At 57.2% G+C, this 57,671-nt stretch carries 41 protein-coding genes and 1 tRNA gene (1 of these 42 cut by a window edge); 18 read left to right on the forward strand and 24 right to left on the reverse strand.

Annotated elements, in window-relative coordinates:
* Positions 1-31 precede the first annotated feature (31 nt).
* On the reverse strand, positions 32-2,182 hold the full coding sequence (locus FHT28_RS17560; RefSeq protein WP_168596897.1) for a molybdopterin cofactor-binding domain-containing protein: 2,151 nt from the start codon (positions 2,180-2,182) through the stop codon (positions 32-34).
* Positions 2,183-3,019: 837 nt separating this feature from the next.
* Between FHT28_RS17560 and FHT28_RS17565 the strand changes: the two genes are divergently transcribed.
* From FHT28_RS17565 to FHT28_RS36850, 5 genes are all read left to right on the forward strand, one after another.
* Complete coding sequence (locus tag FHT28_RS17565; RefSeq protein ID WP_168596898.1) at positions 3,020-3,883, forward strand: aldo/keto reductase; 864 nt, start codon at positions 3,020-3,022, stop codon at positions 3,881-3,883.
* 1,407 nt (positions 3,884-5,290) lie between these two features.
* Positions 5,291-7,315: a hypothetical protein gene (locus tag FHT28_RS17570; RefSeq protein ID WP_348644996.1), complete on the forward strand. Its 2,025-nt coding sequence runs from the start codon at positions 5,291-5,293 to the stop codon at positions 7,313-7,315.
* Positions 7,315-8,325 (forward strand): OmpA family protein, encoded by a 1,011-nt coding sequence (locus FHT28_RS17575; RefSeq protein ID WP_168596899.1) that lies wholly within the window; start codon positions 7,315-7,317, stop codon positions 8,323-8,325. The genes FHT28_RS17570 and FHT28_RS17575 overlap by 1 nt, the downstream gene beginning before the upstream one ends.
* Positions 8,326-8,363: 38 nt before the next feature.
* Positions 8,364-9,635 carry an EH signature domain-containing protein gene (locus FHT28_RS17580; RefSeq protein WP_168596900.1) on the forward strand — a complete coding sequence of 424 codons (1,272 nt, stop codon included), beginning with the start codon at positions 8,364-8,366 and terminating at the stop codon, positions 9,633-9,635.
* A gap of 10 nt (positions 9,636-9,645) precedes the next feature.
* On the forward strand, positions 9,646-12,753 hold the full coding sequence (locus FHT28_RS36850) for a DEAD/DEAH box helicase (protein ID WP_168596901.1): 3,108 nt from the start codon (positions 9,646-9,648) through the stop codon (positions 12,751-12,753).
* A 146-nt stretch (positions 12,754-12,899) separates the two neighbouring features.
* Here FHT28_RS36850 and FHT28_RS17590 read toward each other — a convergent pair whose 3' ends face one another.
* The 3 genes from FHT28_RS17590 to FHT28_RS17600 are packed head-to-tail and all read right to left on the reverse strand — an operon-like array spanning position 12,900 to position 19,628.
* Positions 12,900-15,143, reverse strand: a complete 2,244-nt coding sequence (locus tag FHT28_RS17590; protein WP_246704883.1) for a DEAD/DEAH box helicase — start codon at positions 15,141-15,143, stop codon at positions 12,900-12,902.
* Positions 15,124-16,446 (reverse strand): ATP-binding protein, encoded by a 1,323-nt coding sequence (locus tag FHT28_RS17595; protein WP_168596903.1) that lies wholly within the window; start codon positions 16,444-16,446, stop codon positions 15,124-15,126. Before FHT28_RS17595 ends, FHT28_RS17590 begins: the two co-directional genes overlap by 20 nt.
* Positions 16,443-19,628, reverse strand: coding sequence for a TerB N-terminal domain-containing protein (locus tag FHT28_RS17600; RefSeq protein WP_168596904.1), 3,186 nt, complete (start codon positions 19,626-19,628; stop codon positions 16,443-16,445). Before FHT28_RS17600 ends, FHT28_RS17595 begins: the two co-directional genes overlap by 4 nt.
* Before the next feature lie 253 nt (positions 19,629-19,881).
* Here FHT28_RS17600 and FHT28_RS17605 point away from each other — a divergent pair, with 253 nt between their 5' ends.
* Positions 19,882-23,439 (forward strand): TM0106 family RecB-like putative nuclease, encoded by a 3,558-nt coding sequence (locus FHT28_RS17605; protein WP_348644994.1) that lies wholly within the window; start codon positions 19,882-19,884, stop codon positions 23,437-23,439.
* Between the two features lie 135 nt (positions 23,440-23,574).
* Positions 23,575-24,666: a site-specific DNA-methyltransferase gene (locus FHT28_RS17610; protein ID WP_246704884.1), complete on the forward strand. Its 1,092-nt coding sequence runs from the start codon at positions 23,575-23,577 to the stop codon at positions 24,664-24,666.
* Between the two features lie 151 nt (positions 24,667-24,817).
* Here FHT28_RS17610 and FHT28_RS17615 read toward each other — a convergent pair whose 3' ends face one another.
* Together FHT28_RS17615 and FHT28_RS17620 are read right to left on the reverse strand one after the other, a co-directional pair.
* Positions 24,818-25,309 carry an HAD family hydrolase gene (locus FHT28_RS17615; RefSeq protein WP_168596905.1) on the reverse strand — a complete coding sequence of 164 codons (492 nt, stop codon included), beginning with the start codon at positions 25,307-25,309 and terminating at the stop codon, positions 24,818-24,820.
* A complete protein-coding gene (locus FHT28_RS17620) occupies positions 25,309-25,788 on the reverse strand; it encodes a hypothetical protein (protein ID WP_168596906.1) in 480 nt (159 codons plus the stop codon). Before FHT28_RS17620 ends, FHT28_RS17615 begins: the two co-directional genes overlap by 1 nt.
* Before the next feature lie 362 nt (positions 25,789-26,150).
* On the opposite strand from FHT28_RS17620, the gene FHT28_RS17625 reads away from it, so the two are divergent.
* The 4 genes from FHT28_RS17625 (at position 26,151) to FHT28_RS17640 (ending at position 30,260) form a co-directional block, all read left to right on the forward strand.
* Complete coding sequence (locus tag FHT28_RS17625; protein ID WP_168596907.1) at positions 26,151-27,002, forward strand: hypothetical protein; 852 nt, start codon at positions 26,151-26,153, stop codon at positions 27,000-27,002.
* A 96-nt stretch (positions 27,003-27,098) separates the two neighbouring features.
* Entirely contained in the window at positions 27,099-27,665 is a 567-nt protein-coding gene (locus tag FHT28_RS17630) for a hypothetical protein (RefSeq protein ID WP_168596908.1), read from the forward strand.
* A gap of 1,252 nt (positions 27,666-28,917) precedes the next feature.
* Positions 28,918-29,247: a thermonuclease family protein gene (locus FHT28_RS36260; protein WP_246704890.1), complete on the forward strand. Its 330-nt coding sequence runs from the start codon at positions 28,918-28,920 to the stop codon at positions 29,245-29,247.
* A gap of 137 nt (positions 29,248-29,384) precedes the next feature.
* Entirely contained in the window at positions 29,385-30,260 is an 876-nt protein-coding gene (locus FHT28_RS17640) for a hypothetical protein (protein ID WP_168596909.1), read from the forward strand.
* 793 nt (positions 30,261-31,053) lie between these two features.
* Here FHT28_RS17640 and FHT28_RS17645 read toward each other — a convergent pair.
* From FHT28_RS17645 to FHT28_RS17670, 6 genes are all read right to left on the reverse strand, one after another.
* On the reverse strand, positions 31,054-31,356 hold the full coding sequence (locus tag FHT28_RS17645) for a hypothetical protein (RefSeq protein WP_168596910.1): 303 nt from the start codon (positions 31,354-31,356) through the stop codon (positions 31,054-31,056).
* A 571-nt stretch (positions 31,357-31,927) separates the two neighbouring features.
* Complete coding sequence (locus tag FHT28_RS17650; protein WP_168596911.1) at positions 31,928-32,692, reverse strand: metallophosphoesterase; 765 nt, start codon at positions 32,690-32,692, stop codon at positions 31,928-31,930.
* A gap of 106 nt (positions 32,693-32,798) precedes the next feature.
* Positions 32,799-33,740, reverse strand: a complete 942-nt coding sequence (locus tag FHT28_RS17655; protein WP_168596912.1) for a hypothetical protein — start codon at positions 33,738-33,740, stop codon at positions 32,799-32,801.
* Between the two features lie 149 nt (positions 33,741-33,889).
* Positions 33,890-34,660: a metallophosphoesterase gene (locus tag FHT28_RS17660; RefSeq protein ID WP_168596999.1), complete on the reverse strand. Its 771-nt coding sequence runs from the start codon at positions 34,658-34,660 to the stop codon at positions 33,890-33,892.
* A 199-nt stretch (positions 34,661-34,859) separates the two neighbouring features.
* Positions 34,860-36,542 carry an AAA family ATPase gene (locus tag FHT28_RS17665; protein ID WP_348644995.1) on the reverse strand — a complete coding sequence of 561 codons (1,683 nt, stop codon included), beginning with the start codon at positions 36,540-36,542 and terminating at the stop codon, positions 34,860-34,862.
* Positions 36,543-37,011: 469 nt separating this feature from the next.
* A complete protein-coding gene (locus FHT28_RS17670; RefSeq protein ID WP_168596913.1) occupies positions 37,012-37,320 on the reverse strand; it encodes a DUF6634 family protein in 309 nt (102 codons plus the stop codon).
* 159 nt (positions 37,321-37,479) lie between these two features.
* Here FHT28_RS17670 and FHT28_RS17675 point away from each other — a divergent pair, with 159 nt between their 5' ends.
* The 3 genes from FHT28_RS17675 (at position 37,480) to FHT28_RS17685 (ending at position 39,809) form a co-directional block, all read left to right on the forward strand.
* A complete protein-coding gene (locus FHT28_RS17675) occupies positions 37,480-37,788 on the forward strand; it encodes a helix-turn-helix domain-containing protein (protein WP_246703090.1) in 309 nt (102 codons plus the stop codon).
* A gap of 492 nt (positions 37,789-38,280) precedes the next feature.
* Positions 38,281-38,487, forward strand: a complete 207-nt coding sequence (locus tag FHT28_RS17680; protein ID WP_168596914.1) for a hypothetical protein — start codon at positions 38,281-38,283, stop codon at positions 38,485-38,487.
* Positions 38,488-38,789: 302 nt separating this feature from the next.
* A complete protein-coding gene (locus FHT28_RS17685) occupies positions 38,790-39,809 on the forward strand; it encodes a GlxA family transcriptional regulator (protein ID WP_348644881.1) in 1,020 nt (339 codons plus the stop codon).
* A 39-nt stretch (positions 39,810-39,848) separates the two neighbouring features.
* Here the strand turns inward: FHT28_RS17685 and FHT28_RS17690 are convergent, their stop codons facing one another.
* From FHT28_RS17690 to FHT28_RS17710, 5 genes are all read right to left on the reverse strand, one after another.
* A complete protein-coding gene (locus tag FHT28_RS17690; RefSeq protein ID WP_037202608.1) occupies positions 39,849-41,180 on the reverse strand; it encodes a diguanylate cyclase in 1,332 nt (443 codons plus the stop codon).
* A gap of 188 nt (positions 41,181-41,368) precedes the next feature.
* Complete coding sequence (locus tag FHT28_RS17695) at positions 41,369-42,199, reverse strand: response regulator (RefSeq protein ID WP_037202609.1); 831 nt, start codon at positions 42,197-42,199, stop codon at positions 41,369-41,371.
* A gap of 292 nt (positions 42,200-42,491) precedes the next feature.
* The gene (locus tag FHT28_RS17700) at positions 42,492-45,107 is read right to left on the reverse strand and encodes a mechanosensitive ion channel family protein (protein WP_168596915.1); all 2,616 of its coding nucleotides are present in this window, start codon (positions 45,105-45,107) and stop codon (positions 42,492-42,494) included.
* Positions 45,108-45,524: 417 nt separating this feature from the next.
* The gene (locus FHT28_RS17705) at positions 45,525-46,940 is read right to left on the reverse strand and encodes an FAD/NAD(P)-binding protein (RefSeq protein WP_037202612.1); all 1,416 of its coding nucleotides are present in this window, start codon (positions 46,938-46,940) and stop codon (positions 45,525-45,527) included.
* 381 nt (positions 46,941-47,321) lie between these two features.
* Positions 47,322-47,921, reverse strand: coding sequence for an alpha/beta hydrolase (locus tag FHT28_RS17710; RefSeq protein WP_168596916.1), 600 nt, complete (start codon positions 47,919-47,921; stop codon positions 47,322-47,324).
* Positions 47,922-48,116: 195 nt separating this feature from the next.
* Between FHT28_RS17710 and FHT28_RS17715 the strand changes: the two genes are divergently transcribed.
* Positions 48,117-49,313, forward strand: coding sequence for an SfnB family sulfur acquisition oxidoreductase (locus FHT28_RS17715; protein ID WP_037202615.1), 1,197 nt, complete (start codon positions 48,117-48,119; stop codon positions 49,311-49,313).
* 45 nt (positions 49,314-49,358) lie between these two features.
* On the opposite strand, the gene FHT28_RS17720 is transcribed toward FHT28_RS17715, so the two are convergent.
* The gene (locus FHT28_RS17720) at positions 49,359-49,826 is read right to left on the reverse strand and encodes an Rrf2 family transcriptional regulator (protein WP_037202617.1); all 468 of its coding nucleotides are present in this window, start codon (positions 49,824-49,826) and stop codon (positions 49,359-49,361) included.
* Positions 49,827-50,031: 205 nt separating this feature from the next.
* Entirely contained in the window at positions 50,032-51,492 is a 1,461-nt protein-coding gene (locus FHT28_RS17725) for an FAD/NAD(P)-binding protein (protein ID WP_168596917.1), read from the reverse strand.
* Between the two features lie 482 nt (positions 51,493-51,974).
* Between FHT28_RS17725 and FHT28_RS17730 the strand changes: the two genes are divergently transcribed.
* The 3 genes from FHT28_RS17730 (at position 51,975) to FHT28_RS17740 (ending at position 53,561) form a co-directional block, all read left to right on the forward strand.
* Positions 51,975-52,190 (forward strand): hypothetical protein, encoded by a 216-nt coding sequence (locus tag FHT28_RS17730; RefSeq protein ID WP_168596918.1) that lies wholly within the window; start codon positions 51,975-51,977, stop codon positions 52,188-52,190.
* A 439-nt stretch (positions 52,191-52,629) separates the two neighbouring features.
* Positions 52,630-52,893 (forward strand): PilZ domain-containing protein, encoded by a 264-nt coding sequence (locus FHT28_RS17735; RefSeq protein ID WP_092573934.1) that lies wholly within the window; start codon positions 52,630-52,632, stop codon positions 52,891-52,893.
* A gap of 338 nt (positions 52,894-53,231) precedes the next feature.
* On the forward strand, positions 53,232-53,561 hold the full coding sequence (locus FHT28_RS17740; protein WP_168596919.1) for a DUF982 domain-containing protein: 330 nt from the start codon (positions 53,232-53,234) through the stop codon (positions 53,559-53,561).
* An 83-nt stretch (positions 53,562-53,644) separates the two neighbouring features.
* On the opposite strand, the gene FHT28_RS17745 is transcribed toward FHT28_RS17740, so the two are convergent.
* From FHT28_RS17745 to FHT28_RS17765, 5 genes are all read right to left on the reverse strand, one after another.
* Positions 53,645-53,720, reverse strand: a tRNA-Lys gene (locus tag FHT28_RS17745).
* A 124-nt stretch (positions 53,721-53,844) separates the two neighbouring features.
* A complete protein-coding gene (locus FHT28_RS17750) occupies positions 53,845-54,762 on the reverse strand; it encodes a PhzF family phenazine biosynthesis protein (RefSeq protein WP_037202868.1) in 918 nt (305 codons plus the stop codon).
* Between the two features lie 68 nt (positions 54,763-54,830).
* Positions 54,831-55,571: an NUDIX hydrolase gene (locus tag FHT28_RS17755; protein ID WP_168596920.1), complete on the reverse strand. Its 741-nt coding sequence runs from the start codon at positions 55,569-55,571 to the stop codon at positions 54,831-54,833.
* Positions 55,568-56,683, reverse strand: coding sequence for an endonuclease/exonuclease/phosphatase family protein (locus FHT28_RS17760; RefSeq protein ID WP_037202624.1), 1,116 nt, complete (start codon positions 56,681-56,683; stop codon positions 55,568-55,570). Before FHT28_RS17760 ends, FHT28_RS17755 begins: the two co-directional genes overlap by 4 nt.
* A gap of 51 nt (positions 56,684-56,734) precedes the next feature.
* Positions 56,735-57,671, reverse strand: the 3' portion of a protein-coding gene (locus tag FHT28_RS17765) for an isopenicillin N synthase family oxygenase (RefSeq protein WP_168596921.1). 59 nt of this gene lie beyond the right edge of the window; the window shows 937 of its 996 coding nt (coding positions 60-996); its start codon lies beyond the right edge, outside the window — the gene reads right to left on this strand; the stop codon is at positions 56,735-56,737.

A 57,671-nucleotide genomic window follows, 5' to 3' on the forward strand; every position in this document is an offset into this window, starting at 1 on the left:
TTGAGCCAACGCCGTCTCTCAGTTCCCGTTGTTAGCTCAGAGCTGCCTCCGCGAGTGGCAGCGAACGGATGCGTTTTCCGGATGCCGCAAAGATGGCGTTCGCGAGCGCACCTGCGGCAGCAGCCGTTGCGGCCTCACCCACGCCGCCCGGGCTCTCCTGGCTCTTGATGTGATAGATTTCGATCTTGGGGATCTCGTTGATCCGGAGCGCACGGTACATATCGAAATTGGTCTGGTCGACCGCCCCTTCGGTGAAGGTGACCTGATTGTACATGGCGCTGCTCAGCCCGAAAATCACACCTCCCTGCATCTGGGCTTCTACGGTATCGGGGTTGATCGTCATACCACAATCGACCGCGATGACCGATCGAAGAAGCTTCACTTCTTCTTTCGTAATCTCGATATCGAGGACGTGTGCGAGATAGCTTCCGAACGCCACCTGAAGGGAGACCCCCCGGCCTCTTCCGGCTGGAAGCTTTTCGCCCCAGCCCGCCTTCTCCGCCGCCTCGTTCAGGACCGCCAGCGCGCGCGGGTTTTTGGTCAGCATCCTGCGTCTGAATTCAACGGGATCCTGATTTATCGCCGCGGCCATTTCATCCACGAAGCTTTCAACTACGAAGAGATTGTGCGACGGACCAACTCCACGCCACCAGCTCGTATTGACGCCGTCGGGCTCGTTGCGGACATAATCCACGAAAACCGCGTCCTCGTCGTAGGGCGTCTCCGAGGCGCACTCGATGGCATCAGGATCGACGCCCTTGATGAAGGCAGCGGGCGCGTAGCGTGCAAAGATCGAGGATCCTGTCACACGGTGCGTTCGCCCAATGAGCCGACCATCCTCGTCCAGTCCTGCCGCGACCCTGTCATAATAATAGGGGCGGTAGTAATCGTGCGTCATGTCCTGTTCTCGGGTCCAGACGAGCTTCACCGGATACCGGATATCCTTGAGAAGCCGGGCGGCGAGTTCGATCGAATCCACATCAAGGCGACGCCCGAACGCCCCGCCGATCAGCTGATTGTTCACAACTACGCTTTCCTGCGGCAACCCTGTTGCTTCGGCGACTGCCTTCTGTGCCCGGACTGGAACTTGTGTGCCGACCCACATCTCTGCCTTGTGGTCCTGAATGTGAAGCGTGCAATTGAGCGGTTCCAGCGGCGAATGGGACAGAAAGGGCGATTCATAGACAGCGGAAAGCTTCACCGCTGCATTCGAGATCACCGCGGCGGCATCCTTGTCGTTCCGGATGATCACACCCTGTTGCTGCGACGCCTGTGCCAGCTTCTTGACGATCGAATTGAGGTTCATCGATCCATTGGCTCCGGCCTCCCACTCGATCTCAAGTGCATCGACGCCTGCCTTAGCGGCCCACATATGATCGCCGATTACGGCCACAGCATCCGGCAGCTTGACGATATCGCGGACGCCTTTCACTGATCGAGCCGCATTTTCATTCATCTTCAAGATGCGCCCTCCGACTACCGGGCTGATGGCCAGGGTCGCAAATTTCATATTGGGAATGATGATATCTATCCCGTAGATAGCGCTGCCGTTCACCTTATGTGGGGTATCGAGGCGTTTGGCGCGGGTGCCGATCACCCTGAATTCAGAGGGCTCCTTCAGCACAACGTTTTCAGGAACTGGCAACGCCGCAGCTTTGGGCGCGGCCTCGAGGTAGGTCATGGATCGTCCGGTGGCATCGTGATGGACCACACCTAGATCGACACGACATTCGAAGGCCGGCACCGACCAATCGGAAGCGGCGGCCTGAATCAGCATCGTCCGCGCGGCCGCCCCAGCTTGCCTCAAGCGCATCCAGTCGGCCCTCGTCGACGTCGAACCACCAGTTGACTGGTCGAAGAGAAGCGGATCGAGATATTTCGAGAGGTCTGGAGGCGCGGCTTGGAGCTTGACCTGATCAAGTCCGACCTCGAGTTCTTCTGCCATTAGCATAGCGCTGGACGTAAAGATGCCCTGACCGACCTCATGATGAGCCATGATCAGAGTGATGCCGTCATCATCGATCTTGATGAACGCATTCGGGAAGAACGATTTCTGGTTCTCCTGACCGGCGGCGGCTGCGGCTCGCCCGAAGCGCGGCAGCTGGACCGAAAGCACCAATCCACCCGTGGCCAAAACCGTACCCCTCAAGAAATTCCGTCGCGAGTGCAAATTGTTGATCATCGCTCTCTTCTCCGGTCCGGCACCATGGATCTGACAAGGAAGCCCACATTCCGGACAGACAAAATCTGTGAACTTCGATCCGAGAACTTGCCTCCGTATCGAATGGGTTTCTTGAACGATCCGGCAGCAACGGCGAGAACTTAAAAAAGCCTTCCAATCGGAAGCAGTCTCGGCCACAGGCGCATCTTACCAAGTGATTGTTGGAACCGGCATCCGATCCAGGACTCCGCTGAAACGATCTGCCCGGTTATGCGTTGCTAAATGTCTGCAGGAGCTGGTCATGTGAGCTCTGAGCACGCGCAAGGAAGCCTAGAGGCGGGAAAGTGCGGAGTTATGTAGCAAATGTCATAAGCGCCAGATTGTTATTCGCCCTCTCGAGCTTCCCTTACGAGCTGAGTGGCTTCTTCCATTATCTCGATCTCTGTGATTTCCGCATTGGGTCCGCCGAAACGGTGCTCCGAGGCTATTTCCAATGTGGCTTTCTCAAAACGGGCGCGCGCCGCGGCGGCTTGGCGCTTCCTCTCCGGGGAATGTTGGTTTTCACGCGGAACTGAGCCGGTGCGCCTAACCGGCTCAGTTCCGCGTGAAAACCAACACGGGGAATCTAATGCGGTCTTGTCCGGCACTTGCTCGCCCCTAACAATAACGGCCCAATCGACATCCTAAGCCGTCTGGTGGCATTTGCTACATAATTTCGGAAAAGTGCGCCGTGCGCGATGATACAATAATCAACATCAGCCTCGTCGTAGTCTGCTCCCACACGATGAACTGGCAATAGCCGCTGGTAGACCAAAACGTGACAGTCGAGGCATGCCGTCGAAAACAGGGAGTTTGGAAATGGACGCCACCAACACGATCGAAAGCTTCTCAGGAACCTTCAAAGTTGGCGACTACACAATCAACAGGCTTGGGTTCGGTTCCATGCGGCTCACCGGCCGCGGTGTCTGGGGACCCCCGGCGGATATCGAGCAGGCGCTGGCCACTCTGCGCCGCGCTCCAGAGCTCGGCATTAACTTCATCGACACCGCCGATTCCTATGGCCCGGACGTCGCCGAAGAACTGATCGGAAAAGCTCTGGTAGGCCGGAAAGATATCCTAGTCGCCACCAAAGCGGGACTTCGTCGACCAGGCCCCGATCAGTGGGTACCTCACGGCAGACCGGAATACCTGATCGAACGGGCCAAGGGCAGCCTCAAGAAGCTCGGCGTAGAGCGAATCGGCCTTTGGCAACTTCATCGGATCGATCCGCGTGTCCCCATGCAGGATCAGTTCGCGGCGATTCGGCAACTCCTCGACGAAGGCGTGATCGCCAACGCGGGCCTCAGCGAGGTGTCGATCTCCGAGATCGAAATCGCTTCCCGATATTTCAAGGTTGCAACCGTGCAGAACCGCTACAATCTCGTCGACAGAGGAAGCGAGGACGTCCTCGACTACTGCGAACAGAATGGGATCGGCTTCATTCCGTGGTTTCCGCTGGCCGCGGGCGATCTCGCCCGCCCGGGAGGCGTTCTCGACTCCCTCGCAAAACAGCATGCCGCGACACCGGGACAGATCGCCCTCGCGTGGATGCTCAAGCGCAGCCCGGTTATGCTGCCCATTCCCGGGACCTCGAAGGTAACCCACCTCGAGCAGAATGTGGCTGCCGCCCGCATCCAGCTCTCCGCCGACGAATTCCACGAGCTGGACCAAAGCGTCCGTTGACTAACGAGCGTTCTATGCCCTGCCATCGCGAATAACGCGTCGGCGATCTCACTCAAACGCGCAATACAGGTTTATCATGACAATCGACTCGACAGGGTGTTCACCACGCGCGAGTATTTTCCCGATGGTCGCCGGTTCGAAGGCGTGGGTGTAACGCCGGACGTGTGGAGCCCCTTGACACGAAACGAATTGCAGGGCGGTATCGACACGCAACTCGAACTCGCCTCTAAAGCGGTATTCGCCCACTAGCCCGCTAACCGGTGGAAATCTCTCTAACTCAAAACCCGATGATCACACTGCCCCACAACTCGGCGGCTTTGCGCAGATATCTTTGAAAAACTAATCCGGCGGGCCAATTGATGCCGAATGTGCGGCGTTGACCTGACCTAACTCAACTCGTAGCATTTTGGAGAACGCGAAGTGCCACTCCCCATTCCTGCTTCGCCATGGTGGCAAAGTTCCCGGAATGTAGCTTGTCGTCGTAGTTCCAGATGCAGAGCATTGTCGTCTCGTTGTGGATGAAAGCTAGTCCAATGACACTATTGGTCCAGAACCTCGTTCAGCGTGGCGATCTCAGAGCTTAAAATCGCTTCTTCGGTGTGATCTGAAAATTGGTGGACCGAACGGGAGAAAGTTCGAACCAACTGTGGTTAGCAATCACTGAAATGTCGACGTGGGTGGCCCTCCTAAAACACACGAGTTTAGCGTTGGCAGCTCAAACACTCCCCCGGCCTGGCCGATAAGGCTCAAACAAAATAAATGCTGAAATCATCATGCAGGTGGGCGCATTTCCGGCCTTTGCATTGCGTAGGTCTGCGATTTAGTTGACGCGATCACTCGCAGCCAAGTTCGGCTAACGGCAGGTTTACGGGGGACGACCGTTTCGTTTCCTTCCGTCATCCTATGGCGGTTGACCTCGCCAAGTTATCGCAGCGAGCAAGACCTTCAAGGTGGAGTTCTTTCGAGGAGCCCGTAGAGCCCCTCTCCATGCATGGCATGGGCGTCTTGCGGCGAGTCCGGCTTCGACCTCCCTCGCAGCCTACCAATGACGTTTCCCCGACTGAGTATTGTAGGTAGTCCAGCCGCCGCACCCACCCAAACTTAGATTGCAAAAGGCTCCGTTCATAAACCAGTTGTCAAACTACTGATACTAATGTCAGAGCTGATGCATGAGTGCGATGGAATCCGCCCAACGATGATCGGGGGTTGGCGCTGACACGCGACTTAACGCTTCGAGGCGCTGGATACGCCGCGGAATTGCCGCAGTTTTTGTCTTTTGGATCGGGAATCTTAGCATTTCTGTGCAAAGGCGCGATACCGAGGCTTTTCCAATCGATCAACCTTCGATAGCCATTCGTCAAAGGTAGTCTGCAAGTCAAGGGCGCAGGGGCAATTATCTTGAGTACGGTGATTTCAATCGGAATGTTCGTTCGCGACCTGATCCTTCAGGTCGCGGGAATGCTTACGCAGGAGTGGGTGCCGGGTCTGGTGGCCTTGGTGCTTGTCCTGATCCTGATTTGGGCCGCCGGAGCGTTTTGGAGCCGGACGGGCCGACAGTTGCGCGCTATCCGTTGGTTGACCCTGTTGATCAAAGGCAAGACTACCAGCCGGGATTTTAGTGCGGACATCGAACAGCTGTCGGACACTATCAAAGCAGGCGTAGGCCGATCAGGCTCCCGGCGTCATTTGGCAACGGCATGGGCTGAGTACCGAGAGACCTTCGTCGCGCATGAAGAAGATGGCGTTGTTGTTCTACGGAACGCCGTCCGTCCGTCTGTCTTCATGAACCCGGAGGATCTCGATTTCGGTCCTGGTATGTGGCGCATCGCTCCCAGCCTCTTTGTGACGGGTGGATTATTTCTCACATTCCTCGGCCTGATCTCCGCGCTGCACACGATGTCAGCGAGCGAGATCAATAGCCACACGATGGCGACGCTTCTTCAGATCGCCTCGGCCAAATTCATCATGTCGCTAACAGGCCTGTTTTGCTCTATCGTCTTCACGCTGGTGTTCCGAAGCTTCTATGGGCGGGTCGACAAAGGGCTGCATGACCTTTGTCGAGCCATTGAAGACAAGCTGACCTACATCAGCTTGGAAGAGCTGGCTGCAGAACAATTGAGAGCCACCCGCGAGCAGCGTGAGCATTTCCGTCTGATCGGCATGGAACTGGTCGCGGAAATAGGCCGCCCTCTCCGCGAAGAGCTTCCTGCCGCTATCTCCAATTCCATCAGCAAGGCGATGGATCCCCTGATGGACCGTGTCGGCAGAATGGGAGCCGAGGGCGTCGGTGATCTCGTTTCGGGCCTTTCGACCCAGTTGACCGACAAGGTCGGGATCGCGTTATCCGAAGCGGCACAACGCATCTCAGATGCAGGATCGCAGATCGGCCGCCTGGCAGAACGCATGGACATAAGTTCGGGCCGGATGGGCAGCGAAATGGAAACCGTTGCCGCGCGTGTCGCCCAGGCGGTCGACGATCTTCGCGCATCGATGTCCGCAACAGCCGAGAGTACGGGCGGCGCGTTCACCGAGGGCGCGGAGAGGCTCTTGGCTGTCATGAACCAGACGCTCGAAGGCATCCGCGACAACACAGGCGAAAGCGCACGGGCAATGTCCGCGGCCGCGGAAGATATGCGGAGGTCGGCAGCGGCGTTCCGCCAGGAAATTGAAGCCGCCGCAAAAGACGGGACCGAGGCCGCACACGCACGTATGCAGGCGGCGACCGATCAGGCGAGTGGCATTATCGGAACCGTGGGCCAGGGTGTGGCCGACGCGTTCGCCAGAACCAGCTCGGACATTGCCCGCGTTGCCGCAGAGCTTTCCGAAAAGGCGGCCAGGGAAGTGATTTCTCCGATGGAGAGGATTGCCCAGCAGCTGGGAGACATGGTGACAAAGCTTCAACAAGGAAGCTCTGACCTTAGACGCATGTCTGATGGCGTACGCGCGGGCGCGGACGCTTCGTCCGACGCTGCCGCGAACTTCAAGAGCGCTTCGGGCGATCTGATGGCAGCCGCAATGCCAATCCGGACGATCTCCGAACGCATGGAAACGTCGCTGCGCCACTTGGCCGAAACCACGCGGGATACTGCTACGACTGTTTCGGAAGCCGCGGAGACGACCGCGCAATCGGCCGCGAACGCGCTTGAAAGTGCACGGATGATCCTCGGCAGCGAGGCACGATCGATCGAAGCCGCGCTTGCCGGGATCTCCAACGTGGTCGAAAGGATGAAAGGCCAGGGAGACAGGCTGGACGACATGGACGAGAAGCTGGGCCGAGCGTTCGAGACCTACGCCGATCAGGTCGCGAAAGCCGTGGAAGGTATGTTCGCTCATGTGCGCGACATCCAGGAACGGCTAAGTCCGGCACTCGATACCATGAGCAGCATCGTCGCCCAGATGGAAGAATTCTCGCCGCAATCCAGGAGAGCATGATGCGCGGCAGCGTTAGGAGGAGCCATCAAGAGGAAGAGGAAGAAAGCGCATTCGTGTCGATGACCGACATGACGGTCAGCTTCCTTTTCATTGTCATGCTGTTGCTCGCGTTCTTCGCCAGCCAGTACAGCGAAACCGACAAGGTTCCGCGCAGCCAGCTTGTGGCTGAACAGGATGCTCGGAAAGCCGCCGAAGCGAAGGTTGAGGATCTGCAGAAAGTGATCCTCGAAAAAGACGTTCGCATCCAGGAATTGACAGACCTCGTAAAAGCGCGGGACTCGACGATCGATGCCCAGAAGCAGCTGATTGCCGATCTTCAAGCCGAGATCGCCCAACTGGTGGCGAAAATCAAAGAACTCGAAGCGAAATTGAATGTCGCGGATCCGCTCGAAGCATATCTTGCCGATGCCCGTGAGGAGCGCCGCCGGATCCTCGAAAAGTTGAAGATACAGCTCAATATCGATTTTCCGGATCTGAAGGTTGAACTGAGCGAACAATCGGATGCCCTGCGCTTTCAGGGAGATGGGCTTTTCGCGACGAATTCTTTCGAGCTAAGGCCAGACCGCAAACAGATAGTGACGAGCGTTGCGAAGCGCTTGTCGGAGATCCTGCCCTGCTACACCGTCGGCCAGCGCTCTTCCTGGAATGATCACTGTAATCCTGGCGGCGTCGTGATTGAAGCTTTACAGATCGAGGGGCACACCGACGGCACGGGCCAGCCCATTGGCAATCTGACACTGTCGACCAACCGCGCGAACTCGACGTTCATCGCGATGACGGAGAGCGAGCCCGGGCTCATCGATTTCCAGAACCTCCGCAGACAGCCCGTTCTATCCGTCGCCGGCTACGGCCAGATGCGACCTGTCGCCGACAATGCAACGAAGGCGGGCCGCGACACCAACCGCCGCGTCGACATCCGCATCATCATGTACACTCCCGGACGCTCCGAAGACGTCGAAAGGATCAGGAAAGCCCTGGCCATCGGTAACATGGAGGGGATTGAAAACTGAGCCTCCGAGACAAACTCCTGCGGCCGCCGCGTTTCGAAATGACGGCCCTGCCCGCCCTCAACCGGTTACTTGCGTCTGCCGATCGGATCTACTCGCGCTGGCCCGACGCGGTCGGCAATCCGCCAGAGAGCGATAGGGAACGACTCGTTCAGGAGGTCCGAGAGCGCGTCCTTACCAACTCTTGGGATGGGGCGAAGATGTATCTCGTCACTTCGGCCGCTCGAGCGCTGTTCGACGAGGAGCGGCGAGCCAGGCCGGATCTGCAGCCGCTGAGGGAATTCTACTTTGACGAAATCAGGGCTTCTACCCGTTCCGGCTTCCTCAACGCGATTTTCGCCGTCTATCTGTCGACATTTTCACCCGGCGCGCAGCATACCCGGCAACTGGCCGAGGCTCTTTCGCGATCGACCGAACATCTCGGACCGAGATCGCGGCAGATCATCGATGCAGTCCCGATCATTCTCGATCCGTACAGGGCACACGAGGGCGTCGCGAGCCTGATGTCGACCATGGCGGACCCGTGGACCGAGCTGAAGCAATTGGGACTGAGAAAACCCCATGACATGGGGTTGATGGCTGAAGCGCATCTCGCCTTCGTCGATCACGTCAGACCGGGCCTCAAGCACCGCGGCGAGATGGAGAGATTGATCGGCTGGCTCAAGCCGGAACGGCACGAAGCCAAGGTTTCAGGCGCTTCAGAGGCGATCGAAGGTCTTCTGGATCATTGGCGGCTTCAAGCTCCGCCCCCCGACGATCTGAGATATCTGACAGAGAATCTGGTTTCCCTATACGGAGACCCGCGGGTGACGCGCAGCAGTGCCTGGATGGGCGTCACGGCAGAGACGATGGCTGTATTCATGCGATGGCTGACCGGAGAAAACATCCGGTTTTTCCTCGATGTAGTGTCAGCAGTCGAGAGCAGCCATATGTGGGAGCCACGACGCAAGTTTTGGCTGGGTCTGCATCGGCAGGGTCGGATTGACGCCGCTTGGGTTGCCTTCAGCGACAAAGGTTGGATCGAGGCAAGCAAAAGGACCTCAGGCTCGCGAGCTACGGGCAGACCGGGTTATGGCTCTCAGTCGGCACGCGGCAGCCGATTGGACACGTCACTGCTGATCCTGCAAATCGGTCGGAAGACCGTGGTCGAGGGCTCCCACAACTATATGGTCCACATCTTCGATCAATCGAACCAAAAGGCACCGGTACTCTACCAACCTGCGTACGATTGCGAGGCAATCAGGCTCACACCGGGAGCCAAGGCGAAATCGCACTTGGGTTACTGGGAGGGCTGGGTCATGGAAAACATCTGAGGAACGGTCAGTGAATTTCGATTTCTCGTTCGACAGTGCCGGCGTAACGCTTGCCGCAAAAGCCGAAACAAAGGGCTTGTTGTCCCGTCTGCGTGGCAACGCGACAAAGGTTGACCTTACAAACCTGTCGGCTGATGCACGGGAGGTCGCGTTCGCGATCGCCGACCTGCGGGCGCTTGCCGACCTCATGGGGATTGACCTTTCCGTGTCATCGGACCGGATACAGATACCCCATAGGCTGGCGGCCGCGATCAACGGCGGGACGGCCAGGACCTTGGGAATGCCGCCCACGGTCGACTTCGTCCTGAGAACCGACGCCGAAGGCATAGTCGGCTCATCGAGCTTCCGGCTTCGGTACGAGTGGATCCGGAACGGACAGAAGACTTTCCCGAAGCGAAGCGGCTCTATCTTATCGCTTGGAGCGAGCCGTTACCGTCTGCCCTTGTGGATGGTGGAAGCTTTGAATGTCGCCGACGGCTTCCAGTCCGGACAGGGCGACGCCAGCGACTGGGAAGCATTGGCGAAATTCCGACAGGCACTCGATCCGGGCGTCTCGGTGCACGTCCAAAGCCAGGCGGCTCGTGCGTCAATGACTGACTTTCTCAGCGGTCTGGAAGTCTGCTTGGCGGACAGCTTTTCCATATCGCCAAAGGATGACGGCAATTTCGACGTCGTCCCGTTTTCAGGCAAGCGACTTTCTGACGAGGGTGCCGATTCCGACCTGTTTACGGCCACGGAGGAAATGAGCGAGCTCTCGGGGTCCGCGTTGCAAACCTTTCAGGCAAGGGTGCGAGACCGCGGTGCGCTCGGAGCCTACCGCCTATCACCTGGGAGTTATCTGGTCGTCGACCAAGCCGTAGCGCCCGCGCTGGAAGTCATGGCGAAGATGCAGCACGCGCCCGCCCAAGAGCGGAAAGCGTTCATTGAAAATCCCCAGGCTCTGATTACCGATGCGGTCGAAGCCCGACTCCGGGAGCGCGGCAAGCTTGATGGTCTGTCCGATATTGCCCAGCAGGAGGCTATCGAGGCCGCTGCAGGCCCGCTTCTCGTCGAGACCAAGGAGTTCTCCGAACGTGTCACGGGTGTCGTTGCCTACGAGAAGCTCTCTCTCGACGTAGACATGGGTAGCGGAAGCACATGGCTGCCGGAAGGTTTCAGCAAGCGTCTCCAGGCAGCGCTCGCGAATATGCCCACTTCGCGGTTGATCTCCCTGCGCGACGAGGTTAGGGCCGACGTGTCCGCGGGACGTGTGTCGACGCCGCTCGGCGACTTGGATATCCCTGCCCGTCCCGAAATGGTGAAGCTGCTCGACGACCGCATTTCGGAACGCGAAGAATTGCCACAAGCGCCTGAACCGGAAGAGGAGGCCGCCGAGCGGGCTAAAGGGCCTTTCGTGCTCGCGACAGAGGTCAATTTCGACGACTTGAACTGGCATGCGAAGCTCGTGCCAAGAGCAGCGGCCATATCGCCGACGGTTCCGCAATCGATCCGCACCTCGTTGAAGCCCCATCAGATCGAAAGCTTCAAGTGGCAGGTCGACGCCTGGGAGGCTGGTCTGCCAGGCATCCTCAACGCCGACGAACAGGGGTTGGGAAAGACCCTCCAGACAATTGCGTTTCTCGCCTGGTTGAAGGAACACATGGCGCAGCCGGATGCCAAAACGCGCGGTCCGGTCCTGGTCGTCGCGCCGACCTCGCTGCTTGAGAACTGGGAGCAAGAGGTGAAGGGCCATATGCACGACCCTGGCCTTGGCCATGTCATCAGGCTATACGGCGGGAATATTTCCGGGCGAAAGATACACGGCGCGAAGGGCAAGGACACCGATGACGGAGACGTCAAGCTGGATTTCAGCTCGCTTCACGAGGCTATCGCGGAAGACCGTGCCCACAGATTCTGGATTTTGACGACGTATACCACGCTCACCAACTACCAGCATTCGCTGGCGCGCATCCCTTTCTCAGCGGCCGTTTTCGACGAGATCCAGTCGATAAAGAATCCGGTCAGTCTCCGCGCTGTCGGTGCTCGCGCCATCAACGCCAATTTCCGCATCGGGCTGACGGGCACCCCGATCGAAAACGCGACGGTCGATCTCTGGGCGATCATGGATCAACTCGCTGGCGGTGCGCTTGGTACTCTCAAGGAGTTCCGCGCCAAATATTCCGAGCCCGACACGGGCAATATGACCGAGCTGTATCAGCGGACGTTTGCATCGGTCGACGGCAAGCCGCCTCTCGCGATCAGACGGCTGAAAGAGGATGTGGCGAAAGACCTGCCGGAGAAGACCCGGAAAGTCCACCCGCGCTTGATGCCCCGAGACCAGGCGACGGTTTACGACGACGCGCGGGTCAAGCTCGCCGCTGGCGGTCTGGGTGCACAATTAAAAATGCTCCATCATATCCGCACTGTTTCGGTGCATCCGAATATGGCCATGGTCGGCGGGGACGAGGATTTCATAAAGGCATCGGCGCGACTGAGCGCCGTGATCGACATACTCCGCTCGATAAGGGCCAAGAATGAACGTGCGCTCGTATTCATCGAACATCGCCAGATGCAGTATCGCTTCATCGAGTTGGCGAAGGCAGAGCTCGGTCTCAAACACGTCGACCTGATCAACGGCGAAACACCGATCCATCATCGACAAGCCATCGTAAACAGGTTCCAGCAACATCTGAAGGTAGATGCCGGGTTCGATCTCTTGGTCCTCGGCCCCAAGGCGGCTGGCACCGGGCTGACGCTAACGGCCGCAACACATGTCATCCATCTGTCCCGCTGGTGGAATCCCGCTGTCGAAGAGCAGTGCAATGACCGCGTTCATCGGCTGGGGCAGACCAAGGCAGTTTCCATCCATTTGCCCTTGGCTATCCATCCCGAGTACCGGGAGGATTCATTCGACTGCCTTCTGCAGAGCCTGATGACGCGGAAACGTCGCCTTGCTAGTTCGGCGCTTTGGCCGATGGGCGATACGCAGGCGGACGTCGCCGAGCTACAGAAGCTCATCGGATCCGAGCGGAAAGCTGAAGCCGGGAACCCGCTCGAGCAAGCGGTCAAAGGCATGTTCGCTCGTGACCGCATCGAACCCACGTCCTCGGAAGCAGACGGATCGATCCGGCTGCCTTAGGGCGGAAGCTTGCGATGTATCTGTTGCCCCGCTCCACATACAACCTCGCTGCTGGCGGCCCAACACCCGCGGCGGGATCGCAACGTGAAATTGGTTGATCGCAATATCGTTTTGGGAGCAACTACGCGCCCAAAACGCCACCCCCATCAACGATCGACTTCTACTAACGCTTTGGCTATCGCCGGCAGCGCATCGATCTCAAGTCGCTCGAATATCGTGACCAGCCTCATGAGATCCGGCGATAGACAGTAGTCAAAGCGGGCAATAATCGGCTTTGCGACACGATCGACGAGCGCCGCATCGGCTGGGACTTCTCCATCGGCGATGCTGTTCAAGAACGTTTCGACACCACTCAGAGTGCATTCCTGAAGTTCGATGGCGTGAGAGAACCGGACGCACTTGAAATCTTTGTTCTGGAATGCAAGCGCAAGCGTATCCAGCTTCCGCGTGCCCAGCCATGGCAGAACCAGCACCCCCTCGCCGTATGGCATGAGACATGAGCGATCCAGGCCCATTTCGACATATGCTGTCCTCGCGTCCTCCAACATCGCGTTGGCGGCCTTGTCGAGGTAGACATATCTTTCCTGGCCCGAGAGCACCTGCCTCATGGTGGCGACCACATGGTCGTGGATCACCCCTCCGCTTCCCGAGAAATAGGGCGGCTTGCCGCCTCGGGTCGGGCGCACGGTGATCACCCGCGCGGCGTCGTCGATCTCGAGGACAAGCCATCGACGCCCGGCGAAGATCAGCGTCTCTCCTGGCATGAGAGGCGATTCCAGCGGATATGTTCCAAGCGTCTGCGTCTCATGGATGATGCGGTATTCCCGCTCCGTCATGAAGACCGGATAGAATTCATGGGACTCGGTGATCTTCTCGCCGTACTCGCCGACCATGAGCAAACCCTCGGGCGATTGCTCGATAAGCTTGTTTTCAGGCAACGCCATGCAGCGCAACAAAGAAGCGAAAAGGGCACGGTCGACCGCTTTGAAGGGCCCCCTCTCGCAAAGGGTCTTAAAGGCTGGGATCGGTCGGGTACCCCCGGTCTGGAGTATCAACGCCAGGATCTGGTGGACCAGTGTCGACAGGTGAAGGCCTGCAGGCAAGGGAGGCTCGCACCAGTTCGCCCTGAGGCATTCGACCATCGCGATGGACTGGATGAGACCTAGATTGAGCCGATCGACGGGATGCCGACCACGTATAGGCGGTTGCTCGATAACGAACATGCGAAGGACCGCGGGCTTTCCCGACCGCCTGCCGGAACGTCCTAACCGTTGCCGGAGGGAGGCGACGGAAAAACCGGGCCCGATTTGGCCGATCGTCTCGACGTCTCCGATATCAATGCCGAGCTCGAGCGTCGTCGTGGCAACGGCGGTCGTGGGTCGGGGATCGTCACGAAGCCGCACTTCGACGTCTTCGCGTTCGACTTTGGACAGATTACCGTGATGCGGAAAAAACTCGTTCGGAAGATGAGTGTCTTCGCACATGGTCCGCAGTCTGTCCGAATACATCTCGACCCTTTCACGCGAACCCGCGAACAACAGGTTGCGGCTTCCCCTCATGAAGCGGAACAAGTCGTCGGCCAGTTCGTGAGGTATACCGTGTCTTTCGGGACCGACCTGTCCCTCCAAAGTATCTTCGTCAGGTTCGGGCTCGGCCCCGTCAGTGGGCTGCTCGCGCTGATTTTCGTAGTATCCTCGGATCTGAAGCTTCAATCCGTTGCCCTGGTCCTCGCCCTGGACCAGTTCGACTTCGTAGCCTTTGCCCGGCCGAAGCGCCGCGGCGGCAAGCCTCATGTCGCCCAGCGTAGCGGACAGACCGATGCGGTCGATTCGATCCCGCCCCGCTTCGATCTCGATGCGGTTCAAGATCGACTGGAGCTGCATGCCTCTCTCCGTGCCGATAAATGCGTGCAATTCGTCGATAACCACGGCGTCCAAGGAGGAGAAGAGATAGCGGATCTCGTTGCCCCGGCGGACGAGCAGCGCTTCGAGGGATTCCGGGGTTATAAGGACGATACCTGACGGTCGCCTACGAGCGCGGGTCTTGGCGTCGGCCGAAACGTCGCCGTGCCACTTATGGAGCATGACGTCACAGGCCTCGCACAAGGGCTGAAGACGTCGATACTGATCGTTGATCAGGGCCTTCAGCGGACTGACGTAGAGGACCGCAAATCCTCCTTCGGCATCCACGCGCTGTTTGATGCGGGTCAGAAGCGGCAACACCGCCGCCTCGGTCTTACCAGCCGCTGTCTTCGCGGAGACGACTACGTCGCCACCCTTTAACACCGCCGGAATGGCTTTTTCCTGAACATCGCGCAGTGATTTCCACTTCTGCTGCCATATCCACTTGCGGACCGGCTCCGAAAGACGGTCAAAGGCTGAGGGTTGCAAGTTCGTCGTCCGGATCCTCGCCGTCGGCCGCAAGGTCATGGTCCGATGCGCCCTGTCGGTCTTCGGGTACTTCCAGGCCGCTGAGGAGCTCTTGCCATTTCGTCCCAGGGTTCTGTTCCAGAACGGCAAGCAGATCAACAAACGCCTTTACCGTATTGCGTGGCGTACGGAAGTACGCCTCGCCGATTCGGTTCGCACAATGGTCCATGAATGCAGTCAGGGCCTCATCTGGCACGAGCCATTTACCTTGGTCGCCCGCGGCGAACACGTCTCGCAGACGCTCGAGCAGATGGTACAATTCCTCGGGTGTGAGGCTAGGAAGATTGATAACAGGCCCGGCGTAGTCCGTTAGCCCGTTCACGGCGAAACTGTTTTCTGCGAGGCGGCTCTGCAGGGCTTCGTAGGAATAGAGTCCACGGCGTGTATCCAGCAGGAACTCCGGTGTTCCTCCCAGAACGAAGCCGATGCCTTCGGTGGTTCCCTGAAGCACGTCGTTCAATATCCTCAGGATTTGCTCGTAGTTCTGCTTCCTCGCCTGCGCGCTTTGGAGCTTGTATAGGTTGACAAGCTCGTCAAGGCAGACAAGCAGACCCCCGAACCCAGCAATTCTGACGAAGCGGGCAAGCAGTCTGAGACCGTCATAGAAGGATGCGTCGTCGATGATGGTCCGGACGCCGAGATCAGCTTTCGCCTCGGTTCGGGTGGTATATTCGCCGCGAAGCCAGCGCATTGCGGCATCCTGAAGTGTCGTATTTCCGTCCTCGTAGCCACGTGCATACGCGGCGATCACGGCCGCGAAATCGTATCCCGCTACCATTTCACGGATATCGCCGAGGCCTTCCTTTACGGCTGTATCAACCGAGATCCTGTTGGCGGTCGCTCGTTCGGTCGCCTTCTGGATATAGCTTTCGAGGATGTTTCTGAGAGCCCCGCCGTCGGGCGCGGTGCGGGTGGCAAGGCTTCGTACCAGTTCGGCATAAAGCGAGCGCGCCTGACCGCTGGTCGCGTGGATTCTCCTGTCGGGAGACAGGTCCGCCTGGCATACTGCCAGCTTCGACTGAAGCGCGATCTGGCGGACGAGAAACAGGAAGAAGGTCTTACCCGCGCCATACGCGCCGATCACGAATCTAATGCTTGCGCCACCGTCCGACACGCGCTGGATGTCGCGGATCATAGCCTCGATCTCGCGCTGGCGTCCTACCTGAATATGCTGCAACCCAAGGCGGGGAACCACCCCTGCCCTGAGTGCGCTGATTACCGTATCTCGATCGCGCGGCTTGATGGCCGGGGGCTTGCCTGTCATGTGGATATGCCTTCTGCGTTCTGTGAGTTGGATGGTGGTGCCTCTAATTGAGGCAGAAGATAGACGTTGATGTCGACCGGATCGTCACCCTCGAGCAACAACTCGTCGAAGCGGTCGAGGCTCCAGTCATTGATGGCTTCCCGCGCGGCTCCCGGCATCAGGCCGGCCTCCTTGACAACCCGCTCGAAATCGGGGAGCGACCAGGAGTTCCTGTCCACCAGAATCCTGAGCAGAGAGCCATAACGCTGCTCCAGCCCTTCGAACAACTCGTCCTGGCGAATTTCCGGCTCAGGAGCGGAATCGACAGTGATTGCCTCCTCCGTGGCATCATCATCTGTAAAGATGTCTGCCAGCACGCTCGCGGTGATCCGCGTCTCGCTTCGGATGCTGTTGAGGAGCGTGGCGTCGATCTTCGTCGTCGGCCGATCGGACGGTGCAGGGGGAATAGGCGATCCTGCGGCTCGATCGCCGGGCGGTATGATCATGCTAAGGCCGTCATTATCCGCGAGCCGCCGCTGGGCACCGTCGTGGAGCCGATCGTAGAGGACCTTATTATCGAGGCCCATACGCTTAAAGAGGAACTCGAGTTTTTTGACTTCGTCCGCGTGAACCTGGCCATCCGCAGCAGCTGTAGCAATGAGCTCCGACGCGATCGCCTCACGGGCGTTGAGCGGGATGTCCTTGAGCTTCTTCATCCAGTCATCGAGTTTGGATGGCGCGACCTCGTAAAGACGAAGTTCTGCCTCGAGGCGAGCCCGTTCGTCTGCATTGATGTTTGGGGTCTTCGCTAACTTCTCTTGAAGAGCCTTGCGCTCCAGCTCGTGGAAATGCCCGTCCGCATGCGCTACCATCACCCCAAGCATGAGACCGAGCTGTGCCTGCCGAAACGCCTCGCCGGGTTCCCGGAGGCTCTCGTCGGCGAGCTTAAACAGGATCACGTGGTCGTCGGCAGCCGCATTCTTCGAAGCGAAAGCCGGGTCGCAGGTCACACCGTAACCGAAAGCGGCCACGAGCTGGCTCAACTCGCGCAGCTTTGGCTTGCTCGGTAGCGCGCCGACGTTATGTTCCGCGAGCGTCGCCAGATCGCTGACAGTAATCGGTTGCATGGCCCGTGCGAACAAATCGAACTTGGCGAGCGGATTTTCTTTTAGGGAAGCGGCTGCGTTTGGTCTCAACGATGCGGGCAACTTGGAAATCGCAGGGAGGTTCGGCGTAAGCCCTGGAAGGCGGCCAAGTGCCCGGCTGTAATCATCGAGCTGGTCCGAACAGTAGTCGAAAATTCTGCGCGCCGTCGTGATCGGCTCCGCTCTTCCCGTAATGTCCGGTATGGCACCGCCGTGGACCGGTATATCGATCTCGAAGCTTGCACTGCACGCCCGGTAGCGCTTGCGAATGGACTTGAAGTTAGATCCCTTAATGCGAAGTCCGTTCGGGTATGTTTTCTTATATTCGACTTCGAACAGAGCCTTCAGAAGTTCGGGCGCACGCCGCGCCGGAGTTCTGACGCGCGTCTCCGGATGCGTCATTGCGAAACTCAAAAGCAGCTCGGGTTCAATGTCCCGTCCATCCCGAACGCGGTGCCCAAGCGCCACCTGGATAACCGAAGGGACTTCGTACCCGTTTGCTTCCACATTGATGAACGAGACCGACGGCTCGCTGTTCTGCAGTTCCGCCGCGTTTAGAAGATCCGATGCATAGCGATGGAATGAACCGTTCCCACCATAGATCGAAAACAGACGCCGAACCTCGGCGAGGACCTCCGCACGGTCTGGTGCGTTGGGCTCCAGCATCAGACGACGCTCGAGCCCGTAGAAGTATAGGAACACGTACCCGATATAGGTGCTCGGATCCGACCGCGGGCTGGCGAGCCAGTCAATATAGGAGCGACGTGCCTCTGGCCTAATCGCGGAATAGGACGGCCAGTAGCCCATCGTATGGCCAGCGGTATCGCCAGTCCTGCCGACGGAAAGCTTGGGATTGATGAGACAGTTCTCGTCCTCAGCGCTGCCACGTTTGCGGAGCGAGGAACCGACATAGATCAGTCCACGAGTTATAACGGTCGACCCGATCGTCACGTGGGTGCTGGACGAAACCCAGCCGCTCTTTGGATCGATCTCCGCTTTCTTCGCATGCGCGGGCTCGTAGCTTTCTTTTGGCGTCGTTGTACGCTTGGCAAACCAGCCCTTTATCGAGGCGTCATGTGCTTCTAGCGACGCTTTCATCGATTGGATTTGCGGGGACTGGGACCTCTTAATCTCTTCGGATTCGGGAGGCGCGACAGGTTGCGAAGCCGTGACCGGCCTGCTGACTTCCGCCGCTGTCGGCTTCGACGCGCGTTCGGAAATCCATTCTCTCACCGCTGCATCATGGACCTCCAACGAGGTCTTCAGCCCAGTCACTGTTTCGGCGGCAGTCGTGGGACCATGCGTTGCCATGACCGGAACCGCCGAGCTTATATCGGCGTCAGGTTGCGCGGCCGTCGGTTTTTCGTAAGCCAAACCTGCGTGGGGGCGGGTCTGCCGTGACTCCTCCTCCGACCCGGTCGGCAGCAACTTCCGTTTCGACTTTCGGCGAAGCACGAAGATAGTTCCAGCCATCGCAAGTGCCGCCACGAGGCTCTCGAAAATCACCAGATCCGCGCCCTTATCCTGAACCTCCGTCGGGGAAGACGGAGTATTAGCCGCAGGCGTTGGGTTCCCCTGAGGTAGGCTTGGCGATTGCGACGAGGAACCGCTAGCGGGGGTTTGAACGGGACTCTGTGGAGCTGATTGGCTGACAGGAGCGGGATCGATCGAGAAGTTTTGCGCGGCAGGTGCGACAGATATCGCCTCTGTCGGAGCTGCAGCCGACGGGACGGACTGATTGTCAGCGGGAGGAGCATCTCTTCCGCCAAAGGCCGCATCCGAAACAGCGGGCACGATAGGTTTGTGAAAGAGCTGCTCGATCGATTTTGTATCAATCACCCCTGTCGGATCGAGGCCATGCGCCTTTTGGAACGCCTTCAGCGCGACAATGGACTTCTTGCCCCACACGCCGTCCGCTGCACCCGGACTAAAACCTTGGTCGGTGAGAGCCTTCTGAATTTCGCGCGGGCTCCGATCGGCGGCATCGACCGGGTCAGTCTGAAACTGAAGCAGCATGCAGGCGGCGGCTGCCGCGTTTAATAACGCCCGAATCTTCAAGGGTGGCCCCACGCCATAGCAGAAGGGCAATATACACGGACAGATTTTGCGGCCAAGCAGAAGTTACCGCTTGAGCGTGAAATGTGTCCCAACCGTCGATGCGCTTCCAAAGGTTGCCCCTGGATTTGAACTCGGCCAGATCGTATTGCCAGAGCGTGCAGATGGTAATTCAATTTTCACACCATCAATGTGTTTGGTCAGATTACGGCGAGCCACTCGATCTCGCCGACTGACGTGAGGCCGTGGCGTCGCGATGCACCCGTTTGTGGCGTTGGCGGCTCCCAACTCGCAACCCGCCTTCTCTCGAAAGTTTGCGAAGAAACATTTGCGCGTTAGTTGTTCGCGTTGGCACGGAATGCTATCTGAAGGTTGCGTCAATCTTCTTGATTTTCGGTATCCCTCGATGAAAAAAGTCCCCTCGGGTTTCCAGCTCACTGCTTCCGATTTGGTCGGGCATTTGAACTGCGCGAGACTTACCGCGCTCGATATAAAGGTCGCTTCCGGCGAATTGGCGAAACCGCACGTCTGGGACCCGATGCTCGAAATTCTTCGGGAACGAGGCTTCCGCCATGAGCAGGAATTCGTGGACCACCTAAAGAGTACCGGTCTGTCCTGCCAGTCGATCGAGGGTGTCGACATAAGTGATGCCAATGTCGCCGCCACGGTCGAGGCAATGAAGGCTGGCATCGATGTAATCATCCAAGGAGCGCTCCGCCACGGTTATTGGGCGGGTCGAGCCGACATTTTGCGGCGCGTTGCGAAGCCAGGCGGGTTCAGCGAGTGGTCATACGAGGTTATCGACACGAAGCTCGCGAGGGAAACCAAGGGCGGAACAGTACTTCAGCTATGCCTTTATTCAGATCTGCTCGCGGAGACCCAGGGCTGCCAGCCTGACTATGCCTACGTTGTCGCTCCCTGGTCTGACTTCGAACCCGAGCGCTTCAGAATGGCGGACTATCTGGCCTATTTTCGGAGGTCGAAAGCGGCGATGGAACTGGCGATCCGGTCCGATCCGGCGTCAGAGCCGTATCCCGATCCCAATATCCATTGCGACATCTGTCGGTGGTCCGAGGGATGCGACAAGCGCCGCCGCGACGATGATCATCTCTCCTTCGTTGCCGGGATAACCGGAAACCAAATCGTCGAACTCGGCGAACACGGCATCAGCACATTGCAGGCGCTCGCTGAAACGCCTTTGCCAATGCCTTGGAAACCTCAGAGGGGATCGGTCCAGTCTTTCGAAAAGGTACGGGAGCAAGCCAGACTTCAGGCCGAGGCTCGAACGGAAGGAGGTATCCCGAAGTATGAGCTTTTACCAGTGCAATCGGAGTTCGGCCTGTGCGCCCTCCCGGTCCCCGATCCAGGCGATATTTTCTTCGATCTCGAGGGCGATCCCTTCGTAGGCGAACATGGTCTGGAATTCCTGTTCGGGTATCACTATCGGAACAGAGACGGTAGCTCGTCATACGTTGGCGACTGGGCCTTCGACCGCACTTCGGAAAGGGCAGCGTTCGAGCGCTTCGTTGACTTCGTGATGGAGCGGAGAGCGGAATACCCTCGCCTCCACATCTATCATTTCGCTCCCTACGAGCCTGCCGCTCTCAAACGGCTCATGGGACGCTATGCGTCGCGCGAAGACCAGATCGACGTATTGCTCAGAGGCCTCGTTTTTATCGACCTCTACTCAGTAGTCAGGAATGCGCTCCGCGCAAGCGTGGAAAGCTATTCGATCAAGCGCCTAGAGCAGTTTTACGACTATACCAGGCAAGTCGAGCTCAGAGCCGCAAATTTGGCGCTCTCCGCTTTTCACGCGGGCCTCGAGCTTAACGATGTGGCGTCAATTACCGAAGCCGATAAGGTAGTCGTCAAAGGTTACAACCAGGATGACTGCGTTTCGACGGAGGCCTTGCGAGATTGGCTTGAGGAGCGGCGGACCGAACTCGTCCAAAGAGGTCAGGATGTTCCCCGCCCAGCGCCGGGGCAGGACGCGCCCAGCGACGAAATTTCCGAGCAGCAAAAGCGAGTCAGCGAGCTAGTCGAACGGCTGACAGCTGGAATCCCGGTCGACCCCGAGAAACGGGACAACACTCAGCAAGGCCGGTGGCTTCTTGCGAATATCCTCGACTGGCATCGACGCGAGGAAAAAGCAGGTTGGTGGGAGAAATTCCGTCTCCAAGACCTAAGTGTCGAGGAGCTGATCGACGAGAAGTCGGCACTCTCCGGCTTGACTTTCATCGAGGCGGTACTGGGCAGCGGCAGAATACCAACGCATAGATATACCTTTCACGAGCAGGAAACCGATATCCTTCCCGGAAAATCACTTCATTTGCCCGGCGGGGGCAAATGGGGTTCCGTTGCAGCGATTTCTACCGCTGATCGGACGATCGACGTGAAGAAGATAGGAGCCACAGCCGAGACACACGCTGACGCTACCTTCGCCCACGACATGATTCAGGCCAAGGAGCAAGCTGCTTGCCTTTTGAGGATTGGCAGCCACGTCGCAGAAGTCGGTTTTGCCAAAGATGAGCGCTATAAGGCGGCACTCGACCTCCTCTCACTGACGCCAGCGGATCTTTGCGGCCAAATGATCCAGAACCATGGGGAAACGACGCTCGATGCGGCGACCCGCATAGCCCGGAACATGCAGAGCGGCGTCCTTCCTATCCAAGGTCCTCCGGGCACCGGAAAGTCCTTCACCGGGGCGCGGATGATCTGCCAGTTTGTCAAGGACGGGAAGAAGGTCGGCATAACCGCGAATAGCCACAAGGTGATCCGGAACCTAATCGACAAGGTCATCGAGGCGTCGAAGGAACTGAACATCCAGGTCAGATGCGTGCAGAAGCCCGAGAGCGGCAACAAGGAAGACGATACGGACGATCTGGTATTCGCCCGCGACAACAAGGACGTCTTCTCTGCCCTGGGATCGGGCGACTGTCACGTGGCTGGGGGCACCAGCTTTCTCTGGGCGCGCGAAGACGCGGAGGATGTTCTCGATGTGCTGTTCGTCGATGAGGCTGCGCAGATGTCGCTCGCCAACGTCCTTGCGGTTTCGCACGTCGCTAAGCGACTGATCTTACTCGGCGATCCGCAGCAACTCGATCAGCCTACTCAGGGAACCCATCCCGATGGAACGGGCGTTTCCGCGCTCCAGCATATTCTCGCGGGTAAACAGACGATCGGTTCCGACAAGGGTCTCTTCCTTGAAGAGACCTGGCGAATGCATCCCGATATCTGCGCATTCGATTCCGAGATGTTCTATGACTCAAAACTGCATTCCGTCCCAGGCTGCCGAATGCAGGTCATCGTATCGGACGACCGCATTTCGGGATCAGGTCTCCGCTACCTTTCCGTGCCACACGTCGGAAATAACAACGTTTCGGTAGAAGAGGCTTGCGCAATCAAGGAGCTGGTTGACCACATTCTCGATACCGAAACAAAGTGGATCGATCGCCACGGTGTCACTCGATCTGTCACATTGGAAGATATCCTCGTCATCACGCCATACAACGCACAGGTCCTGGAGATTCAGAAGGGGCTTCCGAATGCTCGTGTCGGAACGGTCGACAAATTCCAGGGGCAAGAGGCACCAATCGCTATCTACTCGATGGCGACTTCTTCGTCGGCCGAAGCTCCGCGAGGGATGGAATTCCTCTACAGCTCAAATCGACTGAATGTTGCTATATCTCGCGCAAAATGTATTGCGATACTTGTCGCGTCACCGCTTGTATTCGACACCGAATGTCGGACGCCCCGGCAGATGCAGCTGGCTAATGCCTTTTGTCGCTATGCGGAGTTGGCAAGCGAGGTTTGATGCAATTTAGGAAGCGCAAATCAACAGTCAGCGCCTGCTCGACGCCTTCAACACCGACCTGGTAGGATTGCTGCGCAACGAGCGCCTGAACCCTCCCCTCCTTGAGAGCCTTGATCTGACCAGGGCCGGCGTCGGATGTCGACTGAATTGAGAGCTCGGCAGTCCTGCTGCTACCCGCGTTATTTTGGTTTTCTGATTGCCGGAAACGAGTTTCAAAAAAAGTTTAATTCGAGACTTGTTAGCTGCAAATTCTCACGCCAGCATAGTCGTATCAAACAACTTCGGCCCGCCCGAAAGCAGGAAAACCAAATCGATATGAATGAATCAAGTGTTCGCGGATACGCGGAGGCATTGGACCTTTGCGCGCTCTACAATGGCGATTGCGCCGACATACTGCCGAGCCTTCCGAATTCCTCAGTTGATCTCGTTGTGACGAGTCCGCCCTACAATATCGGGAAAGCTTACGAGAAAAAGTCCGCTCTTGAGGACTACATCGACTTTCAAAGAACCGTTATCGAGGAGTGCGACCGACTGTTGTCTCCGAACGGCTCCATTTGCTGGCAGGTCGGAAACTGGGTTCACGCCGGCGAAATCGTGCCAATCGACAGTATTATCATTCCGCTCCTGCGTCGGCTCGGCATGAAGGTCAGGGGCCGCATCGTGTGGACGTTCGGTCACGGTATGCATTGTAGCCGTCGCTTTTCAGGACGCCATGAAACCATCGTGTGGGCGACGAAGTCGGACGATTACCACTTTGATCTGGATAGCGTCCGGGTACCACAGAAATACCCGAACAAGCGTCACTACAAAGGACCTAACAAGGGTGAACTCAGCGGTAATCCGCTCGGTAAAAACCCGGGTGATGTCTGGGACATCTCAAATGTCAAGAACCGCCATCCGGAGAAAACCGCGCACCCCTGTCAGTTCCCTGAGGAGCTCGTCGAACGTCTGGTGCTGTCTCTAACAAGGGAGGGGCAGACAGTTATGGACCCATTTGCTGGCTCGGGGACAGTCGGTGCAGTGTGCAATCGACTGAGACGTTCGTCCGTGCTCGTTGAGAGGGATCAGACCTATCTGGATATCATTCGGTCGCGCCTTCGCGGTCAAGACGCGGTGCAACGCGATCTCTTCAGTTCGCCGTCAGTGTTCGAGACGATGTTTCCAATAAGTTCCGTCAGCCTTGCGAAGATTTCGCGCCAATCGACGAGCGATCTGGTGCCGGCTTAAAAGGGCCACGGACGACATTGTTCAAGAGATTGTTCGCAAGCACGCCTCGGAAGTGTATAGAGGCATCCCGAACATCTCCGGATTGAGTGTCTGTACCGCGTCTGTTGACCGTACCGACCGATATACACCCGCTCAGCCCCCAACGCTGACTTCAAAACAGTCTGAATTTTAGCGAGAAGTGGACGACCCCCTCGCCATTGCTGATAGTCGCGCAAAACAGGTCCACCTTCCGGAGGAATTGAAGAGCTTCACGTGCCCCGTTCATCGGGCAAGCCATTTCGGGACAACGCAAACGGAAATGATCGAGGAGCGGACCTGACAACTCACCAGGTAGCCCGAATGATGCGACAAGCGTAGGATAAAGGTCGGACTTTTTTACGAGGCCTTGTTCTTCGAGTTTGAAGTAGCGTGCTGCATACTGATCTTGCGACAGAGCGTCACCGAACTGTCCGGCGACCAGTTCACAATACTGCAATGCCAAGAATTCAACTGCTGCTGCCCGCCGATCCAACAGTGTCTCGTCGAGGTCGAAGAGGACGGCCTTTATCATTTTGGTTCCCTGGAATTTGCATGCACTGGCTTCGCATACCCAAAACGGCAGACGACCGCCATCTTGGTTCGGCGTCGGCGAACCGGACATCATCAGTATGGTTCTAACACCTTTGGGTCGCGCAAGCGGTGCGGCAGCGTGGCCTTATGGAGATTGCGGTATCGCTTGAGATTGTTGGCAGATTCGATGGAAATCAACTCCCCGCCAACATCCATTAAGGCTCCATGCAGAAGGGGCGTATCCCAAAAGAACGGAACGTCGCCCCAAAAAAGCGTCAAAGGCCGCTCTTGCTCTTGCACTAAAGTTACCTCGCACAGCGTGCCAAAATGCCGAAATGCTCGCTTATGCCGGAAACGCTTTAGAGGTATCTCTTCGAAGTCCAGAATATTTTGCAGCTTGATGTCAAATTCTCCGAAGGATTCGCAACGATAAACCAAATCGATGTCGCTGTGCGTCGAGGGCTCGCGGAGACCTAGAATTTCCTCTGCCCAACCACCGAAGAGATCGCAGATAATGCCCGAGCGTCGGAGGTTCGCCGTAACGGCGGCGACTTTCTCTCGGGTATTCTCCATTGATCTCTCCGAAACTGAACGAATCACCCAAACCGATACCATATCATGAGGTGAGGCAATGGTTGCTGTTGGCGCTTTGCCGCTCAGGCTGAGGACAGCGTACTGCGGACATGTGGCCGTCCGTCAACAATCAGAGAAACAGTCGGTCGCCCGCTAGTAAAACCCGTTCGGAAGCATGTCACCGAGGTAATCTTCCTTGGATTTTCCGGACATTACTGTCGAAATCCATGCTCGCCGATACTGATCAAACGGCATTGCTTTTATCAGCGAGCCCTAGCCGATTCTTTTACGCTACGTTTAGGAAATCGCCTTAGACGTTTATCTGTCAAGAAAAACACAACCACGCTATGTCTCGAGGCGTAATGGACAGCAAAAGCAAGAACCTTCGGAAATTTTTCGCTGAGCCTAAAAATCAAACCACTCGAGAGAGAATTTTCTTCAATCGACTATCTTTCGATCTGAAAATCGCCGCGGCTCGCAACAAATACCACTTGCACCTCTACGAACCAGACGTCGATCGCGACGGGTTTGATATCGTCGTCGAAGACGGAGACAACACTCTGTGGTTCCAAACGAAAGCCGTTTTGTCGAGCGCCGGTACGTCTACATGGGAGGCATCAACAGGTCTGCTGCGGCCAAATCTCATGGCAGCTGAATCCTACGGTTTCGATCCTGTCGAGGCAGGTCGTGGCGGCGGCATCATTCTTATCGAGATCGATGACAGCAATACAGGTGGTCAGGTCACTTACAGTTACACAGACTTCGACATCATCGTGGCTATCTCTGAAGGCTTTCTGATTGAAAGACCCAGGAGAATACAAACTGGACGACCGCCGGCCGCCGCGCGACAGGTGGCGAATGAAGCAATTCAGGCGCTTCGTGTCGCAAAACGTGACGAGAAGGTCTCCATTCCCGAAAAGCTCTTTGTCAGATTGAAGTCGCCAGATGACTTGCTAGGCGTGATGGGTTTGCATACGCAAACCGGCTATGGATCATTCGCCCTACGAAAGGCCTACCGACGCGTCATAGTGGAAGACGGCGGAAATTGTTTCGCTGACACGCCGGTAGACGAGACCAGCCTCCTGCATTATCACATCGGACTACTGTTGGCCGCACAAGCGGATTCCTTGCCCGCGAACATAAACGGGTTCGATTGCTTCAACTGGACACGACCAACGTCGCACGGCAATATTCCGCCCGCGAATGGTCCGTAATTGGTACCATGGCATCGCGGCCCCTTCCCCGTTTACGCTTGAGAATGAACAGACCTTGCACCCCACCACGTGTCGAAATCAGGCAGTCCTGGCGTTATGCTTCCACTTGATGAATATTTGAAACTTTCCCCCCGCCGGGCCGCGAGCCGGCTGAGACGGCTCCAGAAACCACCCTATGATTTCGATGACGGGAACGATCGTTATTCTGATGCAGCAAGGTATTGGGGAGAACGGCTTAGCTTGCCGGACCTGTATGAAACCTACGATGACATCTTCCAGGGAAGGCATGCCGTTGTCCAAAAACAGCTATTCGATCTAGCAGGTTCAGGCAGTTCGGTCGATGACGCGTGCGTGCCTAAACTCCGAACATATCTTTCGGCTCTGAAGGAGAAATACCCAGTCATCGCGGAGATCAAGGTCAGCAATAAAGGGCAGGCTTGGGCGGTCGTGCTCGGTTGCGTGAGTAAATACTCGCCTTCCGATGTAAGATATTTTTTAGGCGGAACATACAGCCGCGAGGCTTTTAAAGAACGACTGCGCTTACTTCGTGTCCAAGAATGTATTGGCCATTGTTTGGAATGGAGGGTTGGCCCCGAAAGCTTGGCGATGTTGGAGACCCATCTTTCACTCGAGCCGTTCCCCAACGAGATTGCAGGTTCCTAAACCGATCAAGAACCTTCAATTCCTACTCAATCGGCAACATCGAACCAACTTTGCCCGGACATCGCGAACTTTCCACGATCACCTCATTGTTGGTGTCGAAGGAAAGTGTTTGAGTTTCAGACGCGCGCAAGCGTTAGTGCACCCAGAAGAACCTTAACCACCGAATTAATACTGATTTTGTATTCAGCCCGAACTTGGTATTCGATAATCGCGAAGGTTAGTGTATGAAATGCTAGTTATAAGCGCATTTCAATAGCATTTGATCTCAACCTTTGGAAAAAAGGCGGCCGACCATGAGATCTGGGCGATTGACCTTTATTTTGTCCGCATTGCTGTCGTCTTGTTCTGTTCATCCGTTGCCAGAGGACTACACGGGTGTAGACACCGTTGATATTTCCGACCACGTTCGGTGCTAAACTATTGCCGGAGTGGAAGACACCCTGAGGGTGTATCTCTCAAGCCGGACCGTCCCCGAAACGAAGCGCATATGGGCACAGTATGCGGCCAGCCCGACGGGCGTGGAACAAATTAACCCGGCCCAATTTCCCGGTGAAGTCGGCACGCTCCTCTCTATTTTTTGGCGTACTGGCGTCGCTTACAATTTTACGCTCGACATGACCGAAATCAATAATATCGACACGACAACCGCGTTTCTGAGCCCTCTTCGTCGTGTCGGGTGGGACTTGGGTATCAAGGCCAACCTCGATCGCACTCGGGCAAACGAACGTACATTTACCATCACCACCAATTTCGCTGACTTGATCAAAGAAGGCCAAGCAAGCTGCCCCAGGCGCACTTGCTGGACGAGATCGAGATCACGCATTTCAGAAATCGGATCGATGACATCCTTCGGAATGGGCAACCGACCAGGTGGCAGCGTCAGTTCCTCTACGACGTCCAGCAGAAACTCGTCCGCTATGGGGCCTGGACACGCCTCACCGAGAAACAACTGTCGATCCTGAGACGGCTGACCCAGCCCTCGGGCGCTTCCGTCGTCCAGCTTGCGGACAGGCGTTCGGCCTCACCCGTTTCGACCCCACGGAATTTGCCGCGGAGAACCTACGGCAATCGACGCCTGCAGGTAAAGATAGCCGTTTTTCTCGTCGCCTTGATGGCGGTCCTGGCCAGCCGCTTCCTTCACGGAGACCCGAGTTCTCTTTGGACTTCATCGACTTCGGAGACCGTTGCGACGCCGACGGCCTCCGGATTCACCACACAGAACTTTTCAATCATCGACGGGGATACCATTCGCATGGGCGACGGCACCCGTGTACGCTTGGTCGGCCTTAACGCGCCCGAGGTATTCCATCCCCGATGCGCGAGCGAGGCTGCGCTCGGAAACAAGGCCACCGAACGGGTAAGGCAGCTCGTCGCGTCCGGTTCACCTAAGGTGACCAAGGTTGCATGCTCCTGTAAACCCGGGACGGAAGGTACGGATAAGTGCAACTACCGACGAAGCTGCGGCATCCTAAAGGTTGATGGAAAGGATGTCGGCCAGACTTTGATGGCGGAAGGACTGGCAGTGTCATTCGTATGCGGCCGGAACGGTTGTCCCCCTACTCCGAGCCCATGGTGCGGCTAATACTCCCTGGGAAATTTCTCATCCCTCGGCTCTCTCATGAAGCCTCTTGACCGGATCGTGGCCGCAGAGAAAAATGCTTTGCATATTGTTCCGATCCGCAGAGGTCGGAACGGAGCGCTGTTCGATTCTAGCAACCAATGACGTCTGAAAAACAAACCGATCTGGTGACCACCCTTTGGGGAATAGGGGAAGCGTTTAACCAGTTCTGGAAAGCAGCCGATGGTTGGCTGAAGAAACCGGAGGTCCAAGCGGCGTTTAAGAGGCTGGTCGAGCTGCCCACCGCGATTGACCATAGGATCAAGACGCAACGCATGCTTCTTCGACGCGGTATTCTTCCCTCGGACCCGGTACTTGCCTTACACACGGAACAAGGAGCGCTAACCGCTGCTCTGGTCGCGCGGGACTATGCTGCCAAGCTGGACAGCAAAGGTCATTCCGATGACGCAAGGATATTTCGGGAAATCATGCCGCTGGCAGAGTTGGGCAACGCTACTCACACACTCCGGGTGATCTATCCAGAAATAGAGGCGGTCGCTCGTCGGTACATGTACGAAACCGGGGTGACAGACGGGATAACCAGCCTGGTGGAGATGAGATTCGCTATAGGAGACCTCCAGAACGACTCGTTAGGGGTTACTGCCGAACTCCTTGCGACCGAGACCTTTATCTTCGTAAATCTGTTTGCCATCGACTATGCCTATAGGGCCTCATATGACACGAGCAAACGCGGTCGAAGGGCGTTTGCGAAAGTCGCCAACCGTCACCAGGTCTGCCACGGCATCTCTTCCGACTTCGACGAGATGCACGTGATCAACGCCCTGACATTGCTGTACATCTCCGTGGTTGTCGGCCAGTTCATGGTGAAGGAAGGGAAGCGGTTTGCAAAGGAAAACCAGAAGTTCATTCAAACGCTCAGCCAACAACGGAGCGATATCAAGGAGGCCAATCGGGAGATGCTGTCGCTAATCCTGTCCCTTCGAGCAGAGGGTCTCGACCCCAAGGCAGACGTCTAGCTAGGTCGGACCAGAGCCGCGACGAAGACGACAGCTCTTCGCTATGCGTATGAAGCCAACAGACGTCGACGAGCCAAATCGTTCAACTGCCACCTCACACGGTACTGGCGACATCCATAGACGCTGGTCGTTTTAAGCAGGTTAAGACGATGGATCAAATGTCGGAAGCAGCCCGCAAATTGCCGGATAGAAGTAAACGGTGCGCCAAGACGACTAAGAAGCCGCTCGATACGGCTGCCCGCCTGTCGCCCGTGTCGAGAAGTCTCTGCAGATGCTATGGAGGAAGAGTTTGTTGCCATATTGCCAGACGGGCGAGACATGGAATTGGTCGAAGACTTGATCCAACGACTTGGCGACGAGGCTGCAAGTTCCGTTCTGGAACAGATTTGGAATCGCCCGATCTTAAAGCGTGATGCACTCCATCGGCGTTCATGGGACGCTATTCTATGACAATGAACATCGACGGGACCATGTCCCGCCGTCGAAGCGCGAAATCGATTGGCATGTTGGGTCGGTCAATAAAGCCCAGCGAGCCTTATTTGCGAGACATCGGTAATCTGTGCACGCTGCCTGGCCCAGGCGGGCATTCCGGCTGCAGCGGCCGGGAACACCTGACGATTTCCTACCATGGCTGCAACCTGAGACGCTTCTCTGGTAGGAAAGAGTTCGAGATTTTTGGGCTTCGGCAAAGCCAATAGAGCCGGACGCTGCCATCGCCCCATCCACTGACTACTAGGTCCTGAACCCGCAAATGAAAACGTCCGCGATTGAGCGTGCCTCGCAGAACAGCGCATTACCAGACTAGCGCGACTGGTCCATCATTCGAGACGGCTGTTCGACAGGCTTCAAACAGGTCCTCTGCGCATTCGTTGAACATCGGTCGAGGGTCGTTCGGCTTGCTTTCTATCCAAACTCGCAGGGGGTCAATAAGTTTGGCCGCATCGCTCGCTATCTCAAGCGCCTCATCGATTCCTCGAACAACACTCTCGACTTCAGGTCCGGCTCCTTCCGAAATCTCAGCCAACACCGCCTCAAACGGCGTCCCGGATTTATCGCGTCCGACGAACGGTGGACAATGAATATTGATACCACCCATAACGGCTTTCCCCTTGCTCGGCGAAATGCTTAGCAGCTAACCATGATATCCACGATTTAGGGGCGAATGCCAGCGGGCAGCTCCCACAATATGCCGAACTTTAATTCACCTTCAGCATGAGCCGATATGATCCAACCGACTTGGGCTAAGGCGCAGTTTGGGCAATAGCCAGCAATGCATCTTTCACGCCAGCAAACGTCAGAGCCTTCACGTGTTCTCGACTATATATGAGCGCACCGTCGCCGATTTCGAATGCTCTGCGCGTGCCGACGCCTTGCCGGAGCTCCAAACGGCTCAGCTTCGCGCCAGTTGCCGGGTCAGAGAAACAGACACCGACAATCCCGGCCTGTATTACTTTCCGAATTGGATCATCCATATTGATTCATCCGTTTCTTAGCTCGTGTCGCGTGATAGCCGCTTTCAAGGCAGCATGTAATTCAATGATCACAAATCGATACGCCGGCTATGGGTGACGGTACCTACTACCAGTGTGTAGATCGCCACCGGCTCTTATACAGCGACTCTCGCGTGCTATGACTGTGGTGCCTCGAACCAAGAAAACCTGGCCACATTAAATGTCCACGATAAAATCGGGGTCGAACCCTGTCGCCTCGCCCGGATAGCCCCTCGGATTTGACACTATCCTCGTTGAGCCCACGGAGTAATCGTTTCGATGATGAAGATGTCCGTGCACCCATAACGTCGGCCCCGTCTCGCAAATCAGGTCTTCTAAATCCGAAGCGTAGCATGCCGCGAGCGGATCGTAGCGAAACCCGCCGTCAACCGAACGCGGCGACGGGGCGTGATGCGTCACGACAACGGCCCTCTGACCCGGGTGTTCACGGAGTTCACCTGCGATGAAGTTTCTCGTTTCGACGTGCTTCCGGTAAGCATCAAGCGGCTTGAACTTTTGATAGGGCATCTTTGAGAGTTTGATCTTCTTGTAGTCGTTCATCCCACTTCGGGCATATGACATCGCGACCTGTGGATCGCGACCGAATAGCTTGAAATCGGTCCACAACGTCCCCCCGACAAAGAGTACGCCCTTGATCTCCACTATATCGTTTTCCAGGAAATGCAGGTTCGGATGGCTATTGGCCTCCCCCACCTGACGGATGCTTTCGTGAATGGACGAATGATAGAATTCGTGGTTTCCCGCCACGAAAACCACCGGCACTTTTAGAGCGATATGTTGGGTCAGCCACCTTATGCTTGGGATAATGCCTTTCGATAAGACGTCGCCTGCGCATACCACGACATCAACGTCTTTCGGCGGATCGTTGTCAAAAGGCACCCCGAACTCGAGATGCAGGTCGGAGATCACCCATATTTTCACGGCAACACCATGAGTTCATGGGCAGATTGGGAGTCGCTTTTGCTTACGGCGTCTGCCCTACGCCTCTCATGCCATCGTAAGAAGTTCATGTTCATCGAAACCTTACCTACACGTTCGGTCCATGGAGAAACGGAAATTCCGGCAGATAACGAGCCGCGAATTCGCCCCTCATCGCGATCGCAAGCGGATCAAGCTGAAGAAACAAGGTGCGTTTGCATTCATCGGCGGAAAGCCATCCGTCTCTCAACCGCCATCGCTTTGCGAATAGTTCACTCAGAAGGCGTCGGCTGCACTCCTGCAAAAATGAGAGGGCCTCGTCTTTCGTCGTGTGTCGAGATGCGTACCGCTCTGCAAACTCCCCTAACTCCGCGGCCTCTATCGTGGGCATCGTCGCAATGTCTTTGATTTTTGCCGCGACATCCTCAGAAAGGCTTGTCAGCGCAGCATCGAGCGCCTCGATGAAACGATGGTCCTTGGCGAAATTCATGCCTGCTTCGTAAGGAGAGTCGCGCCAAAGGATGGTTTCAGCAGCCGGCGTCCAGCGGCAATCCAAGATCAGACCGAGAGCCTGGAAGGCTGAAAACGCCTTTCCCGCCAGAAAAGCAGGTGGGCATCCGTAGCCGGGGCGAATGTTCGGCCTTCGACGCCCTGTCGGCCCCTTTGCACTGCCCGTTTCCCAGAGCTTCCTGTATCGCAAGAGCCGCGATTGACTTGCCGCCCAGACCACGGCGGTGGCGATGTCGTCCCATCGCGGGAGGACTGCTGGCAATATCGGCATAGAGACGGGTATTGCACCACCATCAACGACAATTGCGTGTCCCAGCGCCTCCAAGGCTTGGCAAGCTAGCTGGTAAGCGGCGATATGAAGATGCTCCCAGTTTCCAGTTGGGGTTCGCGGCAGAATGGACAGAAAGAACTCAATTGCAGGGCCTACCCAATCTGTCGAGACTAGAGGGTTCTTGAGTATTCTCTTTTGGCCGACCGCGATCCGGCGTCCGATTGGGTGAAAGTCGACTTCGTCGAGCGGTTCTCCCATCGAACCGGGCAAGGACACTTTTGGTCTATTGCCCCTTGAAGGTGACCGTGGGGGCTTTGACATCAGATTCCCACCTTTCCTGCATTTGCGAGATAGAGCGTCGAAGCAACCATCGATGACGGCCGGCCGGCACGTCGTGACACAGACGGATTCCTTCACTGCTAGACCTCAATGACGAAGCCCCAATCGAACTGTCGGAAACACTCCTCCCGGGGATAGCCTCTTGGATTGGCGATCACTCGTGTATCGTTGATCATGTAGTCGACGAAGTGGTGGACGTGTCCATGGACCCAAAGGGCCGGACCGCCTGGGGACATCAAGCCTTCCAGATTGGATGCAAACGCCGTAGTGAGAAGATCGGTCTTATACTTTTCCTCGACGGACAGCATGCTGGGAGCATGGTGAGTTACGACCACGACCTTTTGATCCCGATATTTGGCGAGCATACCTTCCAGAAAACGGCGGCTTTCCTGATGTATTTTCAGGGTGTGTATAGGCCTGAAGCGATCCCGCGGTTCATCGCCAAAGGTGATCAACCGAAAGTCGTTCATCGCAGCGGCAGCATTTTCCATCCCCTTTTGTGACCAGGCGGGTCCGAACAAGTTGAAATCGGTCCACAGGGTCGCGCCTGCGAAAACGAAACCATCGATCTGCACGCACTTGTTTTCCAGGTAGTGGATGTTTCCAATCGCCTCGAAGCGGCTCGCCGCGGCGTGTCCTCCTATGAAGCTATCGTGATAGAACTCGTGGTTGCCGGCCACAAAGACGACCGGCATATGAGCTGCGATGCGGTCATCGAGCCATCGCAGGCTGGGAACGACCCCATGCGTGAAGATATCTCCGGCGACAACGCACACGTCGGCCTCCGGAATATGCAGGTCTGCAAGCCCTTTAAAGTCGAAATGGAGATCGGATAGAATCCATAGCTTCATGAGATTGCCTTCTCTGTTTGCGGCCGCCGGGTCTCCATTTTTTCCCACTGTTCACTCGACAGTGCTGCATCTACCATGACGACTTGCGTTGCCGACCATGGAAACTTCACCGCTTCGGTTCCGCTAATCGTTCTTCCAATGATGACTTCGCATACGTCTGCACCGATGCGTGTTAGAGGCGACTGGCTTCGCTCTGCCATCACATGCCTGCCTTCAGGTTTGTTTTTGCAAGGCTGACCGTAGAACGACGATTTCGGTGGATGATTTCTAGGACCTCGTCACCGCTCATCGCTCGTGCTTCCATCAGTCGCGTCACCATCTCGTCCAAGACATGACGTTGTTCCCGAATTATTGACCTCGCGCGCCCGAGCTCTTTCTCGAGGACTTTATGAACCTCCCTTCTGATATCGGGGTTATAGGTCCGCATACTCGCGAATTCCCTTTCATCAAGCTGCCCAACCATCAACGTGTGGCCCATGCCGAGCGCGCCTTCCAAGGCCGTGGCAAGATCGGTGGCTCGGTTGAGGTCAGAGTTACTGTTTCCAGCCGCACCATCTGCAAATGATCCGAACACCTCGATCTCGGCAGCGATACCGCCCAAGCATACTGCAATCCAGTTCTCGTAATGCGCCCTGGTCTTTCGTTGCGGTGTTGGCGGCTCGTATTCGACGGAGCCCATTTCCCGATATTCGCCGTCGATCCGATACGACGAGATTTTGATCCCAGCAACGTGACTGTATCCGACCTCGGAACCGATGATCGCGTGACCCACCTCATGAACAGCAACGGATCGGATGTAGCCGTCGGGGAGCGGTGCCAACGGGCGTAATTGACCAACAATATGTTGAGCTCCGAGGTCTTCGTATTGCCGTCGCGCTAGTCGCCGCGCCCGCCTGACCAACTGCTCTATGTCCGCACCGGATTGTTCCTCTGTTGCCAGATCGAACTGCTCGGCTTGATCAGGCTCGAGTACGATACCGCTATGAAATTTCAAAATGGACCTACGCGATTGGGCGTCGGGCAGCGTGACCTCAATATGTCGGTCAAGCCGGCCCGGACGCCGAATGGCCGGGTCCAGCCGATCTGGAAAATTGCAGGCTCCGACTACGACGACACCCACGCGTCGCTCGAAGCCATCCAGTTGCTCCAGGAAGCCGGTCATCACGGCCCTCAGGTAGAGTCCGTTGCGATCCCTTTCGGAACGGTCACCGAACGTATCAACCTCATCAACGAAAAGGATAGAGGGCGCTTTCGCCTTGGCCTCAGCGAATGAAGCTCTCATCGCTTTCAGGTGCTCGTCGAGCGCTCCGGCCTCCTGCCATCTGGAAACCGACCCAAATATGATCGGCACCTGACAGGTATTCGCCAATGCGCTTGCGAACATGGTCTTTCCGACGCCGGGCGGCCCCGAAATCAAGACTCCGCCGTCAACGTCGCCCCATGGGATGACACCCGCCTTATAGTCGGTCAGGTCCTTTGCGAGATCGTATCCCCAGTCGATGAGGCCGCCATACCCATGCATATCCGACAGCGTCGGGCCACCTGGCTCTGTAGGCTTGGTGGTCGCGTTCGCGGACGGCCCGGGCTCTCGAAGCCTCCGCAATAATTGCAGAGACTTCAACGGATCGCGTCGCTCCTGGAAAGCCTTGTAGAGACGCGGCCAAGGTTCCGAGATCAGAATCTCTATGTCTCTCTGGGTTACAGGAAGGCCAGCACGCCGGAGTGCGGCTTCCGCATGGCGATCGGAACGAGCGCACAATGGAAAAACGGCGTCCGATAGCAGTTGCTCATCTTCTTTTAGCTCGTAGTCAAATGACGCGAAAAAGATCGCCTTTCCGTTCTGGAGCGCCTCCATCTGATCGCGGAAAGACTTTCTTTCCACTCAAAGACATCCCAACCCACTTCGTCGGGCTTCCAGATTTCCCAAACGAAGTGGCGCGCTGCGTCGGCGTAGACGGGAAAATAGAAGTCTTCGTGCGCCTTTAGCGTGATGATGGAATTCAGCTTGGGCTTATTCCAGGCCCGCAATGTCGCCGCGATAGCGCAATAGGCCATGAATACTGGCATGGTGATAGCCGCACCGCGGGGATTAGTGGTTCGACGCCAAGGCACGCGGGTTCGCTTGCCGGATCGGTTGCTCGGCATTTGGTGTCTCCTAAAAGATGGAACTCGATACGGCTATCTATCCGGCGGTAATTCCCGCGCGCGATTTGCGCGCTGCTCCTGCATGATGGGTGGCACAGCGAGACTACATTGCGACGACCACAAAGGCTGAGGACGTGGCGTCTTCGTCACCGGCTGGAATTTCGAGGACGCAAACCTCCTTCAACTCGGTAGAGCGCGCCGCCCTTTTAAATCTGCGGCTGCGCTGGCGTGCCAAGGCGATACCAGCGAGAAAGGGTTCGCGCGATATGTCGTTCGTCATCGATATAAAAGAGTTCCGATGAAACCGACATTCTCCCGTCTGAAAGCTTTGGATGCCCCTGCACCATTCCAACGAGGCACGGAACATCTCTTCTGGCGGCTCTCCAGCGATCCAGGAATACGGGGATGTCGCAAGCGTTGGGATATGCTCCCGCTTCCAGATCGTCGACAAGGGACCTGAGCTTTTTAAGCAGGCGTTCGCGATCGCCACCAAGGTACACACCCTTCTCACTCATCGAATGCCTCCGTCTTCATAAAACATGATTCGGCGTCTTGAATAACCAACTCGTAACCGGAATGGAGCTTAATGTCCATCCAAAGAATCTTTTTGCGTCTTTAAAAGCGCTTTTTGACTCAATTTGACAACGCAAGAATTGAGCTGGTTTCTGCGTTCTATGAAGATGGTTGCAACTCCAGAGCAAATCGTTGCCGCGCGCGGATTGCTGCGCCTAAGTCAGAGCGAACTCGCCAAGTGCGCGGGTGTGTCGCGGACGTCGATTACGCGTATCGAAAAGGGTGACGATCCCAAAAACATTGCGTCACTCGCCAAGCTGCAAGCCGCCCTTGAAGAGAAAGGCATACTGTTTCTGCCAGAGACCGACATTGTCGGTGATGGAGTCCGCTTCTCGAAGCCTGAGGCTGAGAGACAGGTTTCTGTGGCTGGGTCCGACCGCGGAAGGGCTGCCGAAGAGACTGACAGCTAACCATCGCAGCACAAACGCCGGTCAGTCGGTCGGCTATGTTCTTTGCACGAAACCAGTGCGCAGATCCGGGTTATCGTTTCGAACTTCAGCCTGATGTAGCCAAACCGCATTCGGTCTTTCTAGCTTTGAAGGGAACATGCGCATGTCGTGGTCGCTTACTGCGACTGATCGTGGCTGACCATTTAACGGCCGTTTCGATGTCGATCTATTCCCCGCCCCTCTAATGCGAGGGATGTGGCTATGCGTAAAGCTTTGAAAACTCGCGACAAGGGAAAAAATTCTGATTCCGAAGGGCGGATTTCTTCCGAACGAAATGGGAGAAATTTTCCTGCCATAGTCCGCCCTCGAACGAAAGCCCGGCAAGACGCAATCGTTCAAGAATACTAATGACAGATATAAGATCTATTCGTTTGATTGATGAATAGGTCGGATTCATATTGTTGCTTGAGGATTGCGATCTTTTGAGCATCTAAAGCCGAAAGGAACCTAGAAATGACAACGATCACCTATAGACATACAGACAGGGCGCAGAGCCCGTTTCCATCGGGTGGCAGCCACATGCCTTTTTTCTCCAAGATCGCGGATCGCTGGCAGCAATGGCGTTCGCTACGCGAGCTTGAGTCCTTGTCCGATGATGTACGCAAGGACATGGGCTGGCCCGCCGCGAACGAAACCAACACTCCCAAGGCTATGCGATGATTGCGAATGATCGTAAAATCTGAAGGCGACACTCAACCCCAACGAGTGTCGCCTTTCGAACATTTGTGCATCTGGACGCGCATTCCAACTTAATCTTGATAATCAGCCCCATATATATTTGGTTGTTTCAGTAGATTGCTTGCACTCCTTCATCTGCTTTCTTCACAGCGGCATTTTTTGTAGCAAACGCAAATATTCCTTTGCGGCCGCGATTATCCATGCCAATGTCGCTAATAGACCATCGAGCCGACGTATTTGACGCAAGGAATACGCAATGGTCCTGGAGCATGGATTTTCACGATATGAGCAAGACTCCGATTAAGACGCGTTCCCTGGTTTTCTTCCTCGTTCCGCATTTCACCATGCTGCCGTTTTCCGCCGCGGTAGAGACATTGCGAATCGCCAACCGCATGCTGGGCTACCCCGCCTACACATGGCGTCTCGCCTCCACCGACGGCCAGAAGGTCTATTCCTCCAGCGGCATCGGCCTCGAGGTCAACTCAGCGCTCGCCGACGAACGCCGCTATCTCGGCGGCGAAAACCGCCCGAATATGGTGCTGGTCTGTTCCGGCATCTATGTCGAGGAGTTCAACAACAAGTCGGTCAACGCCTGGCTGCGCGAGACCTATAATCGCGGCGTGGCTGTCGGCAGTCTCTGTACGGGCGCACATGTGCTTGCCCAGGCGGGCCTGCTGAATGGCAAGCGCTGCGCCATCCACTGGGAAAACCTCCCCGGCTTCTCCGAGACCTTCCCACAGGCCGAAGTCTATGCCGATCTCTACGAGGTCGACAGCAACATCTATACCTGTGCCGGCGGCACGGCTTCGCTCGACATGATGCTGAACCTGATCGGCCAGGACTTCGGCGAGAACCTCGTCAATCGCGTCTGCGAGCAGCAATTGACCGATCGCGTCCGCAGCCCGCATGACCGCCAGCGCCTGCCGTTGCGTGCGCGCCTGGGCGTGCAGAATGCCAAGGTACTGTCGATCATCGAGCTGATGGAAAGCAACCTCGCCGAGCCGTTGTCGCTGCTGGAAATTGCCGATGATGCCGGCCTGTCGCGCCGCCAGATCGAACGCCTGTTCCGGCAGGAGATGGGTCGCTCGCCGGCCCGCTACTATCTCGAAATCCGGCTGGATCGCGCCCGGCACCTGCTCGTGCAATCCTCCATGCCAGTTGTCGAAGTGGCCGTCGCCTGCGGCTTCGTGTCCGCCTCGCATTTTTCCAAGTGTTATCGCGAACTCTACAACCGCTCGCCGCAGCAGGAGCGCGCCGAGCGCAAGCTGACCATGTCGACGAACCGCACCGGCATCGTCGTCTGAAAACAGCATCAACCAGCAGCGATTATCGATGCAAGCGGCCTATTCGGCCGCTTCTTCGGTCATCCTGAAGTCGGAATAGACCTGATTGCGGCCGTTATGCTTGGCCATGTAGAGAAACTGGTCGGCCGCGTTGAGATAGTTGTCGAAGGATTCGTAGCCGGCGATCTCGGCGACGCCGATCGATACGGTAACGGATAATTCCTCGTCATCCGCGCTGACCTTCAAACCGGCGAGATCGATACGCACCTCGTCGCAAAGCATGGTTGCCGCGCGCGAATCCATTTCATTGAACAGAATGGCGAATTCTTCGCCGCCAAGGCGGGACAAAAGGCTCGTGGTGCCTTCGAACAGCGCATGGAGCCGACGAGCGACAGCCTTAAGCACGAGATCGCCGATTTCGTGACCGTAAGTGTCGTTTAGCTTCTTGAAATGGTCGATATCGAGAATGGCAACGGAACTGGGGCACTGTCGGCGCAGGCATTCATTCACCAGCCGCGGGGCGTGATCGTAAAAATACCGCCTGTTGTAAAGACCCGTCAGATAGTCGCTCGCCGCCGCCGCCCGCAATTGCTTGAGCTGCGTCAGCGTCTCGACATTCAAAGCAATGCGACATTGCAGCTCTTCCGGAACGAAAGGGCGGTAGATGAAGTCGCTGGCGCCGGCCTTGAGGAAGCTTGCCGACAACAACCGGTCGTTTGAAGAAGAGATGCCGATGATCCGCATCCTATCCGATCCATAGCGATGGCGGATGCGGCGCGTCAGTTCATGGCCGTTCATGTCGGGCATGTTGTAATCGGTGATGACAATTTCGATATCGTCAAACTCTTCGAACGCCGCCAGAGCCTCGACGCCTGTGCTGGCCTCGGTAACCCTGAATTGTTGTGCCTGCAGGAGGTCTATGAGCATCTGCCTGGCCGATGGCAAATCATCGACAACCAGTACGCGTGTCGTCCGATTGGTGATGGCGCGCCGAACGGCCGCGACGAGATTGTCGAGAGCGAACTCGCTGTCCTTCAAGACATAGTCAACGACACTGCGCTCCATGATGCGATTTCGCGTCGCCGTATCGAAAGACGCCGTAAAGACGATGCTTGGTATCTGATGCTTGACGGCGACGTCCAGCGCCTCGCCATAGGCAGCGTCGGGCAGGTTTAGATCGATCACCGCCATGGTAAAGCCGCGGCCACCGTCCGCCAGCGCTTCGTTCAACATTTTCAACGAGGCACAATGCGTGACGGCAAGACCGAGTTCGGTTTCAAATCGATGCGACAATACGGCGGAAAACATGCGCGAATCCTCGACCAGAAGTATCTTCTGGCTGCCAGTGCGATAGCTGCTGCCATCGCTGAGGGCTCCCACATGCAGTACCATTTCCCTTCAATTCCTCCCGTGCCATCCGGCACACGAAATACTCAGTCAGTCTCGCATCTGCTAAAACCGCCGATACACCTATCCTGAACAGGATTCGTGAAAAATTGGAACCGCAGATTGCAGACATTTGCATAAAAATGAATTTTCCTCACATTAGGTCGACGCCGCTACGCCGGCCTTGTGGTATTTCACGCTATTTCGCTGACACGCCGCGCCGATTGAATCTGAAGTAACGTGTCGAGATTCTGGTTTACGCGGCAGTAAAACTCCTCGTCGATGAACGGCCGCAGAATGAAATCATTGCCGCCAGCCTTGAGGAAGCGTGCCGAAAGAAGCCGATTGGTTGATGATGAGACGCCGATGATGCGCAACTGGTGCGAACCGGTCGCTGCGCGAATACGCCGCGTCAGCTCGAAGCCATCCATGTCGGGCATGTTGTAATCCGTGACCATCAGGCCGATGTCGCGATTGGCCTTCAGGATCTCCAACGCCTTGACGCCGCCTTCCGCGATACTGACGCGAAAATTGTAGCGTTTCAGCCGGCTGGACAACAGGGCCCGCGCCGTTGGACTGTCATCGACGATCAGAACATGATGGCGCTGGTTGGTGAGGAAGCGGCAGATCGATTCCGCCAGCAAATCGACGGCAAAAATATTATCCTTGAGGATGTAGTCGACGACATTCTTGGCGATCAGCTCGTCGCGCGTGCCTTCCAGAAAGGTGCCCGTGAAAGCGATCGTCGGAATGGAGAGATCAAGCAGATAAGCCAGCGCTTCGCCCTTCTCGGCTCCCGGCAGGTTCATGTTTGAAATCGCCAGCTGGATCGGCTCCGACGACTTGTCATAAGCAAGCTGCAACTCCTCGAAATTGCGGCAGATTTCGACATCGATGTCCAGAAGCTCTCTCAGCCTGGCCCGGATCATCGAAGTAAAGAGATTGGAATCCTCAACAAGAAGAATACGCGATCCAGCAAGCGACGCGCCGGAATATTGCATCCCCGAAACACCCAGAAATGGCATAATAAAAACCTGCTTTTGAAATTGGCCCCTCTGTTATTGTTTCTAGAACAAAGCTTTTGAATATTTGTTAAGTCGACTGGTTTCCCAGAAATGAAGGAAACGGCCAGATATCGACGAGCATTTCGCCGGTCGGATAGGCGATACCCCAGTTTTCAAAAACTGGAATTGCAGAATAATACGCTTTGAAGCCTTCGACCGGGGCAGGTCCCTACTGCGCTGAACGAGGCGCAAGCGAGCTGGGCCGCTTCGCATGGCCTCCGGCAAGGCGAACCCGCCGGCCCGGCCCGTACCCCTACTCGGCCGCCGTCCGGCCGCGACGGCGGGCGGCGCTCTTTGCCTCCTGTACCTGCTCCTCGCGCTGAGAAACGACAGGCTCTGCAATATCCTCGCGTTCCTCTTCAGGCCCGTCCGCGGAATCCGTCAATTTACTGCCGGCGGCATCCATCTGCCGGCTTCGCTTGCCATCGCGAACGATGTGCAATTCCTGATGCGGATAGGGAATGGAGATTCCCTCCTCGCGAAAACGCTTCAGGATCTGGATGCGTAGACTGTTGCGGATATCCATGCCGTCGGAAAGATCCGAAAGATAGAACCGCATCTCGAAATCAAGCGAGGACGGGCCGAAGCGCAGGAACTCCACATGCGGCTCCGGATTTCTCAACACCTTCGGGACGCCGCGCACCAAATCCAGCAGGATTTCCATCACCTTCTGCGGATCGGACTCGAAGCTGACGGATACTGGAATTTCCGAGCGCGCCAACCGGTTGCGGTGCGTCCAGTTGCCGACCGAGGCATTGATGAGCTCCGAATTCGGCACGATGATCGACTGTTTGCGGAAGGTTTCGATCTCGGTCGCACGCACCGAGATGCGCTTGACGATGCCTTCGGATGTGCCCGACACGATCCAGTCGCCGACCTTGAAGGGCCGCTCGACCAGGAGGATCAGGCCGGAGACGAAATTCGACACGATGTTCTGCAGGCCGAAACCGATGCCGACCGAGAGCGCGCTGGCAACGAGCGCCAGGCTGGACAGGTCGATGCCCGCGGCAGAAATGGCGATGATCGCAGCCACGGCGACGCCAAGATAGCCAATACCGGTCCTCACGGAGTTGCGGACACCCAGATCTACCTGACCGCGCGCCATGACATTGCTGTCGAGCCACCGCTGGAACCAGCGCGTAATCAGATAGCCGCCGGCAAACAAGAGGATGCCGGCGCAAATGCCAAGCAGCGATATCGATATGTTGCCGATGCGGATCTCGGTGAACAGCCGATAGGCAATCAGTTCAAGATCCTGGATATGGAAACCCCAGGAGAGCAGGATCAAAGGGATGCCGGTCAAGAGTGCCACGGCATAGGTCGCAAGCCCGGCGATGAGGCCGCCTTGATCGAGCGCGACATCGCCAAGCTTGAGACGGTTTTCCAGAAGGCGCCCGATGATCGTCTCGGCAAAGACACCCTGCTTTGATACCGCCTTGCCGAGCTGGAAGCCGAGATACATGGTCGCGATGACGGCGCTTGTCACGATCATCTGCGTTGCCATGAAGCGAGCGAGACCGACATAGCCGATGAACGATATGAAGATCACCAATGCGCCGAGAACGCGAAGGATGATTGCCATGCCGTGCGGCCAGCGTCGGCCCGGCGCATCGGGATCGCCGTTCTTGGCCAGCATCGGCGAGCCGAAGGACGCTGCAATCAGGATGAGGCCGATCAGCAGCGCGGCAAAGAAACTTTTCACCACAGTTACGACGACGGGCGATCCCATGGACTCGCTGATGCGGTCGAAGACATAATCCAGACCGTTGACCACGGCCATGGCCTGCAGGCACCAGCTCAAGGAGCGCGCGCCCTTGTTCGACAATTTGACGAGACGCCAATGCGGCCTGAACGGCGCAAAAACGGCATTGGTCAGCCGCCCGACGAAATAGACGAGGCCGATAAAGCCGAAGAATGCACCCAGTATCGGGGCGATATCCGGCCGCAGCACATTGAAGTTCGAGAGGAAGAAGAAGGATGTGACCAGAAACGCAACCAATGACAGCGTTCGGATCAAAGTCGACCAGAAGGCAACCGACAGGCGGCTGATATAGGGCGGGTTCTCGATAGCCTCGTCCTGCACATAATAGCGGCGGAACAGCCGGTAGCCGCCGAAGAGGAAGATCAAGGCCGCGCCGATCGACAGGCAGACGGCGGCCAGGAATGAGGCAAACTTGGCCTTCAGGACGAAGCCGATCCAGCTCGTCACCGCGTCACGGAATTCGACGCCCTCGTCGACGAGCGCCGATGCGGCATCCTGGAATGTCCCTGCGGAAACCTCCGTGCGCTTTAGCAATGTCTCGGTAAACAGCCTGCGCCGCGTCTCCATGAGCTGCATCGAAAGTCGATTGGTCTCCGCGGTCAGATTGTCGGCGTCGAGACTTACGGCGCTGATCTGCTTGCGCTCGGCATTGAGGCGGTCTCGCTCCTGCGTGACGATGACAGCCTCGGGCGGCTGCCCCTCCTTAGGCGCGGCGCCGAGCTGGGTCAGGCGCGCATCGATCTCGGCGGAACGGGGTTTCAACCTTGTCGAAATTGCCGCAACAGAGCGGTTGAGAACGTCTACCTGGCCGGAAAGCGCCACCAGTGCTTCGTCGTCCGCTCCGGCCTGCTTGGCACTGTCTTGGATGGAGCCGTATTCCTTCTTCGCCTTGTTAAGATCGGCAACGGCGGCATCCAGTAAGCCGTTGGCAAGCTGGGGCGGCTGCTCGACTTGCCGGGGCAACTGCTCGGCTTGCTGGGGCGGTTGCGACGGCTGCTGATCCTGCGCAAAGGCATCCCTGCCCACTAGTGGCACGGCGGCCGTGGCAAGGCCCAATCCCAGCAGCAAAAGCGGCAGAATACGCAGACGGAATTTCAGCGGGCGCAAGCAAAGCTCCTAGTCGCAAATAAAGTCATGGGAAACTGAACCAGAATCGCCATGGACATGAAGGACAGATTCGTCCTCTACTGTGATTGCAGATTTCATAATCTCTACGCGTACGCCTTGTAAGACAAAGAAAGGCGACACAAAGGCGTTCCACACCTTATCGGGCCGGACATACCCAAGGCCGAAGATCGCCGTTCTGACTTTCCGAAGGCTACACCCAAAGACAGGCCCGGAGATAGGCCGAAGAATGCAGCCGGCAATGGGGACGGCCCTGCTCGTACCATTTCGCGGGAATAAGGATGAAGGCTGCGTCCCGACTACAGCCGCAACCGTGCCGATCGGCGTGTCCTGCGACAGCGACGTTTATTCCCGGAGGATGAAGCGGCCGATCTGTTCGTGAAAAATCTGAAAAGTCGGCTAGACCGCCTTGCACTGCGGATGGAAGCGCTCCGCCATAGTCTCCGCGGCCGCATAAGCCTGTGTGACGATTTCAGGCACGAGGTCGATGTCAGGAAGACTGCCGAGCCCTAGCGGACCTATCGCAAAAATTCCGTCGGTCGTTCGTCCATCGACAGCAAGCGCGCCCGTTGCTTCGACGGCAAGGCCGAGGCCAAGTTCGTCCGGCACGGCAAGGCCGGCATCGATCAGTTTGCGCAGCAGCGGCGCATCGAGATCGGGCGCCTGGCACCGACAGTCGATCACCTCATCCGCATAGAGCTGTTCGATTTCCTGCTGTCCGGCGGGCCTCAGCGTCAATCCGGTCGGCGTCCGCCGGATAAAGTGACCTCGCCGCAGCAACGTATTGCCCTCAGCCAGTTCCTGTTTCAGGCGAACATGTAATGCCTCGGGCAGTCGGTTGCGGTGGCTGTCATAGAGTGCCCGCAGATGGCGGTTGAACCGCTGCTTCTGACCGGCAGGCAACGCTCGCCAGAGCGAGCGCGCGTGCTTGCGCAGGCCGTTCATGACGGATTGCCAGCTCTGGCCGTTCGCTTCTGCATCTTCGCAGGCCCTGCGGATGAAGCGGATGATTTCGCTCAGCTGATTGGGCATCCTGTCGGCGGGAAAGACGGGCTCGGCATTGTTGCGCGTATGGCTCTGCGGCAGGAATCCACGTCTGGAAACAATGGTGATCTGACCCGCATAGCCGCCGTCGCGCATCTGCAGCAACCTGTCGACGACGCGCAAGCCGCTGCCGAGCAGCACCGTATGCGGCCGCGACACCAGGCGGCGAGCACGGACTGCCGTTGGGATATTCACCGATTCACCGCTTTGCGATTCCTGGTCGGCAATGCCATAGCCGGTCGCCAGTACGACCATATCGAACGGTGCGTTGGCGGCACCCTCGCTTTCCACCAGAAAGCAGCTGCCGCGCAGGCGACGAAGGCCTGTGACCATCTCGCCGCTGACCTGAACCGTCACGTCTCGCCGAGATGCAAAGGCTTCGGAAAAGCGCTGATAGACATAATCGCTGAAAATGCTCTTCGGAACGAAGATCTGCTGAAAGCCCGGTATGGCCGCCGGGACGGCGCTGCGGAAGGGAGCATTGCCGCACAGCCATTCATTGAAGTCGTCAGGATCTCCGGCTGAAACGGAAAGGTCGCGAACGCGGCTGTTGAGGATTTCGCTGCTGTGGCCGGACGCCAGGGCCTGCCCCCCGCTGACGCTGGAATTCGGATCGAAAAGCTGCAGGTGGAACGGGTTGCGCACCGTCTTCATCAGGGCGATCGCGATCATCATGCCCGAGAAGCCGCGGCCGATAACGGCGATACGGGGCATCGCGTAAGCCTGGGCCGCCGCATTTGCCTTGGCGGAAAAAAATCCCTGAACCGTCATATCAACTCCTGGGGCGAGAGGTGGTCGATCATGCCTTTCTCGGGCTTGCTCACTTTACGGCCTGCGAAACACAAACTCTGATTATAATGTTTGGCGGCCAGAGCGCTGCGGCTCATAAAACGCATGAAAGCCGCATCGGTTCTCAAAATTCAGCGCATCGCCTTCAGCCGGGAATACCTTCCCCTCACGAAGCAAGATGCGACACGCAGGCTCAAACCCGGATTCAAGAACCGGACACCTGCAACTGGCTACGCACACGGCTGCCCGTCAAAATAGTCAGGCAACGGAATTGTTCCCATTGTCTACTCATTTAGTCGTATATGAAAGCGTGAAAATGCGCCGTTAGCAAGCGCTTTCTTGCCTACCGAGCCCGGGAACGGATCAGAGCGATGATACCATGACGCGGGTGGCGGCCTGCGATCGCAGGCCTTTTTGCGATCTACCTTCTACGGTTTCGGCAAAGGAAGAGAATAGCTTATAACCTTCCCGCCAACGGCCGAAGCCGCTTTCGATATTGATATGACCGGCGTCTCCGAGATCGTGAATCTCGCTTCCCCAGCAGGCAGCATACCGCCGGAGTGTTGCGAAATCCATGTAACGATCGTCACGGCTGCCGACAACGAGACTTCTGAACGGCAAGGGACTGGTCGGCATCGCGCCGAATTCGATAGCGCCGGGATGAAGCCTCTCGGTCCTCTCAAGATCACAGGGCGCCACCAGAAAGGCGCCCTTCACTCGCCTGGCAGCCGGCCGATCGGCCAGATCGGCGGCAAGCAGGCAGCCGAGACTGTGTGTGACGAGCCATGCCTGCCCCGCTCGCTCCAGCTCGTTTTCGAGTGCCTGCAGCCACTGAGACAATACCGGCCTCGACCACGAAGCCTGTCGCACGATGGTCGCGGAGGCATGATCACGCGTCCAATGACGTTGCCGATGGCCCTCGGCGGAACCGTTCAGGCCGGGAAGGATCAAGATGGCGCTCATGGGGATCTCCTGGATGCAGGCGGCCACGTCTTCCGGCCGCGTGCTTACAATTTCTCCATTTGCCGCCTATTATGCCGAAAGGCAGGATCCGAATAAGCAAAGAAAATCCATTGTATACTAGATCCATAGAAATTAAGATCTTACGGATTTGCCCTGCCTGAAGAACCGATCTGGCGCTGGCTGATGGAGTGATGGATGGGGACTGTTTCGCAGTTGCACGAACGCGTCAGGCCACCCGCGCATCGTATTCAAAGTGAAGAGGAAGCGCTCGAAATCGCGCGATCGCTGGCCGTCGGCTTCGCGCTGCAGGCCAGCGATCGCGATATCAACCGTGTCCTGCCCTATGACGAAATCGAGACCCTCTCCCAGTCAGGCCTGTTCGGGATCTCCGTGCCGTCGGAACATGGTGGCATCGATATTTCCAACTCCGTCCTTGCCGAAATCATCGCCATCCTGGCAGGAGCCGATCCCTCCATCGCGCAGATTTTGCAAACCCATTTCCACGTGCTGGAAGCGGTGCGTACCGGCGGCAGTGAGGAGCAGAAGTCGTCCCTTTTTGCCAGGGTCATGGCCGGTGACCGTTTCGGCAGTGTTTCTTCCGATGCCGGCACAGGCGGAGCCGGTCAAAGTGATCTGCAACTGACACATGACGGGCTAGGCTACCGCCTGAACGGCCGGAGCTTCCATTCCGCCAGCGTTCTCTTCTCCGACTGGATCGTCATGTTCATCGCCGATGCCGTGGCCATCGTGCCGAGGAATACCGAAGGCGTCCAGATCATCGACGACTGGGATGGTTTCGGCCAGCGCACCTCCGGAAACGGAACAACCATCCTGCACAATATCTATCTAAACGTCGACGCGGTGCTTTCGCATCATGAAAAGCTTGGGCAGCCTTCCGTCATCGATTCCGTCGGCCAGCTCACCCATGCCGGCATCAATCTCGGCATAGCCCGATCGGCGCTCGCGACGACCATCGAGCTCATGCGCGCCCATCCCTCGACGGACAATAGCCTGAAGCATGCTGCGGATGATCCGCTTATTATCACCAGAGTGGGAGAGATTGCCGTTCGCATTGAAGCAGCAACGGCGATGGTGGAGCGCGCCGGCAGCAAGATCGATGCCGCCCAGATCAATCTCACCGAGGATCATGTGATCGATGCCGCGCTTTCCGTGGCGGCGGCACAGACCGTGACGGCGGAGATCGCCATGGAGGCGTCCAACACGCTGTTTGATCTCGCGGGCGCGTCCTCGGCACGCATCGGCCTCAATCTTGACCGCCACTGGCGCAATGCCCGCATTCATACGCTCCATGATCCGGCACGACGGACATACAATGCCGTCGGCAACTATCATCTGAACGGCATAAGGCCGCCAAAGAGCTCATCGCCCTGAACGTCGGCTGCGCCGGGTCCAATAAAAAGGAAACGGCCGAAGGGTTCAGCCGATATTCGAAGCGCGGTAGTCTTCCCGTTCCGGGATCTCGATCTGCGAACCGCCAGCGACGAACTGTTCCAACGTCATGTTATCGAGAATCTCAGCAATCGCGTCGCGGACCTCCGTCATCGAGCGACGCACCTGACAGCGCTCCGGATCCGAACAGTCGTCACAAGCCTCATAGGCCGTGCGGCTGGCGCAGCGGATCGGGGCGAGCGGACCGTCCAATGTGCGAATGACATGGCCGATGCGGATTTCCGAAGCCGGGCGCGACAGCGAATAACCGCCGCCAGGCCCCTTCTTCGAGCGAAGCACACCGGCATTGCGCAATTCGAGCAGGATGGTATCGAGAAACTTCTTCGGAATGTTGTTGCGTAACGCGATATCGTTGATGAACGCTGTTTCGCCCGGCCCAAGACGAGCCAGATCCACCAGCGCCTTCAATCCATATTTTCCTTTTTTCGTAAGCATCGCTATCCGCTTTACTGCAAAGTCGATTGTTGGGAACCCGGCTCGGTTCGATGGGACTCAGCCGGCCGATCTTGTCATCAGAGATTGCGGAAGTAACCCCGCCACCCCGGACAAACAAGACAATAACTCACAAATTGTATAGTTTATATGAGTAAATTTAGGCAAATGTATCGCCGAAGCAACGATTTTGCGGCTTTTCTTGGATTTAGGCGGCGCTACTATCCAAATGTGCTCCGCCATGCCCATGTTCATGCTCGGCAATTGCCGAAGCCACCTGCTCGGCAACGAGGACAGCATGCTCCACCACTTCAGGCAAACCCATGAGCTCACCGAAGGTTCCGCGCGCCAATGGACCCGAGATGAACAACGCCGGCACGATCGCCTCGCTAGCGTCAAGCGCCCGCGATTGGGTGTCGCAAGCAAGTCCGAGCCCCGTGGGGTCCATCGCTAGATATCCGGCCGTCGCAAGACCCTCGATCCAGCCTTGCGACTGCAGGATCCCGCGATGGCCGGGACCGGTGGTAACAACGACGGCATCGAATTGCCTTTCGACACCTCGGTCGGAGCGGCTGAGGCGGAGCCTGCAATCGATGCCGCCGTCTGCGATCTCGATGGAAGCAACCGAAGCCGCGAGCACTTCAAGTCGGCCGGCATCAATCGCCTGTTCGCTGACAGCCTCCACCTGCGGCGCGACGCGAAAACGATGCACGTCCCAGAAGGGCCGCAAATGCCTGACGACACGCCTTCGCTCCTCGACGGATAGCGCCCGCCACAAATGCCGCCCCTGCGCCCGCACCTGATCGATGACCGCATGCCAGCTGCGCCCCTCGCCTTCCGCTTCCCGGATGGCCGCGCGCACATGCCGTAGGAGATCCAGCGCCGTCCGCGACGGGTGACTGACGAAATCGCCGAACAGGTCCTGTTTCACCCGCGCATGGCCGCGTGAACGCAATCCGCGACGGGATATGGCGGTAATGGGTCCCTTGTGACCGCGCAGCTGGAGAGAGGCGATGACATCGGCCGAGGTCAGGCCATTGCCAACCACCAGCACGCGATCATCAGCCCGGACAGCCGCGAGCGCATCCGGCCGCGTCGGATCAGGAACGAAGCGCGGATGATCGGCAAGCGCATCCTGCAGCAATTGCGGCGGCAGGGGCGAGGGATGACTGGTGGCGATGACGAGAATATCCGCATCCACGCGCCGTCCTGCCTCGCCTGTAATCACCCAGCGGCGACCCGACCGTGAGATCCGTTCGACCCCTTGAGCGATATGGGTGAGACGCCCCTCCTCTACGAAGGGACGTATCATACTGGAAATATAGTTTCCGAAAACGGCACGACGAGGAAACAGGCTGCCATTCGCCGCGACGGCCGCCTCATCACCTGCCAGCGCGTCCTGCTCCTGCAGCCAGCGCTGAAAATGCTCGAGGTCGTCAGGCAGGAGGCTCATTTTGGCCGCCGGCACATTGATGCGGTGAGCGGGATCACGCGTATCATAAGCAAGCCCTGCCCCCAGACGGTCACGTGGCTCGAAAATGAAAAGCTGGCCGGGCCGCAACAACCGGCGTTGCAGCAGATGGAAGGCAACTGCCGTTCCGGAAACCCCGCCGCCGATGATGGCGACGACTGGCAGATCACGCGCCTGATGATCAGAGCTAATGGTCATAGCCATCTCCTTCCGGATCGATCGCTGCGCGAACTCGCCGCCTGCCGATCAATCGCAATTACCGTTACGAGTGAAAATATACTCTATAAATTTTATTGACAATAGGATCCCGAGACGAGCGCACGCTCCCCCTTGCAACCCGGACAGTGGAATTGGTGCAGATAAGCCTTTGCAAACAAGCGCTTATTTGTGCCTCGCACAACATTGTTTTTGCACCGCAAGATGTAAAAAACTTGGCATGCACCAAATAAAAGAACATACTAATAGTTGTTCTGGTTCGTATTCTCTGTGGGAGGAGAAATATCATGGAACTACTTCGTCTGCTCACCCCCTTCGACTATACGTTGATGCTGCTCCTGGCCGTCATCTTTGTATTCAGCTTGATGGAAGGCGGACATAAAAAGCATTGAGCGCACGCCATTAAGGCGGCGAGATTTGCCCCACGGCAAGCGCATCCGGGTGATCGTGTTCGATATGACCGAATGATGAAACTCATCGAGTGGAAGAACTCCAGTTCCCGCTGTCAAATTCGGGTGCTGCCCGACACCGACTTCCTGTTAGACGCAATTACTCCCCGATTTCCCGCCATTGAAACCGGCCAAGCGCCCGGTTTCATTTCAACACTTCTCTCCAATGCAGCCTTGAATAGCAGCGCGTCGCTCTACTTACGCTTGAAATTATTACGCTGTAAAAAATAGAATTTCCCCCATCAAAGATCGGTTTTAGCGCCAGCCGACATGATGTTTTCGGCAAGCTTCACGCAAACGACTCCTGCGATACTCCACCTGCATCGGATTTTTTTGAATCAGCGGGGGATATACTTATGGGATACGATTGGGACGGCATAAAAACACGCAGGATGCGGAAGCTGAAATACGCGATTTCCTTTTTCCTCCTTACGATGTCTCTGAGCGCGCCAACCATATTCCTGCTACATTTCCGCTGACGCCTCCGCCTGCAGAAAGGCGGCCGCAACACCACAGAAATGCAGGCGGAGCTCAATCCCGCAGTATTGCTCTTGAGCTTTCCACGGACCATTGAGATTCGCGTAAGCTGCTTGTTTCCAAGAATTTCGTTAACGCTTCCGACACTAGAATATGCCAAATTAGTGAAGCATGGTGCACGGGAGCCAATGCTATGACGACAGTCTCGCCTGATTCACCTGAAGGCAGAGCATCGACGCGAAAGCGGACGTTTTTTGGTGCCAAGATCATATTCAATGACGGACGTTCGGTCTTCGATTGTACCGTCAGAAACCTGTCCGATACCGGTGCGATGATCCAAATCGAGAACCCGCTTTCCGCACCGAACTCCTTCCATTTGCAGCTCTCGGACAACAGGCTGTGGGCGTGCCAGGTGCGGTGGCGGAAAATCAACAGCATGGGCATTCAGTTCGTTTGAGGACATGCACTGTTTTGCGCCATAACCGCCGCGCGGTGCCGCATTCGAAGTCTCAACTCCGATCATATCCTGTGAGAGCATAGCCGGGTTCGACTTCAACTCGACCATCGGCATGAGGATCGATATCGGCGGAACCCCGCCGTTCTCACGCGTCATCGACTTGCAGCTCATCGGGCCATGAAGAGGCGCATCGAACCGTTCCACCCACCCGATCCCCGCGGCAAGGACGAAAATCGTTAATTGCACGCCACAAATCGCCGCGACACTTGTCATTCTTTATTGCGGGCCTGTGGTCCCGGGATTCTAAAATGCCCATCGCATAACTCCGGACAATGACGATGAGTGATAGACCGTGGCTTTTCCCTGTGTGTGTAATTTGCGCACGTACCAATCAAACTCTGAAGGTCGGCACGACCCGGGAGGCTTGGAAGATGCTTCTCGATATGTGGCCTGTTGCAGACGGCCACAAGTTTCTTTCTGCTCTCAAGATCTGCATGGATGTCGAACACGGCATAGGAGAGCCGGCTGACGCACGCGATGCCTTCATCGCAGCCGCAGAAGAGGCCGGCGTAGCCATCGAGACGTGCAGCGCCTCATCGTCGATAGCAAGCACACGACGAAGCCGCTGGAGGAACGCCAAGTTGAGATCGCGGCCGCCGCTTCTATGAAAAGGAAGGGAACCTGAATTCAAAGCATCGGAAACCGATGCCGGCTTCCGTCCGCGAATAAATCAGCGCTTTCAAGGAGATAATGGTGGGTGATGTAGGGCTCGAACCTACGACCCGCTGATTAAGAGTCAGCTGCTCTACCAACTGAGCTAATCACCCGTACCGCTTGCTGGCGGCGTGACCGGGCATATAAATAGGATCGGTTTGATTGTCCAGCGGCCAGACGAATTTTCTTTGATTATTTGTCAAAAAAATTTCAGAGACCGCCGAAAAGCCAGCAAAATCAAAGCTCAAGAATTCCGGACCCGACGCGCACGGCCTGGCCGCCGATGCGGGCGTTGGCGATCAGGCCGTCGTCGACATCGAGGTGGAGATGAATCAGCGAGGGCCGTCCCATCTCGATACCCTGCTCTATGATGATGGGATGATGCCCGTCCGGGAGCGCGTCGAATTGATTGATCGCGCCCGATAGCGCCGCCACTGCCGAACCCGTCGCCGGATCCTCGACGATACCCATTCCCACGGGAAACATGCGCGCATGGAACTTGGCGGCATGATTCACGCCGCCGCGACAATAGATGAAGGCCGAGGCCAGCGCGCCATCGACGAAGGGAACCGTCTTCTCCCAGAGCTGCAGATCGAATTCCAACCGCTCCGCCGCGCCGACATCATGCACCGGCACCAGCAGGAAAGGTACGCCGGCGCTCCAGATGGACGGCACGTGATTCTCGAAGCCGATCTCGGTGATCTTCAGGCTGAGCGCATTGGCGATATCGGCCCTGTCGAGCGGCAGCAGGATCTGCTGCGATTTCCTCGGCAGGTCGAACTCGGCAAAGCTCGCCTTGTCCTGGCGCAGCCTGATCGCACAGCGCACCGGCCCGACCCGTTCGTCCAGCACGGAAACGAGATCGATGTCGCCGCCATGCGTGGCATGGGCCTTCTCCGCAAGCGCAATCGCCGTACCCACGGTGGGATGCCCGGCAAAGGGAAGTTCGCGACCAGGCGTGAATATTCGCAGACTGGCCGTATGCGCCGGATTCTGCGGCGGCAGCACGAACACCGTCTCGGAAAGGTTCATCTCCCTGGCGATGGCCTGCATCGCCTCGTCGCTCAAGCCCTCGGCATCGAAGATGATCGCAAGGGGATTGCCCGCCAGCTTCCTGTCGGTGAACACATCATAGACACTGTAGCTGCGCGCCAATCCGGCCTCCATCCAAGTTTCCAGACTTAACCATTCATACCGGCAAGCGACTCCAGCGCAAGCCCAAGCTATTCCGCTTCGCCGAAGAACCAGGCGAGAATAGGCAGCATCGCAACATTGTAACGATGCGCCGTGGGATCGGCCGAGCGGATTGCGATCGCGCCGTCGATCTCATCCTCCTCGGCGACCAGCATATGCGCTTCGATCCGCCGCAGCATCTCCTCCGCGGTCCATGGGAAGCGGAAAACGCGAAAAAGCGTTACGGAACGGTTCGCATGTGTAGCATAATAGCCAGGCTCGGCGGCTGCCTCATTCAGATCCAGGCCAGTTTCCTCCAGAACCTCGCGGCGCATATTGCCCTCGACATCGCAATGCCCATCCACGATATCGTTTTCATCCATCGATCCGGCGGCGCAATAGACCTGGCCCGGATTGGCCGTATGCGGCGCCATGCGAATCGCGATGATCGCGCCGTCGGACGACACCGCCACCGCAAATGCAAAGACGTGAAAGCCGCCCCGCTCCCTCTGCTTGCGCCACCAGAGGAATGTGGAAAACGGCGTCACATAGGCTTCCCCCTTCACCACACCATCGGCAAGCGAAAGCCGATGCTGGAAGATCATGCGGCCATCAAAGAGCGCAGGGTTGGCGGCGATCTCCTTCATCCAGTTCTCTCTTGCCGCCTCCAATTCGCTCAGATGGAAAGGATGCTCGCCAGGCAGCACGGCGAGATTGATCCGGGAAACTGGAAACACTGTACTTTCCGGCGGCCAGCCGGCCATGTCGCTCTGCAATTTCGGGGCGGTCATACGAGATCCAATGTGATGACAACGGGGCAATGGTCGGATGCCTTCGGCCGATCCCAGCCGACGCGCGGATAGCGCTCCACCTCCTGTCCCGGCGGAAATATGGTCCGGAAAGGCTGGCCCGAGCGGACAATGTCGGGGACGCGCGTAGCATTGGCGCGCGCCAGAGCGGGAGACAGCCAGATGTAATCGAGCTGACAGAGCCGTTGCTCCTGCGGCCCCCGCGCATGATAAAGCGTCCAGCGGTCGAGCTCCTCCCGACGATGCATGACATTTTCGATAAAGCCGTCGCGACTGAAAACGTCGAGCGCACTTTCTCCTTTTTCTGTTCGGTACTCGAAGCTATAGCCGGTGCGGCGCGTGCCGATGACGTCGATCCACTCCTGATAGTCGTTCATGTCGCCGCAGATAGCGAAGTTCTTGGTTGCCGTATGGCCGGCGCCGAACCGGTCTTCGATGATGCGGCGAACGGCCATCGTCTCAGCACGGCGTATCGGTATGGTCGCCCGGCGGCCATCGACGCCCTCCCGCGCCGGCCCCATCGATTTCAGATGCACTACATAAAGCGAAAAAGGTACGCCGCCGATATGGAGATGGAGTTCCAGGCAATCGCGCTTGAAGATCTTGTCTTCCGAATGAAGGCCAAGTTCCGCCAACTCGTCATTGAAAAGGCCGAAATCGCCATAAGTCACCATGGCGTGACTCTTGATGTCATTAAGCACGATCGGCTGGCCGTCACGCGTTTCCTCGCGCATCATCACGGCGACATCGATGCCACGGCTGTCATTGCCTTCGATCAGGAATTTTTGCCGATAGCCATTGCCGACCATGCGGTAGAGATAGCCATATTCGAATGCCTGCAGCGCCGCCATGTTGTCGACCTCCTGCAGGCAGATGATGTCGGCATCCGCGTCGGCAATCGCGAGCGCCGTCATCTGCCGGGTGTCGTCAGCCGCGGCGACCACGCGGGCAGCTTCCAGCTGCTGATAGACATTCTCGTTGCGGACATCGAAGAGCTGCAACACGCGATCCTGGCGCAACTGATTGCGAAAGCCGGTGTAATCAAAACGGGTCAGCAGGTTTTCGACATTGAAGGTCGCAAGGCGCAGGGACATGAAGCATTCCAATTTCTGAAGAAGACTGAGAGCCGGCTTATCCTGCTCGCATTAGCCGGCCTTGGCGGTGACCGTCGATTTGAACTTACCCATGAGATAGGGGCCGGAAAGAACGGGCGCATATTTCGGCGCCTCTCCCGGCTTCAGGCACGAAGGCAGGCAGGCGATTTCGGCAAACCAGTTCGGCTGATGGAAGAATGCCAGCGACTGCCGCCGCTGCATACCGCCCTCTTCCGGCGGCGGATTGACGACGCGATGCACGGTCGAAACCCAGCGATCATTGGTCCAAAGCGCCATCAGGTCGCCGATATTGATGACGAAAGCTCCCTCCACCGGCGGCACCGGCGTCCAGCGACCGTCAGGTGCAATGATCTCCAGCCCCTTGGAACCCGGCTGCGGCAGCAGGATCGTCAGGCTGCCGTAATCGGTATGGGCGCCAGCACGCAGTTGGCCCGGCTGCGGCGGCACATGCTGCTCGGGATAGTTCAATGCCCTCAGCGCGCTGATCGGCGCGTCCACGTAAGTATCGAAGAAATGCTCGTCGAGACCGAGCGCCGTCGCAAACACCCGCATGATCCGCGCCGCCAGATCCTCCATGGAGCTATAATAGGCCTTCCATGCCTCCGTGAAACCCTCCGGTCCCTCGGGCCAGATCGTCGCGGCATAGCAGAAGCCGAGCGCCTCCGGATCGCTCATGCCTGATGGCACGGCGAGCGGACCGCCATTGAAGCTTTCCTTCAAGTCCGGCGGCGTGTCGACATTGCGCGATTTCGCCAGGGCTTCCGTGCCGGGGCCGAGATAACCGTAGGGATAGCCCGGATAGAGCGTCTTGGCCCGCTGCTTCGTCTCGGCAGGCAGATCGAAGAAACTGTGGGTCTTGTCCCAGACATTCGCAATCACCGCATCCGCGACGCCATGATTGGCAATCGCCAGGAAACCGGTCGAGCGGCATATCCGGTCCACCTCGGCCCCAAGACGTCTCTTGTCC

The organism is Rhizobium sp. SG570 (assembly GCF_012275345.1).
Lineage (GTDB): Bacteria > Pseudomonadota > Alphaproteobacteria > Rhizobiales > Rhizobiaceae > Rhizobium > Rhizobium lusitanum.

Bases quoted from the DNA above. Each gene is read 5' to 3' on its own strand.
- FHT28_RS17670 (WP_168596913.1), bottom strand. From the start codon at position 37,320: ATGAGTGAGAAGGGTGTGTACCTTGGTGGCGATCGCGAACGCCTGCTT.
- FHT28_RS17675 (WP_246703090.1), top strand. From the start codon at position 37,480: ATGAAGATGGTTGCAACTCCAGAGCAAATCGTTGCCGCGCGCGGATTG.
- FHT28_RS17710 (WP_168596916.1), bottom strand. From the start codon at position 47,921: ATGAGCGCCATCTTGATCCTTCCCGGCCTGAACGGTTCCGCCGAGGGC.
- FHT28_RS17620 (WP_168596906.1), bottom strand. From the start codon at position 25,788: ATGGAGAATACCCGAGAGAAAGTCGCCGCCGTTACGGCGAACCTCCGA.
- FHT28_RS17705 (WP_037202612.1), bottom strand. From the start codon at position 46,940: ATGACGGTTCAGGGATTTTTTTCCGCCAAGGCAAATGCGGCGGCCCAG.
- FHT28_RS17595 (WP_168596903.1), bottom strand. From the start codon at position 16,446: ATGACAGGCAAGCCCCCGGCCATCAAGCCGCGCGATCGAGATACGGTA.
- FHT28_RS17755 (WP_168596920.1), bottom strand. From the start codon at position 55,571: ATGACCGCCCCGAAATTGCAGAGCGACATGGCCGGCTGGCCGCCGGAA.
- FHT28_RS17685 (WP_348644881.1), top strand. From the start codon at position 38,790: ATGAGCAAGACTCCGATTAAGACGCGTTCCCTGGTTTTCTTCCTCGTT.
- FHT28_RS17615 (WP_168596905.1), bottom strand. From the start codon at position 25,309: ATGATGTCCGGTTCGCCGACGCCGAACCAAGATGGCGGTCGTCTGCCG.
- FHT28_RS17645 (WP_168596910.1), bottom strand. From the start codon at position 31,356: ATGGGTGGTATCAATATTCATTGTCCACCGTTCGTCGGACGCGATAAA.
- FHT28_RS17625 (WP_168596907.1), top strand. From the start codon at position 26,151: ATGGACAGCAAAAGCAAGAACCTTCGGAAATTTTTCGCTGAGCCTAAA.
- FHT28_RS17740 (WP_168596919.1), top strand. From the start codon at position 53,232: ATGAGTGATAGACCGTGGCTTTTCCCTGTGTGTGTAATTTGCGCACGT.
- FHT28_RS17760 (WP_037202624.1), bottom strand. From the start codon at position 56,683: ATGTCCCTGCGCCTTGCGACCTTCAATGTCGAAAACCTGCTGACCCGT.
- FHT28_RS17580 (WP_168596900.1), top strand. From the start codon at position 8,364: ATGACGGCCCTGCCCGCCCTCAACCGGTTACTTGCGTCTGCCGATCGG.
- FHT28_RS17575 (WP_168596899.1), top strand. From the start codon at position 7,315: ATGCGCGGCAGCGTTAGGAGGAGCCATCAAGAGGAAGAGGAAGAAAGC.
- FHT28_RS17695 (WP_037202609.1), bottom strand. From the start codon at position 42,199: ATGCCATTTCTGGGTGTTTCGGGGATGCAATATTCCGGCGCGTCGCTT.
- FHT28_RS36260 (WP_246704890.1), top strand. From the start codon at position 28,918: ATGGGCGACGGCACCCGTGTACGCTTGGTCGGCCTTAACGCGCCCGAG.
- FHT28_RS17725 (WP_168596917.1), bottom strand. From the start codon at position 51,492: ATGACCATTAGCTCTGATCATCAGGCGCGTGATCTGCCAGTCGTCGCC.
- FHT28_RS17610 (WP_246704884.1), top strand. From the start codon at position 23,575: ATGTCGACTGAATTGAGAGCTCGGCAGTCCTGCTGCTACCCGCGTTAT.
- FHT28_RS17730 (WP_168596918.1), top strand. From the start codon at position 51,975: ATGATGAAACTCATCGAGTGGAAGAACTCCAGTTCCCGCTGTCAAATT.
- FHT28_RS17605 (WP_348644994.1), top strand. From the start codon at position 19,882: ATGCACCCGTTTGTGGCGTTGGCGGCTCCCAACTCGCAACCCGCCTTC.
- FHT28_RS17630 (WP_168596908.1), top strand. From the start codon at position 27,099: ATGCTTCCACTTGATGAATATTTGAAACTTTCCCCCCGCCGGGCCGCG.
- FHT28_RS17560 (WP_168596897.1), bottom strand. From the start codon at position 2,182: ATGATCAACAATTTGCACTCGCGACGGAATTTCTTGAGGGGTACGGTT.
- FHT28_RS17565 (WP_168596898.1), top strand. From the start codon at position 3,020: ATGGACGCCACCAACACGATCGAAAGCTTCTCAGGAACCTTCAAAGTT.
- FHT28_RS17690 (WP_037202608.1), bottom strand. From the start codon at position 41,180: ATGGTACTGCATGTGGGAGCCCTCAGCGATGGCAGCAGCTATCGCACT.
- FHT28_RS17715 (WP_037202615.1), top strand. From the start codon at position 48,117: ATGGGGACTGTTTCGCAGTTGCACGAACGCGTCAGGCCACCCGCGCAT.
- FHT28_RS17735 (WP_092573934.1), top strand. From the start codon at position 52,630: ATGACGACAGTCTCGCCTGATTCACCTGAAGGCAGAGCATCGACGCGA.
- FHT28_RS17680 (WP_168596914.1), top strand. From the start codon at position 38,281: ATGACAACGATCACCTATAGACATACAGACAGGGCGCAGAGCCCGTTT.
- FHT28_RS17720 (WP_037202617.1), bottom strand. From the start codon at position 49,826: ATGCTTACGAAAAAAGGAAAATATGGATTGAAGGCGCTGGTGGATCTG.
- FHT28_RS17640 (WP_168596909.1), top strand. From the start codon at position 29,385: ATGACGTCTGAAAAACAAACCGATCTGGTGACCACCCTTTGGGGAATA.
- FHT28_RS17660 (WP_168596999.1), bottom strand. From the start codon at position 34,660: ATGAAGCTATGGATTCTATCCGATCTCCATTTCGACTTTAAAGGGCTT.